This is a genomic window from Shewanella sp. BJSY2023SW007, assembly GCF_047314525.1.
GTDB lineage: Bacteria > Pseudomonadota > Gammaproteobacteria > Enterobacterales > Shewanellaceae > Shewanella > Shewanella chilikensis.
Genome location: NZ_JBKORL010000001.1, coordinates 1 through 57,671, shown reverse-complemented (window position 1 = coordinate 57,671; position 57,671 = coordinate 1). Strand labels below are relative to the sequence as shown.

Sequence of the window (57,671 nt, the reverse complement as noted above, 5' to 3'; positions counted from 1 at the left end):
AGAATGTCATCCTGTACCTGGAACGCCAGGCCCACGGCATCTGCGTATTCCAGCAGTGCCAGTTCTTCTTTGGCGTCAATATCGGCGGCAATTACCGCAAACTCGACGGCGCAGCGGATAAGGGCCCCTGTCTTCAATCTGTGCAGGGCGGTGAGCTGCGCAAGGGAGATCTCTTTGTCTGTGGCATTGAGATCCTGCGCCTGGCCGCCACACATACCGCGGTAGCCGGAGGCTTTTGCCAGCGCCTGTACCAGACGCAGGTGTTGGCGGTCGCTGAGGCCTTCAATGTCGCTGCTGATAAGTTCAAAGGCCAAGGTTTGCAAGGCATCACCGGCCAGAATGGCGGTGGCTTCGTCAAAGGCGATATGCACGGTTGGCTGACCGCGGCGCAGGGCATCGTCGTCCATGGCCGGCAGATCGTCATGGATCAGCGAATAAGCATGGATACACTCTATGGCGGCGGCGCAATCATCGAGACGCTCAAGGGGAACGCCGAGCATCTCGCCTACAGAGTAGACCAGAAACGGCCGAATACGCTTTCCACCCAGCAGGGCTCCATGGCGCATGGCGGCCTTGAGTCTGGGCTCGGTATCATCCAGGGTGTCCAGTATGGTGCCAATCCTTTGATTGACTCTCTGTTGGTATTGGCTAATAGCTTGGGTTAACACTCACTCACCCTCGACTGTAAATGGGCTCAATGGCGCCTGGGGATCCTGGGCCAGCAGTATGGCTACTTTCTGCTGTGCTTGTTCCAGCTTGGCCTGGCTGCTGCGTACCAAGCCTATGCCACGTTCGAACTGTTTTAGCGCGTCGTCCAGCGATACTTCACCGCGTTCCAGTTCGGCGACTATGCGTTCCAGTTCGTTGAGAGATTCTTCAAAACTCAGATTTTCGGGTTTTTTGGCCACAATCGGTTTCCTTGATGCACCTTGGTTGCCGGCCCATTCCTGCGACCTGATTGGCACGGTGCAAAGGTAAAAGGAGAGAGGGAGGGCTGCAGGTGTCTTGGCGTTATGTTCAGCGTGACACAAGGTATATCAGGGCGCGATAAGGGTCAAATTGAAGCGTCCGTTATTTGCTCAATAGCACGCTTTGTCGCGGATTTTTTTTGGAGAAAATTAAAATCTTCCTAAACTTGCTTAAGCCCTGTCCGATAACTCAAAATAGAAACTATTGAAAATTATCATATTCATCTCCTGTGAAAAGCCAAGATCCTATATCACCCTTTGGGGCGGATCGGCTTGTATGGGATAGAGATCCCGGCCACACTGTGTCGGGTCTGCTTTAGAGGTGAGGAGCCACTGTGGATTTAGCAACCCTGATAGGACTGGTCGGTGCTTTTGCTTTTATTATCATGGCAATGGTCAGCAGTGGCGGCATTGCCATCTTTATCGATGTACCCTCTGTATTGATTGTGCTTGTCGGCTCGCTGTTTGTGGTGATGATGAAATTTAACCTCAAGCAGTTTTTAGGCGCCGTCAAGATTGCCGCCAAGGCGTTTATGTTCAAACTGGACAAACCCGAAGAGTTGATTGAACAGTCGGTTACCATGGCAGACGCCGCCCGAAAAGGGGGCTTCCTGGCGCTGGAAGAGGCGCAAATTTCCAACAGTTTTATGCAAAAAGCGATTGATATGCTGGTGGACGGCCACGACGGCGATGTGGTGCGTGAAGCACTGGAGAAAGACATTCAGCTGACCGAAGATCGCCATAAGGCGGGGATCAGTATTTTCAAAGCACTGGGTGATGTGGCGCCGGCTATGGGGATGATAGGTACTTTGATTGGTCTGGTGGCCATGTTGTCCAACATGGATGACCCAAAATCCATCGGTCCGGCAATGGCGGTGGCCTTGTTGACTACCTTGTACGGCGCCATTATTGCCAACATGGTGGCGATCCCGATTGCCGATAAGCTGGCGCTGCGGATGAACGAAGAGATGCTCAACCGCAACCTGATTATGGACGCTGTACTGGCGATTCAGGATGGCCAGAACCCCAGGGTGATTGAGGGCTTCCTCAAAAATTACCTGTCTGAGAAGCAGCGTAAAATAGATACAACGGACGGAGAGTAACACTATGGCCAAGCCCAAGTGTGATTGTCCGCCACCCGGCGCACCCATGTGGCTGGCAACCTTTGCCGACCTGATGTCGCTGCTGATGTGTTTCTTCGTGTTGCTGCTGGCCTTCTCCGAAATGGACGTAATGAAGTTCAAACAGATAGCCGGCTCGATGAAATACGCCTTCGGCGTGCAGAACAAGGTGGAAGTGAAAGATATTCCCAAAGGCACCTCTGTGATTGCGCTGGAGTTTCGCCCCGGACGCCCGGATCCCACCCCGATTGAAATAATCAACCAGCAAACCAACGAGATGACCCAGCAGATCCTTGAGTATCAGGAAGGGGATGACGACAGTGCTGGTGGTGTGCAGCAGCAAAGGGGCGAACAACGTGGCGGCGAGGCTTCGGCCACGGCGCAGGAGCAGGCCGAAGACAAGAAGACCCAGGAACAGCAGGCGGCTCAGGATCAGATTAACGAGCAGGTCAAGAAGATGGCCGAGGCGCTCAACAAAGAGATAGTGGACGGCGCGATTGAAATCGAGTCTCTTGGGCAGCAGATTATCATCCGTATCCGGGAGAAGGGCGCCTTTGCCTCAGGTTCGGGGTTCCTGCAACCCAGATTCAAGCCTGTGGTGCAGGCGGTTGGTGAGCTACTCAAAGATGTACCCGGGATCATCACAGTCTCCGGCCACACGGATGACATGCAGATAAGCAATGAGCTGTACAGCTCCAACTGGGATCTGTCCAGCCAGCGGGCGGTGGCGGTGGCCCACGAATTGATTAAAGTGCCCGGCTTTGATGCCAGCAGAATGAAAGTGGTGGGCATGGCTTCCACTGCGCCTTTGGTGGCCAACGATTCGCCGGAGAATCGCGCCCGTAACCGTAGGGTGGAAATCTCCATTGAGCAGGGCAAGGCCAAAGAGTCTGACGAGATTGAGGTCGATCCCAATCTTTGATGGCGCAGTATCATCAGAATCAGAGCAGCCTGAAAACGGCTGCTTTTTTTATGCTTCTGCAATCCGGGCACGGCTTTGGAGTGGCAAATCTCTGTGCCAGTTAGCGGGTCTTTGTTATAATCCCACGATTGCTGTTTGAAATTTTTTTCCTCGGGATCCCCATGAAGTTTATCGTAAAGCTGTATCCAGAAATCATGATGAAGAGCAAACCGGTAAGAATGCGTTTTACCAAGATGCTCGAGTCCAATATCCGCAATGTACTCAAAAAAGTGGATGAAGACGCTGCCGTTACCCGCCAGTGGGATCGGATTATGGTGCAGGTTCCCAAAGACAAACCCCAGCTAAAACAAGTTTTTGCCGAGCGTCTGGCTTGTATTCCGGGAATTTCTACCATCAGCCAGGTCAATGAATATAGCTTTGAAACCGTTGATGATATTTACCAGCATGCTCTCAAGGTGTATGCCGACGAGCTGGCGGGTAAGACCTTCTGTGTCCGCGCCAAGCGCAGCGGCAAGCACGACTTCAGTTCGCAGGATGTGGAGCGTTACGTAGGTGGTGGCCTGAACCAGTTTACCGAAGCGGCCGGTGTGCGCCTCAAAGATCCGGATATGACGATTCATCTGGAGATCAACAACGACAAACTCTACCTGGTGGAGAAGAAGATCCCCGGGCTTGGTGGATTTCCGATCGCGACCCAGGAAGATGTGCTGTCCCTGATCTCCGGCGGTTTTGACTCAGGGGTGTCCAGTTTCCAATTTATCAAGAAGGGTTCCCGTACCCACTACTGCTTCTTCAACCTGGGCGGTGCCCAGCACGAAATCGGGGTCAAGCAGGTGGCGCACCATTTGTGGAAGACCTATGGCGAGTCGCATAAAGTGAAGTTTGTGACCGTTCCCTTTGAGCCCGTGGTGGCCGAAATCCTCGAGCGCATAGACAATGGCTTGATGGGCGTCATACTCAAGCGGATGATGATGCGCGCCGCCGCCAGAGTGGCTGAGCGTATGGGGGTTCAAGCACTGGTCACAGGTGAGAGCCTGGGGCAGGTATCCAGCCAAACCTTGACCAACCTCAATGTGATTGACCGCTGTGTCGATACCCTGATCCTCAGACCTTTGATCACCATGGACAAGCAGGACATCATCAACGAGAGCCGCAAGATAGGTACGGAAGACTTTGCCAAGTCCATGCCTGAATACTGCGGCGTGATTTCACAAAAACCCACGGTCAAGGCGGTATTGTCCAAGGTTGAAGCCGAGGAAACCAAGTTTTCCGAAGATCTGCTGGACCGGATCATCGCCGATGCCGTGGTTATGGATATTCGGGAGATAGCAACCGACATGGATACCAAAGTAACGGAAACCGAAACCGTCGCCAGTGTCGGTCAGGGGGAAGTGGTGCTGGATATCAGGGCGCCGGAAGAGGAAGAGAGCAAGCCGCTGCAACTGGAAGGAGCAGAGATAGTTCATATTCCTTTCTTTAAACTGGCCAGCGCCTTTGCCGAGCTTGATAGCAGCAAGACCTATCTGCTCTATTGCGACCGCGGCGTGATGAGTAAATTGCAGGCGCTCTACCTTCAGGAGCAAGGGCACGGTAACGTCAAGGTTTACCGCCCTTGATAAACAAAAAGCCGCCTCTCTCGAAGCGGCTTTTTTGCTGCTGACGCTCAGCTAAATCCAATGGGGCTCAGTTAAGCTGAACCTTTGAGGGACTGGCTGCAGCGTCTTCGGCCAACAACAGTGTCGGTTCGTCCAGCGCTTGGGTTCTGAGTTCTTCGCCGCTGGCGGCAATATCACGGCTCAGCTCCTGCTCAAGCAGTTTGAAGTCTATCTGCACCGCAGGGACTTCGACAGTGACTCTGGGCAGAGGGCGAGCTTGGGTTGGCGCAGAAAGGTTTTCCGCGGCCACGGCGATACTGCTCATGCCAAGCAGCAGGAGCACAAAAGCGGATTTAAAGTTCAACATGGATGCCTCCGGGTAAGAACGGGCACTGAGTGCCAGTGTCAGACCTTCCCTTCGACTGCTCAGAGATTGTCTGAATATTCAACTTTTCGGCGTGAAATTTAATCAAAAGCGCTGGCTTTAACAAACGATAAAATGTAACAATCTGGATTAGAAAAACTAATTAAAAAATGAGAAGTGGATCACTATGTCAAAACGACTCCCGCCGCTGAATGCGGTCAAGGCATTCGAGGCAGCAGCAAGGCATTTGAGCTTTACCCGCGCTGCCGAAGAACTGTTCGTTACCCAGGCCGCAGTGAGTCATCAGATCAAGGCGCTGGAAGACTTTCTGGGATTAAAATTATTTCGCCGAAAGAACCGCTCGTTGCTACTGACCGAAGAGGGGCAAAGCTACTTCCTCGATATCAAAGATATTTTTACCCAACTGTCGGATGCCACCGACAGACTGTTGGCCCGCAGCGCCGTGGGTTCCTTGACCGTCAGCATGTCGCCCAGCTTTGCCATTCAGTGGCTGGTGCCGCGTCTGGCGAAATTCAGTGAGAAGAATCCCGATATCGATGTGCGGATCAAAGCGGTGGATGCCGAGTTCAGTGCTCTGTCCGATGATGTGGATGTGGCAATTTACTATGGTCAGGGCAACTGGCCCGGGCTCAGGGCCGACAAACTGCGCAACGAAGTGCTGATCCCTGTGTGTTCGCCAATGCTGCTCAACGGCCCCAAACCTCTGGAAAAGCCTGCCGATCTCAAGTATCACACCCTGCTGCATGATATGAGCCGTCATGACTGGCAGGCCTGGTTCCGCCAATGTGGCGTAACAGATGTCAATGTCAATCAGGGGCCAATTTTCAGCCACTCATCTCTGGTACTGCAGGCCGCGGCCCATGGCCAGGGGGTTGCTCTGGGTTACAGCGTGCTCGCCCGCCCCGACATCAAGGCCGGGCGTTTGGTCTGTCCGTTCCAGGAGGTTCTGGTCAGCAAAGATGCCTATTATCTGGTGTGCCAGCAAAAGCATGCCGAGTTAGGTAAAATCGTCGCGTTCCGTGAATGGATGCTGGATATGTTTGCCGAGGAGTCGCGTAGTGAATTGTTGCCGGGATAAGTCGGTAACACGTTTCTCTGCATATACAGGAAGGCACTACAAAGAAGTGAAAGCTTGCAGTTTATAGGGAACTTTGATGGAACTGGCTTACATAAACGAAAACACGGAAGAGAGTGATGCCATGTTTAGTTGCTCTGATAACAGAGGGCACCTGTACGAAGACATGGACTACATTCCAGTGAGCGCATTGAGTGCGGTTATTTGGGAGGATGAAGACAGTTATTCAGAAGCTGTTTTCGATATCACAAATTCAGGGGATTTAAGCGTTACCAAACCTATAGCAGACGTTTTTATGAGCTTTGACCCATATGGCGTCGCTTTTTTGCCCAATAAATTACAGTGCATGGATGGTCTGTCGACTCAGCAGCGATATATTATCGCGATAAATAACGAGTTGGATGTATTGGATGAAGAAAAGTCAAGTATTGAATCTTTTGTTGAACATTACGATCCCAAAGAACATGGTTATGATGTGCCTCTTGAAGAGAGAGAGTCGTTTCATTCCGTTCTAGTTCAAAAATTATATCTGGACCGGGAAAAACTCGAAACCTACCCTATGAACCGCAGGCATATTTTTAGGGTTAAAGGCACCAACAGCTTTTTCTTTTCTTCAGAAATATATGATGAATTGTATATTATCGCTCGACAGGGGTTAGCTTGTGGACTGACCGCTTTTAAGTTTGATGTCGATGATGAAGCACCAAGGAGATAATAGTAAGTGAAAGATGAATACTCGATACTCACTAAACAAAATATGGATACTTTCCCATTCCAACAAACACCTGCACCAGTAGGTGCTGCAGCACCGGATCTGTTATTGGAAATGACCTTTTCTCCAAAGCTGTTCATTATTGGTGATATAGCATCCAAACTGGAGCCATTGGTGCAGCATGGTGTTGAATGGCTGGATGCTCGTGTTGACAATTCGCCAAGTCAACCTTCGGATGAACAACTCGAGGTATATGACAACTATCGAATGCCTTATATCCAGCAGACGTACAGATTGACGGATAAAGAAAAGCAATTTGGTAAGTTGAATTGGTTAGATACTGATTCGACAGAGTTCGATTTTTCTAAACTGGAAAATATTCCTGTGGAACAAAGGTTAATATTTAAACTGGAAGAGGACTTTGGCTTGGTGTTTATTCATCAAAGTGTGATTGATTTATTGAAAGAACATGTAAAAACGGTATGGGTAAGAGATATATAATTACCGCTTGGTCGTTTTTTAACGCTATTTTTTAATAAATTGATTTGTCAGGAAAGTACGGTATTTAATATTGTGGTTTATTCGAATCCAAGCATGAAAATTATTGTATCTTCGAACAGGGCTGATGATGAATTTGAATACTAACTGGCTGCTGGATAAAGGTAAGGACAATGACACTCTGGTGTTGTTCGCCCATGGCGCCGGTGCCGATATGCACAGCGACTTTATGGCGGATTATGCCGCGCTGTTGACCGCCAGCGGCCCGAGCGTGCTGAGGTTTAACTTTCCTTACATGGTCAAGCGCGGCGAGGATGGCAAGCGGCGTCCGCCGGACCGGGCACCTGCGCTGCTGCAGTCTTTCGAGCAGACCTTGGCGGCAGCGGTTGCCGCGTTTGCGCCCAAGCGACTATTTTTGATGGGCAAATCCATGGGCGGGCGGATGGCGGCCATGCTGGCGGCCAATGATAAATTGGCAATGACCCCCAGCGGCGTTATCTGCCTTGGTTATCCGTTTTTGCCGCCGAAGAAGACCGAGCCCAGACTTGAACCCCTGTGGGAATGTGCCTCGCCTCTGCTTATTCTGCAGGGCGAGCGCGACAGCTTTGGCAAACGCGAGCAGTTGGCCTCCTGGGCGCTGCCCGAGCAGGCCAAAGTACGCTTTATTACCGACGGAGATCATAGTTTTGTGCCGCGCAAGTCGTCGGGAAAGGATCTTAAGGCTAACCTGCAGGATGCAGTGAAAGAATCACTTTTATTTATCGGGAGTTAGTTATGCGTAAGGGGTTATTGTTACTGGCGGCCATCAGTGGTTTCTTTGCCGTTGCTCTGGGAGCTTTTGGCGCCCATGGACTCAAGACCATTGCACCTGCCGAGTTGATTGCAATATTCAACCTGGGGGTTGAGTATCAGTTCTATCATACCTTTGGTTTGATAACCTTGGCCTTTGCCGGTCACTGGTTTAAGTCGCGTCTGATTGACTGGGCTGCCGGGCTGTTTATCGCCGGGATCTTTATGTTCTCCGGCTCGCTGTATCTGTATGCCCTGACCGGCACCAAGTGGCTGGGCATGGTAACCCCCCTCGGTGGCAGCTGCTTCCTGGTGGGTTGGCTATTGTTGGCGGCAGCGGTATGGCGTCATCGCATGGATGAAACCGGGCTCTGAGTTTATGACTTCCGCAAGCGATGTTTTTTAATTGGCCTCCTGAGGTTACGGCAACTGGATTGCTAGCCAGATAAGCGTGAGGCTTTTAGGAAAAGAATAAAAAAGCACCTTAGGTAATAACAACCAAGGTGCTTTTTGTTGTTTAAGCCACAGATGAGTCTCTATGGCTTAGATTGCAGGCTTATTAGAGCAGACCGCGACGCTTGAGCAGGGCATCGGTTGTCGGCTCCTGGCCACGGAAGTTTTTGTAGGCTTCCATAGGTGGCACGCTGTTACCCACTTCTCGGATAGTCTTGCGATACTTCATGCCGATATCGCGCTTGAGGCCGCCTTGGCTCTGCACATAGGCAAAGGCGTCGGCCGCCAGGATTTCGCTCCACATATAGGCGTAGTAGCTGGCGCTGTAGCCACCCGGGAAGGCGTGGGCAAAGTAGGTCGACTTGTAACGTGGTGGCACGGCTTCAATGTTCAGGCCGTGTTTTTCAAGTGCCTTGGCTTCAAATTCGGCCACATTTTGCAGTGGTGCGTCTTTGCCCAGCGAATGCCATTCCATGTCTACCAGGGCGGCTGCCATATATTCCAGGGTGTCGAAGCCCTGGTTGAAGCTGCGGGACTTCAGCAACTTGTCCAGCATCGCCTTGGGTAAAGGCTCACCGGTTTGGTAGTGCTTGGCATAGTTGGCCAACACTTGTGGATGACCGGCCCAGTCCTCTTCGAAGGTAGATGGGAACTCGACAAAGTCACGGGATACCGCAGTACCTGACAGGCTGGGATAGGTTACTTTGGAGAACATGCCATGTGTGCCATGGCCCAGCTCGTGGAACATGGTGGTTACTTCATCATAGCTGACGAAGGTGGCTTCGCCTTCCGGTGCCTTCTTGATGTTCATCACATTGACCACCACAGGCTTTTCACCCTTGAGCAGGTTCTGACTGACGAAAGAGCTCATCCAGGCACCGCCGCGCTTGCCTTCACGGGCGAAATAGTCGCCGTAGAAGATGGCCATGCTGCTGCCATCGGCATCAAACATTTCCCAGGCTTTGACATCAGGGTGATAAACCGGCAGATCCGGCCGTGGCTTGAAGGTCACCCCATAGAGTTGGTTGAGAGTAAAGAAGACGCCGTCTTCCAACACTCGATTGAATTCGAAGTAAGGCTTGAGGCTGGCCTCATCCAGATCATACTTCTCCTGGCGCACCAGCTCGGCATAGAAGGCCCAGTCCCAAGGTTTGAGCTGGAACTTGCCACCTGTCTTGTCGATCATTGCCTGGATATCAGCGGCTTCTTTCTGGGTGTTGGCGACAACGGCAGGCACCATGGAGCCGAACATCTCATAGACGGCCTCGGGCGTCTTGGCCATTTGTGGGCTCAGACGGTAACTGGCCCAGTTATCAAAGCCCAGCAGGGCGGCACGCTCGGCACGTAGTTGTGCCAGACGAGCGACCAGAGAGGCGGTTTCATTCTCTCCTTCAAGGCCGCGGTAGGCCGAGGCTTCCCAAATCTGCTTTCTCAGCTCTCGGTTTTTCAGCTGAGTCAGCACAGGCTGGCGAGTGGTGTTGGTGATGCTGATAAGGTATTGGCCATCAAGACCGGCGGCCTTGGCATCGGCCACGGCATTGCGAATGGCCGAGTCGGACAGGCCGTCCAATTGAGCGACGTCAGCCACAGTTACGGCAATCTCTTTGTTCATCCGCATCAGTCGTTGCTGGAATTCGTTCACCAGCTTGGACTGTTCTTCGTTCAGAGCGCGGATCTGGACTTTCTCGTTCTCGGTCAGCTTGGCGCCGGCGAGCACAAAGCGTTGGTGGTACACCTCAATAAGGCGCACTTCTTCGCTGCTCAGGTTCAGTTGCTGACGCTGGGAGTAGAGGCTGTCGATACGGGCAAACAGCTCCGGGTTGAGATTGACGTTGTCTGAATGGGCCGCCATCTTTGGTGCCATTTCACCCTGAATTTTACGCAGTTCAGGGTTGGAGTTGGAGCTGGTCAGGTTATAGAAAACGCTTGAGGCGCGGCTCAGTAGTTCACCGGACTTTTCCAACGCCACGATAGTGTTGGCAAAAGTGGGTTTCTCTGGATTGTTGGCAATGGCCAGCACTTCCTGGTAGTGCTCGGCAATACCGGCTTCCAGCGCAGGCTTGAAGTGTTCATCTTTGATCAGGCGAAAATCCGGAGCCTGATATTGCAAGGTGCTCTTGGCAAAAAGTGGGTTGTTTTGGGTGGCTTCAGCTCTTGCCAGATTGGTGTCTTGAGACGTGTGGGTGCTGCAGCCAGAAATAGCCAGAGTGGCGCCAACGGCCAGCGCCAGAAGAGATTTTCGCATTGATATGACTTCCATCTTTAGTTATGAGTTTTTTAGCGCAATTTAGCACTTGTTGCTTAAAAGTGGCTGAATTTGATGATTATAGCCTACATAATCCTGATGTTTATATGCCAGAGGCTTATTGAGGTAGAAGTGTAACAAATTGATTTTAATGACTAGATTCAGTGAATACTGAATCAATGCCCAAGTTTGATGGCATGGGGCATGCGTCCTGTATTTATGTGGTAAAAAGTGTAAAATTGCGGCCGGAATTTTTCTCAGGGGAGAGCCGTTTTGGCGCAACTTTATTTCTACTATTCGGCGATGAATGCCGGAAAATCCACCTCTTTACTGCAGTCATCTTATAACTATCGCGAACGTGGCATGCACACCCTGGTGATGACCCCGGCGATAGATGACCGTTTTGGAGTGGGAAAGGTCGCCTCCAGGATAGGTATTGAATGTGATGCACGCATTTTTGCCCATGACGATAATCTGCTTGAGATGATCCGCGCTGAACACGAACGCCAGCCTCTGCACTGCGTGCTGTTTGATGAATCCCAGTTCCTCAGTAAAGAGCAGGTCAAGCAACTGGCCTATGTGGTCGACATCCTGGATATTCCCGTACTCTGTTACGGTTTGCGTACCGATTTCCAGGGCGAACTGTTTGTCGGCAGCCAGTACCTCTTGGCCTGGGCCGATAAGCTGGTAGAGCTGAAAACCATCTGTCACTGTGGTCGCAAGGCCAATATGGTGATCCGTCGTGATGGTTCAGGTAACCCGGTACGAGAAGGAGAGCAGGTAGCCATAGGTGGCAACGAGAGTTATGAGTCTGTATGTCGCAAGCATTATCGCGAACTGATTTGGGATTGATGCCAAGACGCAGTATTTGAAAACTCGAAAGATACAAATTTAATCGCGAAAAGCCAAAGATATAAAGAAAGGAAGCTTATGTCGTTCAGTTCTCCCATCGGATATTGCCTGTTATGGCGGGTGTTACCGGTTTTATTGTTGAGTTTGTCACTGGGCTCAAGCCTGTTGCAACATGCTGTCGCCGGGCAGAAGGTGCCAAATTCAGAAGTTAAAGTGATTCAAAAGCTTATTTTTGAAAGGAAGATGGCAGAGGCGGCCCCCAGGCTGGATACGGCCATGGCAAACTACCCGGATTCGGGGCGGCTGGCATTTTTGCTTGGTCAGCTTTATTACTTCAGTAATCTCCCTAATTATCCCAAGGCGGTGGCAGCCTATGATAAGGCCGAGCTCATGCTGTCCAAGGACCCTGAGCTGTATTTTTTCCGCGCCGCGGCCAAGGCTCAGGTGCTGTCCGCTTATTCCCAGCGCCAGAGTCCGGACTATGTCGGCGCACTGGCCGATTACCGCAAAGCCGAGGCTTTGGGATCGGAGCGGGATCTCAGGTTGGATATTGCCAGGGCAATCTATGAAACCCGGAACTATTCGGCGGCGCTGGAACAGATAAACCGCTATCTCAATAACAAGCCTCAGCTTTGGGCCGATGGCCAGATGCTCAAAGGTAATATCCTGGCACAAATGGGCCAGCATGAGGCGGCGCTCAAGAGTTATCAACGCGCTGCGAGGCAGTATGACTATCTGGATAAGCTGCAGTTCTATCAGGCTGTCAGCTTGCGGGCGTTGGGACAATCCGATGAGGCTCTGGCGCAGCTCGACAAGGGGTTAAAGCGTCAGGGCCGTGCTTACTTGCAGCTTGTCTATCTCAAAGCCATGCTGAGCTATGAGCAGAAACAATACCAAGAGGCGGCCCTGTTGTACCAGCAGCTGATTGAAAGGCGCCGCGACTGGGCCTTACCCTTACTCGGCTATTACAACAGCTTAAGCCAGATGGGCGAGGGACCCATCAGCATCAGCCATATACTGGATCTGGCACTCAAGCTCGACCCCGAGGTTGTGGTTCACTTTCATCAGCAGGATCTGTTGCGACTGTAACGCCCGGCAATTGGCTGATTACTCGGCCAATTACTCGGGAATATCCAACTGGCGCTGGGCAGATGCTTTGCGCTTATAGGCCAGATCCAGACTGGCCAGCTCGCCATGAATGGCCAACAGTGCCTGGGCAAGTTGATAGATAAGCCAGCTGTAACCGCTGAGCGCAAAGTCTTGATGGGCCGCTTCCGGCGAGTCGTCGCTCGATTCAGATGGCAGTTGCTTAAGCAGCTGTTGCTGCAATTGATAACCAAGTCCCAAGGGGAGTTTAGGACAGTCGGGCGTGTTGCCGGCCACATAGTCCGCCAGATAGGCGAACTCTCGCTGCAGCCCACTGGCCACCTGCTTAACTCTGGCGTAAGCCGCATCTTCTTCGGCCTTCCAGCGGGTGAGCAGCAGTAGTTCCAAAAGCGTGATCACCCTTATCTGTTTGTTGGCCAGCTCGGTTAGAGTCTGGGCCTCTTTCTTTAATGTTTGGCTTTCCCATTCCAGCGAAAACAGCAGCTTTTTCTGCGCCAGCACCGCCTTCATTGCCGTCTCCAGCGACTTACGGGCATTTTGCGGCTCTTCCTGGCCGGCATTGAGATGCTGCTCCAACACTTGGGTCATGATTTTCAGTGAACTTGCCAGTTGTGCCCGCCAGTCCTGTTTGGCCTTGATTGGCAGCACAAACAGGGAGACCAGCACGGCAATCACGCAGCCGATGAGAATATTGGCGGTACGCCACAGAGCTTCTGAGGTGTCGTGGTTGGCGTCACCTATCACTATGATCATGGTGAACCCAGCTACCAGATAGGCATAGCTGTAACGGCCGGCGTTGAGATAACAGACTATGCTGACCCCGAGGATCAGCAACCCCATCAGATCCCAATAGCCGTTCATCAAGATCACCAAAGAGACCCCATAAGCCGAGCCCAGGCAGGTGCCTACAGCCCGCTGCAGCGATTTTTCGATAGCGCCGCCCACCTGTGGCAGGCCCATCATGATGATCACTATGGTGACCATACTCCAGACAAAATGAGGCAAAGACCAGATGGCGTTGATGGCGGCGGCAATAAACAGCGCCAAGGCCAGTTTTACCGTGTGTACGGCACGGGAATGGCGGTAGATAAAATCGGCGAAGGCGGAGGCTCTGGCAAACAGGGGCATGGCAGTGTCTCAAAAATGTGGTTGACCGTCAGCGGCAATTATGCCAGAGATGCGCGGCGATAGCGTCTCGGGGATGAGCTAAAGATGCAAACTGGGAAGCTGAATTAGCGGCGGATAATATGGTTGTGAGCTGGGTCACGGCTATAGTGCTCTGGGAGCAAGCATCTTTGGCTCCGTCATGCTTTTTCTTCGCTAGATAAGCAGCTAAATCCAGCGTCTGACTTTTTGACAATACAAGCGGTAGCTGTCACCAAAGAGTTGCTGCATTGCCCGTTCTTCCGGAAGGATTTGAAAGCGTTGCAAATAAGCAACAAAAAGGGCGATTAAAAACAGTAACCAGAGACAGTTGAGAAAGACGGCCTGTGCCAGCAGCAAGAGTACAAACCCCAGGTACATGGGGTTGCGTGAGCAGCGGTAAATACCTGAGGTCACCAAGGCCGAACTCTGTTCCGGCACCCTGGGATCCGGCGTGGTTCCATGGCGTTTGAAGCTCAGTACTCCTGCCAAAGGAATAACCAGCCCAGCAGTCAACAGAGAAACAGCGAGCCCCAAACTAAAGGTCGGATGCAGGTTTGAAGAGGGTAAGTAATAGGATGTCAGTTGCAACAGTAGCGCAAACAGCAGCAAGAGCGCCAGGGGCGGCAGTTTCTTTTCCAGTCCAGACATGAATTACGCGGTTTTGAGTATTAGGTATCGGTTAAGATGACATGGACAAGGTATTGAATACAAGGGCATACCATTGGCTATTCCCGTTTTGGCGCAGCCGCGTTCTGTGCTTTGCGCCAACACCAGTCAGTTTGCCAGTCGATTTGATTGTGGCGATAAAAGACCCGGCCAGGTGACCGGGTCTTAATCTAATCAAGTATGCTTCAAGCGCGATCAGAAGGGGGCGTTGATATCCACCACGTTGATCAGCTTGTGGTTGACGAACTCTTTCAGGCCTAAGTCGATCAGTTCACGACCATAGCCGGAGCGGCGGATGCCGCCAAAGGGCAAATCAGCCTTAACCATGGTGGGGTGGTTGACAAACATCATCCCGGTAGAGACTTGCTTGGCTACCGCCAGACCGCGCTGTTCATCGGCGGTGAACACAGAGCCACCGAGGCCGAAGGGCGAATCGTTGGCAATGGCAATCGCTTCCTGTTCATCCTTTGCCTTGAGGATCATGGAGACAGGGCCGAAGAACTCCCAATAGTAAGCCGGGTTGTCCGGGGTCACATTGGTAAGTATGGTCGGCTGTACAAAAGCGCCTTGCTCCGGCACTTTGGGACCAACTTCGGTAGCTGTGGCACCATGCTCAACCGCTTCACGAATTTTCTGCTTCACTTCATCGGCAGCACCCTGGGAAGACAGGGGCGCCAGAGTCGTGTTCGGATCCATAGGGTCACCGGCTTTAAGCGCGGCTACGCCTTTGGTATAGCCTTCCATAAACTTGTCATAAATGGCTTCCACCAGGATCATCCGTTTGGATGAAACACATACCTGACCGGCATTCCAGTGACGGCCGAATACCGCCCAATCTATGGTTTTCTCAAGCTCGGCATCTTCCAGCACGATAAAGGCGTCAGAGCCGCCCAGCTCCAGAGTGGATTTTTTCAGCGCCTTACCGGCCTGAGAGGCAATAACGGCGCCTGCACCTTCAGAGCCGGTCAGAGCCACGCCATGTACCTTGGGTGAGTTGATGATCTGCTCGACTTGATCCCGGGTAGCATACAGGTTCTGGAAGGCGCCCTGTGGCAGTCCGGCATCCCGCATCAGGCTCTCAAAAGCGGCGGCGCACTGAGGCACATTGGAAGCGTGTTTCAGCAGCAGGGTGTTGCCGGCAGAAAGTTGCGGAGCCAAGATCCTGGCTATCTGGTAATAGGGGAAGTTCCAGGGTTCAATGGCCAGCAAGACCCCAAGAGGTTCATTGACCAGCAGCGCTTCCCCTTCGGCGGGATCGGCCACAGGCAGTTTCTGCGGTGCCAGCAGTCTCTCGGCATGCTCGGCATAGTATTCGAGGATCTGCGCCGACAGTTCTACTTCGGCCTCGGCCTCTCCAATGACTTTACCCATCTCCAGGGTCAGCAGCTCTGCATAGCGGCGCTTGCTGTCTCTGAGCAGGGCTGCAGCCCGATTGAGTATTTCAGCCTTGTTGGCAAAAGAGGTATTGCGCCAACTCAAAAAGGCCTGGTGGGCCGATTCAATTGCCTCTGTGACTTCGGCATCAGTGGCATTGGGAAATTCTTTGATGAGCTCTCCCGTGAAGGGATTGATCGTTGCATATGCCATGTGTTCCTCCCAGCGTTGCAAGTAATAGGGTATTGATGCCAACTCCTGGCATCGGGTGAAAATGTTTGAAGTTATCGTGGGTTTTGCCCCTCAGAGGCGAGTGGCAAGAAAAAGCTCAAACCTTTCTACGCTTTAAATGGCGACATTTGTGTGATCTTGATCGCATCAGTCGCCTGATGTCTACCGGTCGGTGATTTTTAATCCTTTTTTGTTAATTCTTTGTTTTTAAAAAACTTAAAAACAGCATTGACCAACAAAAATGCAACTTATCGTTTTGATCTTGCGCAAGGGAAGATGCAACCCCTCGCTTTCGGGAGAGAGGTTGCATCCTTTGTATCTTGTCAGTTCTGGTGGCTATAGCGTTCGGCCATGGCATTGGCTGCGATCATTGCCTGATAGACATCATCGGCACTGACCGCCATAGGCATATTGCCCATGGTATCGCCTTCGGCGCAGGCGATTTCGGCAACTTTACGCCACTCCTCCTCACGGAATTGTTTCAGCCCCATATCTGCCAGAGTCAGCGGCAAACCCGCGGTTTTAATGATGCGGACAACATTGTCGATTTCGCTCTGTGGGGCGTTTTCCAGCACCAGTTGGGTCAAGAGGCCAAAGACCACCTTTTCGCCGTGCTGGGCGTTATGTAATTCGGCAACTGCCGACATGCCGTTATTGACTGCGTGCGCTGCCGCCAGGCCACCGGCTTCGGCACCAACACCGCTTAAATAGATGGTTGCTTCTATGGTTTGCTCCAGCGCCGGGGTGACTATCTTATTGTTTACCGCATCCATGGCGGCGGCCACATTTTCACTGAGCAATTGATAGCACAGTTGTGCCAGACCAAGGCCGGTACGCGAAGGCTTTTTCAGCACCAGGTTGACACCGTCGGCTTGATAACAGGCCCTGGCTTCAAAGTAGGTGGCCAGGGCATCGCCTATACCTGCAGCGAAGAAACGCGCCGGCGCGGCAGCGATTATGCTGGTGTCGGCAATCACGGCATCCGGATTTTGTGGCAGGAACAGATAGCGTTCAAACTCACCCGCTTCGGTATAAATCACTGATAAAGCCGTACAGGGAGCATCGGTTGACGCTATGGTGGGGTAGAGAACGACAGGGTGCTTAAGGTGGAAGGCAACGGCCTTGGCGACATCCAGTGTCTTACCGCCGCCGACACCGACAATTACGTTGGCATGAGCCTGCTCAGCCAGGGCGACAAGACGCTGGATCTCGACTTCGCTGCACTCGTAGTTGAATTTTTCCAGTTGGTTGTTGATGCCGTTTTGCTCAAGCCCCGTCAGGGCTTCGTCCTCAAGCCTGCTGAGAATAAACTCATCGGCGATAATAAAAGCATTGTCGCCGAAGTCATGCACATATTCGTGCATTTGCGACAATAAGCCTTTGCCAATAATGAACTTTTTGGGAGAAGTGACGGTACGTGGAACTGCTGTGCTCATATGGCCTCCATTACATTCAGACTCGGATCCTTGTTCAAAGAGACTCTATCACAGCCAAGATTTAATGCTATGGCGTAATCATCTGGTTTTTATTGGATTAACAGTAAAATAAACTGCAATGAGGTTTTGGTCCCTGGTCGGGGAACTGCCACTGGCCTTTTATTTGGAGAGGTTGCAGTGATGGATATTAAAACCTAACCGGGCAAGGACTGGGGAGAGCGGCGGCAAGATAGCAACAGTTATTGAGCTTTGCTTAAGGTGGTGGCAACTGGATAGTCGCCACCTTTTTTAGCGGAACGATGTTCGGCCGCTATCCATTCCCTTTAGGAGGGGATTGGCGGCATTGGTTCAGCAGGGTTTGCAAGTGGCCACCGAGCTGCTGATCTTTAATATCAGTGCCGTTTTTCAGTAGCTGTTCGACATCCGCCAAAGCCTTGTCTATTCCCTGGGATTCGATAAGTGTGCTGACATAGGCGGCGAGATCCGCGCCCTTATTCAGCAGTGCGGCTGCGTTTTCAAAGCTGAAGCCTTGCTCCAATAGCTGTTGAATTTGGCCGAGTAGCTCGCTGACCCTGGCGGGCTCTGCCAATACGCCATCGACCTGGATCAGTTCACCAAGCGGATCCTGGCTGAGCTTTTCAGCGACGCAGGCGGTCACTGAGCTGACCTCGGCGCTGCGATTGATGGCATCCAGACCTTGAGAGCGGATCTGCTCAATGGCTTGTTGTAATTGCTGATCCCTGGCGAGCCACTGCTGCTCCAGTTGTGCCTTTTCATCTGTGGCAAACCAGCCGCAGCCGGAGAGAGTGCCAAGGGCAAGCGCCGAAAACATCCAGAGAGCTGCTTTTCTGGCGGGGAAATGCTTTTTGCCTAGGGTGTTGGACTGCTTCATCCACAGGACTCCTGCAAAGGTTCTTAGAAGTCACAGTATCGGCTATCAGCCTTAAGCCGGGCTGAACAGCTTGAGTCCTTTAGTTGGTATGCGCATTTAACAGCAGGTTGGGCAAGGTAGACGGGAGCCTAGGCTCCCAGCCTGTTTAGAGATTAAAGCCCGGCGAACGTAAAGGGCTTGGCCGTGACAAAGTCCGGTAGTGCGTTACCTGAGTAGAGGCTGCTGTTGTTAATGGTCAGCTTTTTCACCTTTTGCAGCTTGTCAAAGTTGATGCCCTTCATATCGACCCAGAAGGTGTTGGGGGTCAAGGCGGTTTCAAAGTAATACACCCGATTTTTATGATCCGAGACCGAGCGCCACCGGGTTGAAGAGATATTCGGCTCAGTCTCGGAAGCTATGCCGAAGGGCACAGAGGCGTTACGAATGACGCTGAAGGCGCCGGCAACCGCTACTCGGGTATTGGCTGTCTTGGGAATGGCATCCATATAGAAAGAGGCCCTGACAAACCTGTCAGCGGCGCGGTTGGTTCCCGGTAACATGGTGAAGCCGCCAATCTGCTGCCAATACTGGTTCAGTGCCAGTTGCTGCTCGAAGATGGGGGAGTTGGTCATGACCCGGTACTTTGGGTCGTGATGGATTACCAGCTTGCCGTCTATGTACTCGAATATGGCGCTGTCACCTGTGGCATCGGAAATCGACAGATGCAGGGTGGCAAAGCGTTGGGTGCCGGGAATATTGGCGGAAACCACCACAAAAGGCTCGGCTCTCAAAGCATCGACAGTTTCGGCGACTGTGGCAAAGTTATCCAGTACATATTGCACCCAGGCGGCGACCGACAAGCCTTTTCGTTTACCCTGGTATTCGGGATAACTCGACTCTGCCAGCCAGAGCAGATTGGCCACCAGGCCCTTCTCATTCATGCCGTCGGTGCTTGAGATATCAAAGGCGCTGGTGATCAGGCTGCCGTAGCGTGAGGTCCAGGTGACTGAGTTGTCGCCGACTGCCCCATGACGCTGCATGCCGCGGGGAAACAGCCACAGACTCGCCGGGATTTCGTCGCGCCAGTCCATGGAGCGGGCGGTGATCACCAACTGGTCTTCGCCGTGATAGACGGCGCGGGTACAGGCCTGCGCAGTAGTGCCAATAACCAGCATTAACGCGCTGCTGATTAAAGCGATGAGTTTACGATTCATAGTGACTTCCCTGTTTGATTGCCAAAGAGAATGAATAAGTTAAAGGTGTTGAATACCTGATGGCAAGCCTGGTTTGTTTATTCTGCCCATCAGTGCTGCCTCAAGTGAAACAGTGCCTCCAGACCTGGGTTTTCTGTGTCTTCCCCCGGATGATACAGGTAACAGCTGATGCGGGCATAGTTATCCAAATCGCCGCGCCACAGGCAGCTGGCTTCAATATCCCGCTCTTGTTGCTGAAAGCGGATCCTAAGCACCTTGGCATCGCCGTTCAGCACCGGCTCTATGGTCGCGGTCCCTTGAATGCTTACACCTTCTATCTCCCGATGCACCTTAAGTTCGCCGCCCTGTTCATAAATGCTCATTTTGCCCGTGTAGCTGGCATCTGAGTCAATGGCTTTGCCAACCAACTGATAATGGCCCTGCAGATACTGCTTGAAAAGCTCATCTACTTCGGCCATTGCCGTAGGCGCCAGGCAGAGGGAAATTAAGGGCAAACATAATATTGCCAAACGGCGAATAAACAGTTTATTCATTGACCTTCCTTAGATTTGTACATCTATAGCTTGGTGCATCTTTGCTGCTGCTCTGGCAGCCTACTTACCGCTTTGATTGTTTCAGGGCCTTGTTGTGGTTGAAGTCGGCAGCGGCGCTTATCAGTGCCTTGAAAGCCGCTTCATCCAAGGGTTGGCCCTGGGTAATATCTATGGCTCTACGCTGTTTGCCCTCAAGACCTGCATTAAACAGCTGGTGGGGATCCGCCAGCGAAGCGCCATTGGCAAATGTCAGTTTCAATTTGGCTTTGTATGACTCGCCGGTACAGAGTATGCCTTGGCTTGACCATACAGGTACACCGGACGGGTTGGTTGGCTTTACCCATTTGCACTCTTCAACTACCTCGGGAATCGCCGCCTTGATAAGTTCGCGGATATGGCCAAGCATCTCGGCGCGCCAGCCGCCCAGGGCGGCAATCTTGTGGTCGATAGAAACGCTACCGTCAGTTTGCTGCAATTTTTTGTCCATCTGTGTTCTCCCTGGCTCGCTTGCGAGTGCGAGCCTGACTCTGTGTTATCTGGCTGCAGGATAGACCAAGTTGGACAAAGGTGCTCCGGCGAACGTCGATTCAATGGTCGCTGCCAAGCAATTTTACGATTGCCTGCTGGGCCGCCGGTGCGCATTTTGCCATATCTGCTATGCCTATCCAGTCCAGGCTTTCTATCTCGGCTGCGGTATTGATGTCGCCACTAAAGCCCGCGCTGAAACAGTGCATGGTCAGCTCAGTGTCCTCAAGGCCAAAGGCCTTATCCGTGATGCTGAACCTGTGGCAAATGGTGTCTTGCTGCAGTTCTATGCTGAGCTCTTCCTGCAGTTCCCGTGTCAGGGCTTGTTCAAGGGTTTCACCTGGTTCAGGTTTGCCGCCGGGAATAAAGAATTTATCTTTGCCCTTGGATTTGACACACAAGACTTCAGCGTTTTTTTTATGTAGCCAGGCGACACTATGTAATTGTTTCATGGGGTTCCTTGTTTACAACTAAAACCAGCTATTGGCTCTTCAGCGGTTGTCATGTGGACTTTGGGGGGCAGTAAAATACTGCTGAGGCTGGATCAGTTTAACCCCTAACATATTGGCCAAATACTGCTCCAGAAACACCTTGTGGCTGGCTCCGACTATCACCAGCACTCGACCTCCAGGGTTAGCTGCCACCACGCGCATGATGTGCGAGCTCATGTTGAGATTGCGTATCTCCCAAAGGGCAACCCGGGAGAGCGCCGCATCCGGGGGTAAATCTTTATCGATAAACAGGCTCCACTCCTGGTTAATGACGGCTGTCTGGTACTCCTGGCTGTTTAGCCAGGAAAAGAGCGGCAACCAGTTGCCTGTCTCGAGCGCCTCAGTCTTTAGCCTTTGTGGCTTGTTGATATAGTCGCTTTTGGCCAAAGCGGCGGCATGAGGCGACTGATTGTAAGACTCCAGCAGTCGCGCTTCGATGGGGCGGTAGAGATCTTTATCCAGATGATCATCTATCGGATAAATGCGCTTGAGCTTCAGTGCCATGGCCAGGTTGTTGCCAAGGGTGTTTTTCTCGTTATTGCTCGCGGCAAGTTGCTCCAGGTAGTGCTGTAACTCGGTGGAAATCGCTGTGCTCGCTGCAGTTTTGTCCAAATAATGCCAGTGCAGCAGGGCTAGCTCTTTGTGATAGGCGGCAACGGCTAACTTGATGAGTCTTGCTCGCTGCACAGGTTCAAGGCTGGCCTTATCCAATAAGGGCTCCAGACTCTCAAGCGCCTTTTGCGCCGAGAGCTGCAACTCCTGCTGCTCCTTTATCGCCAGCGCCAGAAATCTTTGTCCTACAAAATGATCCAACACAGTTTGATACTCGCCTGAGCCGTTGATCATGGTGGCAATATCCTCTGGCCGCAGTGACTCTACCGCTATGGCCGTAGGCTGGTAACGGGAGAGTGGCTCAAGGATCGAGGATAGAGAGCGGCTGTCCAATTGCTGTTTGATATTGCTCAGGTGCAGGCTGCCAAGCACCATCACCTGAGTCTTGGGTTGGCTTTTGCTACTGAGCCTTTGCAGTGCATGCTCAGCCCCTGGCGCTTGAGCGGCGACAGGGTCTGCTTTGGCCGTTGTTATATGGACAATACCCGCTGCCGACAGGCAGATAAGAAAAAGCAGCGCTTTAATGGTCAAGTTGAGTCTCCCAAAAGTGATTGTTTTTGGCTAATACCATGAGATGGCAGAGGTATAACAATACTGGCCGTAGAAAAACTTCTGGTTAACTTTTCACATAGAGACTGTTGGATGATGCTGATGATTAAAGCATCTTGAATTCCACCAGACGGTATGTTGAGTTGATTTATTGCAACTGGGAGAGATGACAAACTTCCCTGTTACTTGGTGGATGATCCTGAGGTCATCCCATCAAGTCTTCACGTCCCGGCCTAAAGCGGTTGCTTTCCATTAAGACTTATGTCGCTTCCTGGGTTTGGACCTTTGGGCTGAAGCTAAGCTATCCATTGCCAATATGGTTTCAGAGTAATTGATAGTCAGGAGGGAGACAAGAATGATTTGATTAAATTCAAGGCCCTGGAGAGCCAATTCTTCAAAGCACCTAAACCCTAAGCCGGACTATTTGCCCGTCCGGCCTTGTGGGTTGATACTTTTGCGGAAATGCTTCTTTGGGGAGAGCTGTTTATTTCTTGTCTTCCCTTGTGGAGCCGATGAATTGCCTTTGACTTGCTGGTCAGTCATTTTGGGCTGTGGCAATATCCCCAACTCTTCAAAGAAGTTGATTTGTCTTCTTAGTTCGAACAAAGAACCGGTGCGGCTGGTCTGGCCTATGGTCAGGGTCCAGCTGTCGGTGAGTCCATCGGTATTGCTGAGGATATAACCGCGATAAACAAGCTTACGCATCTTGTTGAACGCTTATTCCTATGTTGGACACGCCGTTCATGACGATTTCTTTGCGTAGTGCTTTGACAAAATCCGCAGTTATCTGCGGGTTTTCCTCGATAATTTCCAGCAAGGACGCCTGCAACTCGCGCTCTTCCTGCATTACTTCGTGGCTGAAGACAAACTCGTCCAATGCCTCACCATCCAATTCGGGATCGGCTATGGCTTCAATATAGTTGGCGACAGTACCGGATGACAACTTGGAGATATTGGTGATGTCGTCTTCCACCTTGCTTTCCAGCGCACCAAGCAGTGAACTGAGTGCCACAGCCGCATCCATCGCCGGGTAGACTCCATAGGCGTCGAATTGGGCTGGTTCAGGGGTGTTTTCTTCCAATTTGGCCATCTGCAGTTCAAGGTTCAACTTGAGTTTGCGGTCATATAAAGACTGCCACAGCAGGTTGAGCACAGTATCCAGTACTTGGGGATCGCCGAATTCACACACCTCGGAAAACAGTTGGTAGTTGGGGTACATACGCTGGCACAATGCCACGGCAAAGAGTTTCTTTTGCGGCAGTTCCAGCGCCTTCAGGCGTTTAAAGAAGCCAGGTTTAGTTGTCATCGGTTAAATCCATCGAAAGTTGGGATATCACTTGTTTTGCCGCGGATTCTACCTTAGTTAGCTCATCAAGTAACTCCAGTATTTCCGGCTCCAGCTCGGTAATGTTATTGCCTTGCTTGAGACCGCCTTCCACGGTTTGACAGAGTTTTTGCAGCGTCGGTACGCCGCAGTAGCAACAGGCACCGTGCAGTTTGTGGACACAGGCCTTCATTTCGTCTATGTCATTTTGTTCCAGCGATTCCTGTATGGTGGTTCTGGTTTGTGGCATGGAATCGATCAACATTCTGAGCATATCCAGTGCCAGATCCTGCTTCTGGTTGGCCTGGGTCAAACAGAGTTCCCAGTTGAGGGTATGTTGATCAAAATGAGTAAACTTGGGCCGGGTAATCCAGCGACTGATCACTCCTTTCAGTGCCGCTTCATCGATTGGCTTGGGCAGATAGCCGTCCATGCCACTGTTGAGGATCCGCTCGCGCTCCTCATTGATGGCATGGGCCGTGACCGCAACTATCGGTGTATTACGATTCAGCGAGTCCTGACGGATGAGGCGAGTGGCGGTAATACCATCTGTCCCCGGCATCTGAATATCCATAAAGATCAAATCAAAACTGCGTTTTTTGGCCAGGTTGACCGCCTGCTCGCCATTACTGGCCGTGGTTACTCCTGTGACCAGTTCATCGAGCAGGGTGTCAATCAGCTTGAGGTTGGCCGGGTTATCATCCACCGCCAGCACATTGAGTTTGTGGCGCTGCTGCGGCTCTACCAATTGGGGACGGGCGGTTTTGAGTTCCGACTCCTGCGGCAGATAAATCATATTGCGTGCCATCAGGTATTCGCTGGCGGGGATACTCAACACCAGATCCACCGCGGGACGGATATAACGCTCCAGCGCTTCCTGGTCATGGCAGTCAAATAGGGCGATAAGGGCCTCGGTGACTTGTCTGGCGCTCTTAAGTACTGACTGCAATTGTGATGGACCATCGAAGCCGTGACAGCCGAGCAGTACATAGTCGAAATGTGCCTTGTTCTGAGCAAGCTCGGCTTCCAGCTGCGGCACAGTGTGAACACTATTGACCTGCATCTGCCATTGTTGCAGGCGGCGGTTGAGCACAGAACGGGTTAAGGGTCTGGGTTCAAACAGTAATACCGTCTTGCCTCTGAGTTGCTCCAGTGGCAGTGGTTCACCTATGGAGAATTGGCTGGTCATCAGCGGCAGGGTAAACCAGAAGGTAGAGCCTTTGCCCATTCTGGAACTGAAGCCTATCTGGCCGCCCATCTGATTAATGAGGCGCTTGGTTATCACCAATCCAAGACCTGTACCGCCAAAGCGGCGGGAGATGGATGAATCGGCCTGGCCGAATGCCTGGAACAGCAACTCCTGCTGACTCTCCTCTATGCCGATACCTGTATCCGATACCTCACAGTGCAACAGCAATTTGTCTTCTTTGATGTTGCTGATATCCACCTTCAGCAGCACACTGCCCTGATCGGTAAACTTGATGGCATTGCCCACCAGATTGGTGATGATCTGACCCACCCGCATGGCGTCTCCGCTGACGGCATCCGGTACTTCCGGGGCCACATCCACGACAAGTTCCAACCCTTTCTCGTGGGCGGAGCCGGACAGCAGCATCAGGGTATCATCCAGGGTTTCCCTGAGGGCGAATGGCATGGTTTCCAATACCATTTTACCGGCTTCCAGCTTGGAGAAGTCGAGGATGTCGTTGATGATCCCCAGCAGATTGGTGGCGCTGCGTTCTATGGTGCGAATATATTCCATCTGGCTGGCGTGCAGCGGCGTTTTCAATAGTTGACGGGCAAAACCTATCACGCCATTGAGTGGCGTTCTCAGCTCGTGGGACATGTTGGCCAAGAATTCGGATTTTATCCGGCTGGCTTCCAGCGCCCGTTTCTTGGCCAAGTCCAGTTCGACGTTCTGAATTTCAATCTGCTCCAGGGTTTCCCTGAGATCCGAGGTCGCCTGATCTATGTTCTGCTGCATCTCATCATGGTATTCCGACAAGGAGCCCGCCATGGCGTTAATCCCCCGTTTGAGCAGATCCAGCTCACCGATGAGATTGCCCTCCAGCCGGGTATCCAGCTTGCCCTCACGGATTTTGGCCACCACCCGTACCATGTCGGTGATAGGCTGAGTGACATTCTTTACCAGGCGGAAGGTGAATAGCAGATTCAGCTGCACCCCGATAAGCACTATGATAAAAGCCGCCACCGCGGCTCTGTGCTGTTCCAGCAGCGCCTTTTCCTTGTTGAGCAGCAAAGAGATATAGCCCAGGGGTTTCTCATTGAAGCCGGGAGCATCGTCTATCGCCAGCAGACTACCGGCAGCGAAAATCGGTGCCCTGAGCACCAGGCTGTCGCCTAGCTGATCATATTCGGTGCGGGCCAGATCCGAGATGGCGCCCTTGTAGCGCATAATCTCAAAGTCTTTGTGATAATGGGAGGTGACAAACAGCTGGTTGTCGGCATCGAAGATGGCGATGGATTTCACCAAGGTCGACTTGTTGAGCTGAGCCGCGGCGAGCAGGCGTTTGGTGGCTTCGCGGTTGTTGGCGGCCAGGCCTATCTCGCTGGCGATGGCCAGCGGCTCTATGATATTACTGCCCTGTTCTATGAGCGTATCTTCAAGCTCATAAAAGCGATTTATGGTAAAGTAACTGCCCAGAAGAATACCGACCAAAATGGTAGGAGCCAGGGCCAATACCAGCACCCAGGATCTGAGGCTGTACTTGGTCATGTTATTCGCACTGTTCATGGGCGGTATAGGTATTCCAGATAGTTTGTTTTACGGCTATAGATAGACTGCCAGATATCCCGGCGTCTTTGCCAGTTTTTTATTGTTTCAGGGGCCTAGATGGCACAATTTTTTAGAGAAAAACCAAACAGATCCAAGAAAGTCTCCGCAAAACTGTCACTCACGGCTTCCGGATTGGATCATCAGGGTGCCGGGATCGGTCAATATCAGGGCAAAGTGGTGTTCATTCCCGGCTTATTGCCTGGTGAAAGCGCCGAGGTGCAGCTCACCGAACAAAAAAAGAACTATGCCAGGGGCAAACTCATCCGCATCACCCAAACATCGCCGGAGCGGGTTGAACCCCAATGCCCCGATTATGCGCTTTGCGGCGGCTGCGATCTGCAACACTTGTCAGATTTGAGCCAGCGGCAGCACAAGCGCCGGGCCTTGGCCGAGTTGTTTGCCAAGCTCTCGGGCCTATCTGAACTGCCGGAGATCGGCGAGTTGGCTTCCACCCCTTGGCATTATAGACGCAAGGCCAGACTGGCGACCTGGTATGACAAACAAAGTCGCGAATTCACCCTGGGGTTCAGGGCCAAGTCCAGCAGCAAGGTAGTTGCCATTGGCGAATGTCCTGTATTGGCGGTTTCGTTGTCGGAACTGATAAAGCCGTTGGCGGCGCAACTGGCACACCTGCAGGGCGTGGCTCAGCTTGGTCATGTGGAGCTGATTGAAACCGAAGCCGGTCGTTTTGTGGTGCTGAGAATTACCCGGCCACTGGTGAATAAAGACAAGGAAAAGCTCAAGATCTTTGCCGGGCAGCAAGAAGTGCAGTTGGTGCTGCAGGACAATCAGGGCGAGTGTGATTACCTCACGGGCAATCAGCCAAGCTACCGCTTGCCTGGCGTCGATGGCGATGAGCTGACGCTTAAGTTTAATCCGGGGAATTTTATTCAGGTTAATGGTGAAGTAAACCGTGCCATGGTGGCCAAGGCCATAGATTGGCTGCAACCCAAGGTCGGCGAGCACATACTGGATCTCTTCTGCGGCATGGGTAACTTCAGCCTACCGCTGGCGGCCACCGGCGCCCGGGTCACAGGTGTCGAGGGTGTGCCCGCCATGGTTGAGCAGGCCAGGCAAAATGCCAAACAAGCCGGGCTTGAAGGTGTGCAGTTCTTTTGCGCCGATCTTAGCGCCGACCTTTCGGCCGAGCCCTGGCTTGGCAAGGTGGATAAGCTGCTGCTGGATCCCGCCCGTGCCGGGGCCTATGAGACGCTTTCTTACCTGAAAAACATCGCGCCAGAGCGAGTAGTGTATGTTTCTTGCAATCCGGCGAGCTTGGCGCGGGACAGCGTGTTATTGCTCGCGCAAGGCTATCGCCTGGAGCGCCTCAGTGTGTTGGACATGTTCCCCCAGACCCATCACACCGAAGCCATGGCATTGTTTGTGCGGAATTGATGCTTTTATTGTCTATCGAGTCAATTTTATCAATAAAGGTACTCACGGGGGTTTGACATACCATCGGGTATGCTCAAGATAGGGAGTCTTGTTGAGTCTGTTAATCGGACACTAAAGGAAGGTGAGATGGTATCTGTTCGCGAAGCACACTTTAAGGATCCTGATTTCAATCTGGATGAGTGGGTTAATCGTTATGTGGCCGACTCCGCCGATGCCGGGCGTTTGTTGGAGCTGATAGCCAAGGTGGAAGCACTGCCTATGGGTAAGTGCAAGCGTCCCAAAGCTGAGCTGCAGGCCAAGGCGCGGGAGATGATAGAGATCCTCGCGCCGCTCAACATGGATATCGAAACCCTGCAGGCCGCCATCTTATTTGTGTTTTTCGAGGTGGGCATAGTCGATGAAGCCAAGCTTACTGAAGACTTTGGTCCCGAGTTGGCTACCTTGGTCAACAGCGTCAAGACCATGGATGCCATAGGTGCACTCAAGGTGGGCAATGACAGCCGCAGCAGTGAGCCGCAAATCGACAATATCCGCAAGATGTTGCTGGCCATGGTGGAAGATGTACGCGCCGTGGTGATCAAACTGGCCGAGCGGGTATGCTTGCTTAGGGCCGTGAAAAATGACGATGAAGAAACCCGGGTCTTACTGGCCCGGGAAATTGCCGATATCTACGCGCCGCTGGCTAACCGTTTGGGTATAGGTCAGCTCAAGTGGGAGCTGGAGGATATCTCGTTTCGTTATCTGCATCCCGAGACCTATAAAGAGATTGCCAAGCAGCTGGATGGCAAGCGCCTGGACCGTGAAGTCTTTATCGACAACTTTGTCAATCAGTTGCAAACGCGGCTGGATGAAGAAGGCATTCGTGCCAAGGTCTATGGCCGCCCCAAACATATCTACTCCATCTGGCGCAAGATGCGCGGCAAGCAGCTTAAATTTGACGAGCTGTTTGACGTGCGTGCGGTGCGAATCGTCACCGACCGGTTGCAGGACTGCTACGGCGCGCTCGGTGTAGTGCATACCCTTTGGCACCATATTCCCAGAGAGTTTGACGACTATATTGCCAACCCCAAACCTAACGGCTACCAGTCGATTCACACTGTGGTGGTGGGGCCGGAGGGCAAAACAGTCGAAATCCAAATTCGTACCCAGCAGATGCATGAAGATGCCGAGCTCGGGGTGGCGGCTCACTGGAAATATAAAGAGGGCAATCACTCCGGCAAACAGAGTGGCTACGAAGAGAAGATCAACTGGCTGCGCAAGATTTTGCAGTGGCAGGAAGATGTGGTTGAGAGCGGCAACCTAGTGGAGGAGATCCGTTCCCAGGTCTTCGAAGACAGGGTCTATGTGTTTACCCCGTCCGGAGAAGTGGTGGACTTGCCAGCCGGCTCGACCGTGCTGGACTTTGCCTACTATATCCACTCCCAGGTGGGCCACAAGTGTATTGGCGCCAAGGTTGATGGCCGCATAGTGCCGTTCACCTACCAGGTGGAAACCGGTGAGCGCATCGAGATCATCACCTCCAAGCATCCCAATCCGAAGCGGGATTGGCTTAACCCCAACCTGGGTTATATCAAGACCTCCAGAGCCCGCAGCAAGATCCAACACTGGTTCAAGCAGCAGGACAGGGACAAGAACCTGGTGGCCGGACGCGAGATGCTGGAAGCCGAACTGGCGCGGGTGGGGCTGACACTCAAGGATGTCGGCAGCGCAATTGAGCGCTTCAACATGACCAACATGGACGACCTGTTGGCGGCCATAGGTGGCGGCGATGTGCGCCTCAACCAAGTGGTTAATCATGTACAGAGCCGACTCAGAACTCAGGAGCCTTCTGACGAAGAAGCGCTGGAAGAGCTGGTCAAGAAAGGTCAGCAGAAACCCATAGGCGCCAATCGCGGCCAGATTGAGGTCAATGGTGTCGGTAATCTGATGAGCCATCTGGCGCGCTGCTGTCAGCCGGTGCCCGGTGATGAGATTTTCGGTTTTATTACCAAGGGGCGCGGTATTTCGGTGCACAGAGCCGATTGTGAGCAGGTCAAGGAACTGATGCGCGCCCATCCAGAGCGGGTAGTGGATGTGGTCTGGGGCGAAAACTACTCCGGCGGCTACAAGATCCGTATTCGAGTGGTGGCCAATGACAGAACCGGTTTGCTGCGGGATCTCACCTCTGTGCTGGCGGCGGAAAAGTCCAATGTGCTGGCGATGAGTTCCTCATCGGATCTCAAGAACCAGACGGCGGCCATTGAACTTGAGATGGAGCTTTATAACCTCGACGGTTTATCCCGGGTTATCTCCAAGCTGACCCAGATAGACGGGGTAATAGAAGCCCGCAGGCTCTGAGGCCAGTTCGGTATTCGACCGGTATTTAAAACAGGACGCATAGGTTGCGTCCTGCTGTTTTTTAAGACTTATCAAAGAGTCGTTGGATTGGTAAGCGTATTAGCAACAAAGGAGTAATGGCGGTGGCGGCAGATATCAATGCATTGCTTGAGATTATGGCAAAGCTCAGGGACCCTGAGCTGGGTTGCCCCTGGGACAGGGCACAGGATTTTGACTCCATAGTGCCCTACACCCTGGAAGAAGCTTATGAAGTAGCCGACGCCATAGAAAGCCGCGACTGGCAGGAGTTACCTTCTGAGCTTGGCGATCTGCTGTTTCAGGTGGTGTTCTATTGCCAGCTTGGCAAGGAAAAGGGCTGGTTTGATTTCGCCACTGTGCTCGAGCGGATATGTAACAAGCTTATCAATCGTCATCCCCATGTGTTTGCCGCCGATACCGACTTGAGTTTTGACTCGGCGCCGGATGCCAAGAACAACTGGGAGCGCATTAAAGCAGCAGAGCGCGCCGGGCGCGAACTGCACTCAGTGCTGGATGATATTCCCAAGGCGCTGCCGGCGTTGGCGCGGGCGGGTAAGATTCAAAAGCGGGTCGCCAGAGTAGGGTTTGATTGGCCCGAGCTTGAGCCTGTAGTCGACAAGGTACAGGAAGAGATTGAAGAAGTGTTGCACGAAGCGCGTCAAGCCACGCCGGATAAGGCCAGGGTTGAGGATGAAGTGGGCGACTTGCTGTTTGCTGCGGTGAATCTGGCGCGCCACTTGGGGGTGGATCCCGAGCAGGCTCTCAGAGGGGCCAACAACAAGTTTGAGCGGCGTTTTCGCGCCGTCGAGCAAAAAGCCAATGCCAGCGGCAAGCCGTTTGCAGAACATGATCTGCAGGCACTGGATGCTTATTGGGATCAGGTCAAGCGTGAAGAGCGCGGTGAAATCCAGTAGCAGGCGAAGCCTGGATTAAAAATGCGCGAATGAGATCAGAGCGTAAAAATTATCGTCATTCCTGTTTGGTAAATGGCGGGCGCTTTGATATACTGTCGCCCCGTCCTGGTGCTTTCATTCGAGCACCTATTTATCATTCTTTTTTCTCAGGTTCAGCATGACTACAAGGTATATCTTCGTTACTGGTGGCGTTGTTTCATCACTAGGTAAAGGCATTGCAGCGGCATCGCTCGCGGCAATTTTAGAGGCCAGAGGCCTGAATGTAACCATCATGAAGCTGGATCCTTACATCAACGTTGATCCGGGAACCATGAGCCCAACCCAACACGGGGAAGTGTTTGTCACTGAGGACGGCGCAGAGACAGATCTGGACTTGGGCCACTATGAGCGTTTCATCCGTACCAAGATGAACCGCCGTAACAACTTCACTACGGGTCGTATCTACGAGGAAGTGCTGCGCAAGGAGCGTCGTGGTGACTACCTGGGTGCCACCATTCAGGTTATTCCGCACATCACCAACGCCATCAAGGAAAAAGTCCTCGAAGGCGGTGAAGGCCATGATGTCGCCATCGTTGAAATCGGTGGTACTGTGGGTGATATCGAATCTCTGCCTTTCCTCGAGTCTATCCGTCAGCTGGGTGTTGAATTGGGCCGCGAACGCAGCCTGTTTATGCATCTGACTCTGGTGCCTTTTATCGGCCCGGCTCAGGAAGTGAAAACCAAACCGACTCAGCACTCGGTAAAAGAGCTGCGTTCTATCGGTATTGCGCCGGATATCCTGGTTTGCCGTGGCGACCGCGCCATCCCGGCTACAGAGAGAGCCAAAATTTCCCTGTTCTGTAACGTTGAAGAGCGGGCGGTTATCTCCCTTAAAGACGTGGACTCTATCTACAAGATCCCGGCGCTGCTGCGCTCACAAGGTCTGGATGAGCTGGTCGTCAAGCGCTTTGGTCTGAGCTGTCCTGAAGCCGACCTGTCCGAATGGGAAAACGTGGTTTATCAGGAAGCCAATCCAAACAATGAAGTGACCATAGGTATGGTCGGCAAGTACATCGAACTGCCGGATGCCTACAAGTCAGTCAACGAAGCACTCAAGCATGCCGGCCTCAAAAACCGGGTTTCGGTGAACATCAAGTATATCGATTCCCAGACGGTTGAAGTCAAAGGCGTTGAAGTGCTGGAAGGCCTGGACGGCATTCTGGTTCCCGGCGGCTTTGGTGAGCGTGGTGTTGAAGGTAAGATCCTTGCCGCTCAATATGCCCGTGAAAACCAACTGCCATACTTTGGTATCTGTCTGGGTATGCAGGTTGCCCTGATTGAATTCGCTCGCCATGTCGCCGGTATGGAAGGTGCCCACTCTACCGAGTTCAACAAGGAAACCCCTTTCCCTGTTGTGGGCCTGATCACTGAATGGGTGGATGAAGAAGGCAATTTGGAGCAGCGTGACGAGGCCTCAGATCTTGGCGGTACTATGCGTCTTGGCGCTCAGCTGTGCCATCTGATTGAAGGCACCAAGGCCGCTGCGGCTTATAAGAGCAACACCTGTATCGAGCGTCACCGCCATCGTTACGAAGTGAACAACGCCTTCCGTGAGCGTCTGGAAAAAGCCGGCCTGGTGTTCAGTGGCTTGTCTTCGGATCGCAAGCTGGTGGAGATGATCGAAATACCGGCGCACCCTTGGTTTGTTGCCGGTCAGTTCCATCCGGAATTCACCTCCACACCTCGCGATGGTCATCCTCTGTTTGAAGGTTTTGTCGCCGCCGCCAGTACTTACCAAAAGCGTAATCTGGGTTAAACTATTAGAGCCGGACTGCTATGGCAGTCCGGCTTTTTCATCCCGGCCGAGCCGGGAAGTGTGAAGTGAAAGTCCAATACCCATATGAGAGACGCTGAACGCTCAGATGGGTATGGGTTTTTTCTTTAACTTTTAATCGAGGACATTATGGCTAAGATCATTAACGTCATTGGACGCGAAATCATGGATTCTCGCGGTAACCCCACAGTAGAAGCTGAAGTGCATCTGGAAGGTGGTTTCATCGGTATGGCTGCAGCTCCATCAGGTGCTTCTACCGGTAGCCGTGAAGCGCTGGAACTGCGTGATGGCGACAAGGCCCGCTATCTGGGTAAAGGCGTGCTCAAGGCTGTTGACAATGTCAACGGTCCTATCCGTGAAGCCCTGCTGGGTAAAGATGCCACGGCTCAAGCCGAGCTGGATGGCATTATGATTGCGCTGGACGGCACCGAAAACAAAGACAAGCTGGGCGCTAACGCCATTCTGGCGGTGTCTTTGGCTGCTGCCAAGGCCGCAGCTGCATTCAAAGGTATGCCACTTTACGCTCACATCGCCGAACTGAACGGGACTCCTGGTCAGTACAGCATGCCGGTTCCTATGATGAACATCTTGAACGGTGGTGAGCATGCCGACAACAACGTCGACATTCAGGAATTCATGGTACAGCCAGTCGGTGCCAAGAGCTTCCGCGAAGCCCTGCGTATGGGCGCTGAAATCTTCCACAACCTGAAGAAAGTGCTCCAGTCCAAGGGCCTGAACACTGCCGTGGGCGACGAAGGTGGTTTTGCGCCTAACCTGTCATCCAACGCCGATGCCCTGGCGGTTATCAAAGAAGCCGTTGAAGCTGCTGGCTACAAATTGGGCACAGATGTGACTCTGGCGCTGGATTGTGCCGCTTCCGAGTTCTACAAAGACGGTAAGTATGACCTGGCCGGTGAAGGCAAGGTATTCGATTCCAACGGTTTCTCTGACTTCCTCAAGTCATTGACCGAGCAGTATCCTATCGTTTCTATCGAAGATGGCCTGGATGAGTCTGATTGGGACGGATGGGCTTACCAGACCAAGATCCTCGGCGACAAGATCCAACTGGTGGGTGATGATTTGTTCGTGACCAACACCAAGATCCTGTCTCGTGGTATTGAGCAGGGCGTTGCCAACTCGATTCTGATCAAGTTCAACCAGATAGGTTCTCTGACCGAGACTCTGGCCGCTATCCGCATGGCCAAAGAAGCCGGTTACACTGCCGTTATCTCTCACCGCTCAGGTGAAACTGAAGATGCGACCATTGCCGACTTGGCAGTAGGTACCGCAGCCGGCCAGATCAAGACAGGTTCTCTGTGCCGCTCTGACCGTGTTGCCAAGTACAACCAGTTGCTGCGTATTGAAGAGCAACTGGGCGCCAAGGCAGCCTACCACGGCCTGAGTGAGATCAAAGGTCAGGCGTAATTTTCGCCCCCAGTTTCAAAAGGCCGCCACTTGGTGGCCTTTTTTGTTGTACTATCAACACTAATCGTATTTTTAGGACATGAGCTGAATTTATCACCATGAAACGACTGCTTTTTGTCATCGTCTTGCTGCTGGGGCTACTGCAATATCGTCTTTGGCTGGGAGAAAACAGTCTGCCGGAGTACTTCCATCTTGAACAGCAGATAGCGGCTCAAAATGACAGCAATGCCAGGCTCGAAGAACGTAACCAGGTACTGAAAGAGGAGATCCGCGATCTACGCAGCGGTACCGAAGCCCTGGAAGAGCGTGCCCGCAATGAGCTGGGGTTAATCAAGAAGGGTGAAACCTTTTATCGGGTTGTTGGTGGTGAGCAGCGTTCCATGTCTTTGGCCAATCAATAACGGCCTAATTTCAACATAACGGATATCCATGAGCGAAGCTATTTCTTCCCGAGCCATAGCGGCCGGGCTCCTCAGTGATGAACAAGTGATTGCCATAGTGCCTGCGGCGGGGATAGGCAGTCGCATGGGCGCTGATTGTCCCAAGCAGTATCTGCCGCTTGCCGGCTCCTGTATTTTGGAGCAAACCCTCAAGGGTTTGCTGAGCCACAATGGCATCTCAAAGGTGATAGTAGCGCTGAACCCAGAAGATAGCTTTTTTGGCAAACTGACGGTGGCCAGTCATCCCAAGTTGGAGACTGTCACTGGCGGTAAAGAGCGGGCCGATTCTGTGTTGGCGGCGCTTGAGAGCCTGGTAGCCGACAAGCAATTGCCCGCTAATACCTGGGCTTTGGTACACGACGCTGCCAGACCCTGCCTTACCCATGGCGATATTGATAAGCTGCTTGCTTCACGGAAACAATATCCACAAGGGGCGATACTGGCAGCACCGGTGCGCGACACCATGAAACGCAGTGGCGTCGATGGCTGCATCAGTGAAACGGTTGCCAGAGAAGCACTCTGGCATGCGCTAACGCCGCAGCTGTTTCCACTGCTTACTTTGACCGAGGCGCTGAAAGCGGCGTTGGCCGCCGGTGTGCTGGTGACAGACGAAGCCTCGGCGATGGAGTGGCGCGGAATACACCCGGCGCTTATCAGCGGCCGCAGTGACAATATCAAGGTAACCCATCCGGACGACTTGCCGCTGGCAGCGCTTTATCTGGCGCATCAGCGGGGCAACTGAATACAGGAACAAGCAATGAATATACGTATTGGACACGGTTTTGATGTACATAAATTTGGTGGTGAGCCGCCCTTGATCCTGGGAGGGGTGGAAGTGCCGCACCACACAGGCTTGTTGGCGCACTCGGATGGTGATGTGGTATTGCACGCGATTTCAGATGCGATACTCGGCGCCATGGCACTTGGTGACATAGGTAAACACTTCCCCGATTCAGATGCCGAATTCAAGGGAGCCGACAGCCGGGTGCTGCTGCGTCATTGTTATCGCCTGGCACTGGACAAAGGCTTTCGTCTCGGCAACCTGGATGTGACCATTATTGCCCAGGCGCCCAAGATGGCGCCGCATATTGAAGCCATTCGGCAGATGTTGGCTGAAGATCTGCACACAGATCTCGATTCCATCAACGTCAAGGCGACCACGACAGAAAAACTCGGCTTTACCGGCCGCGGTGAAGGCATTGCGGTAGAAGCCGTGGTGCTGATGTTCGGTATGTAATACCGACTCATTTACAGGAAAAGATTTCAAATAAGATGAATTCATTACACTTTCTCTATGGCAAGCCTCTCTCCAAAGGCGATATGCGCACCAGCAACAGCGATTTTCAGGTGCAGGAAATACTGCCTTTTCTACCCTCGGGCGAGGGTGAGCACCATCTGCTGCATATTCGTAAAGATGGCCTGAATACGGTTCAGGTGGCTGAGATGCTGGCCAAATTGGCCAAGGTGCATCCCAAAGAGGTGACCTTTGCCGGTCAGAAGGACAAGAATGCCATCACAGAGCAGTGGTTCGGCGTACGAATTCCGGGTAAGGAAACACCGGATTGGTTGAGCCTCAACAGTGAGTCGATCACGGTATTGAGTGCGGCGCGTCATAACAAGAAGCTGCGCATTGGCGCGCTTTCCGGGAACCGTTTCAAGCTGGTTCTGCGCCAGATAACCCAGCCGGAAGATGTATTGCAGCGGCTGGAGTCGATTGCCGGGAGCGGCGTACCCAACTATTTCGGTGAACAGCGCTTTGGTCACAACGGCCGTAACATAGAAATGGCGCGGCAGATGCTGCAGGGGCGCAAGGTGAAAGACAGAAACAAGCGCTCTATCTACCTGTCGGCGCTGCGCTCATTATTGTTTAATCAACTGGTCTCTCAGCGCCTGGCGACCCATGGGCTTGAGTGTCTGGATGGTGACTGTGTCATGCTGGCCGGCAGCCGCAGTTTCTTTGTTGCCGAGCGCTGGGATGAGGTATTGCAACAAAGGCTGGCAGAGAAAGATATTTTGCTGTCGGCGCCCATGTGGGGTAGGGGCCAGCCACTTAGCAGTGCCGATGCGTTAGCCTTTGAGACTCAGGTGCTGGCCGAATACCGCGCCGATTGTGAAGGCCTGGAAAAAGCTGGGCTCGAGCAGGAAAGGCGACCACTGTTGCTGCGTCCCGAAGGGATGAAGTACCAGTTTATCGAGCCGGACACTTTGGAGCTGGAGTTCAGCCTTCCAGCCGGCAGCTTTGCAACTTCAGTACTGCGGGAACTGCTCGATTATGATGATGTGACCGAACGTTTGTGGCGTGAGCGCCAGGCGGCTCAGGAAGGAAATCCCGCATGAAAATCTTGGTCAGCAACGATGATGGGGTAACGGCACCAGGGATCCGCGCCCTATCGGAAGCCTTGTCAGCCGTTGCCGAAGTGCTCACTGTGGCACCGGATCGCAACTGCTCTGGAGCCAGTAACTCTTTAACCTTGACGAACCCCTTAAGGATTAATAAGTTAGACAATGGCTACATCTCGGTAAACGGTACACCAACCGATTGTGTTCATCTGGCGATTCGCGAACTCTATGAAGGCGAACCCGACATGGTGGTCTCGGGGATCAATGCCGGTGCCAATATGGGAGACGATACCCTCTATTCAGGCACAGTGGCAGCAGCGATGGAAGGGCGTTTTCTGGGGTTACCGGCTGTGGCCGTATCCCTTGTGGGACGTGAGTTTACGCATTATGACACTGCGGCGGCCTATGCGGTGAAGATCATCATGGGGCTTAAGAAGCATCCTATTGCCTCTGATCAGATCCTCAATATCAATGTGCCGGATCTGCCTCTCGATGAAATCAAGGGGATACGGGTTACTCGGCTCGGCGCCCGTCATAAGGCTGAGGGTATGGTCAGAGCCAGAGATCCTCACGGCCGTGAGGTATTTTGGTTGGGGCCACCCGGGATTGAACTGGATGTGGGTGAAGATACCGACTTTTATGCTGTGTCTCAGGGATATGTGTCCATCACCCCATTAACTGTAGATTTAACCGCCTATCGGCAGCTGTCTCAATTGCAACACTGGATAGAAAAACTATGACCCGGGTAGCCTCCACATCGGCATTGAATTTAACCAAAAAACTGCAGGAAGCAGGGATCCGTCATCCGGGTCTGTTGCAGGTGGTGGCCAAAACCCCCAGAGAGTTGTTTCTTGATGGCGCATTGGCGCATAAGGCTTATGAAAACACTGCTCTCCCTATAGGCTCAGGCCAGACCATATCCCAGCCTTATATTGTGGCGAGAATGACTGAGTTATTGTTGGAGCATAATCCTGCCAAGGTGTTGGAAATTGGTACCGGCTCAGGGTATCAGGCGGCGGTATTGGCGCAGTTGGTGCCTGAACTTTTCACCGTTGAGCGGATCAAAAGCCTGCAAATCCAAGCTCGTCAACGTCTCAAACGCCTGGATCTACATAATGTCCATTTCAAATACGGTGATGGTTGGCAAGGCTGGCCCAACAGGGCACCCTTCGATGCCATCATGGTGACTGCGGCGGCCTCTGATATCCCTGCCGCCTTGCTGGAACAGTTGGCTGAGGGGGGAGTATTGGTGATCCCTGTCGGTGATGAGAGTCAGCAGTTGTTGAAGATCCGTCGGGAAAAGGGACAGTTTATTTCTCAGGTGATCGAGGCGGTGAAATTTGTGCCTTTAATCAGTGGCGGCTTAGCCTGATACTTATTACAGCGTGCAGGAGTATTCTTGAATCCATTGCATTTCAGCCAGTTATTGCAACGAAAGACGTCATTGTTTTGGCGTCTTGGCTCAGTGCTGTTGGTCACTCTGGTTTCTGGATGTAGTTTTCAGGCTCACAGGCCGGCTCCGGTCGAATCTATTTATGGTGTAAAACGGCCGGCAATAGAAAGAGGCTCAATCCAATCTGATACTTACAAGGTGAGAAAAGGCGATACCCTTTATTCCATTGCCTGGGGAGCCGGTAAAGACTATGCGCAAATAGCCAAGTTAAATCAGCTAGATAAGTCTTATACCATCTACCCTGGACAGGTACTTATTCTTGAAAGTAAAAAAAATGTTAAGCACTCATCACGGCTGAACTCGAGTAAAAACTCCAAACCTCAATCTCAAAAACCAAAAGATAAGGTATATAAAAAACAAACGGTTAAGCAGAAACAGGCCGTTGCTCAAGCTAAGCAAAATAAGCCGAAAAAAACACTTGATCCCAAACCAAAGTCTGCTTACCCTGTATCCAATGGTAAACAGAATGTTAACCATGTTGTCCACAAGCCGAGTTCGACTCTGCCGGACAAAGTCAGTCGCTGGATATGGCCGGTCAATGGCCGGGTGATTGGCGCTTTCTCTGCCAAAGAGCAGGGAAATAAAGGAATCAAGATAGCCGGTAACCGAGGCGATATTATTAAAGCCACTGCCGATGGTCGGGTGGTCTATGCGGGTAATGCTTTGCGGGGTTATGGAAACCTCGTCATTATCAAACATAGTGATGACTATCTCAGCGCTTACGCCCACGCCGATAAGATCTTGGTCAAGGAAAAGCAGCATGTGTCTGCCGGGCAGACGGTTGCGAAGATGGGAAGCACAGGCACCAACCAGGTCATGCTGCACTTTGAGATCCGCTACCATGGTCAGTCTGTCAATCCACTCAATTATTTACCCAAACGCTGATTGTTTGGGAGCCAAAATTGGCATATGGAGGATAAAAAACGATGTAAATTAGTTTGTTAAGGTTTGGGAGAGAATATTATGAGCCGCAAAAATGCTAGCGCACCCGTGGAAGAGCTTGTAGATTTATCCGTAAACGACACGGAAGTGGCGTCGAAGAAGGAAGAAGCTCTGGCCGAAATGGTTCAGGATGACCTGCAAAAAAACTTAGACGCGACCCAACTTTATCTGAGTGAAATCGGATTTTCCCCTTTGCTGAGTGCAGAAGAAGAAGTTTTTTTCTCGCGCAAGGCCCTCAAAGGTTGTGAAAAATCACGCAACCGCATGATCGAAAGTAATTTACGCCTCGTGGTCAAAATAGCCCGTCGTTACAACAACCGTGGCTTGGCACTCTTGGATCTGATTGAAGAAGGCAATCTTGGTCTGATCCGTGCCGTAGAGAAGTTTGACCCCGAGCGCGGCTTCCGTTTCTCCACTTATGCCACCTGGTGGATCCGCCAGACCATAGAGCGAGCCATAATGAATCAGACCCGCACCATACGTCTGCCTATTCATGTGGTGAAAGAGCTCAATGTGTATCTGCGTACAGCCCGGGAGTTGGCCCATAAGCTGGATCACGAACCCACAGCCGAAGAGATAGCCGAAAAGCTGGAACTGCCGAGCAGTGATGTCAGCAAGATGCTGAAGCTGAATGAGAGGATCACCTCGGTCGATACCCCGATAGGCGGTGACAACGACAAGGCTCTGCTCGATGTGTTGGCAGACGATGATGAGATGACGCCGGATGCCCAGGTGCAGGAAGAAGACATTTCCAACTCAGTGGTTAAGTGGCTCAATGAGCTTAATACCAAGCAAAGAGAAGTGCTTGCCAGACGCTTTGGCCTGCTGGGATATGAGCCTTCCACTCTGGAAGATGTGGGCTCGGAAATTGGCCTGACCCGTGAAAGAGTGCGGCAAATTCAGGTGGAGGCATTGAAACGCCTGCGCGACATACTCTCTTCTCAGGGATTGTCGGTAGAGGCTTTGTTCAAGGCCTAGATAAGATTGCAATAGCGCCCAAGGAATCTAATCCCGAACAGATGTATCTGGCGACTTGAAGGGGTTCATGCAAAAGATAAAAATCCGATGCTCATATGTCATCGGATTTTTTGTCATTCAGCTTCGTTGCTTCCCAGCCTCATCCAGCGTCTTGGCAAACAAAACTCGTTAGCATGGCGTCGCCAGCCTCAGGTTCGTACTCGAAGGCCATGAGTTGCTTTTCGTTTTCGGGCTGGTATCAGGTATTAACCTGGTGGCGCTTCATTGAACTCCTGTGGTTGTTTATCGCCAAAAATCGCCGGTAATCACACTATTTGACTTGATTTCAGACCGGCAAGTTGGACCGGACATGCGATCACTTTAAGCATCGGCAGAATATGTGTCAGCGCCTTGGTCTGTGTCATATGTTCCGAGCCTGGTTCAACTTGATTATTATCTTTTGGGAAATGTGGGATTTATTTCCAGGTAAGATATTGTTTGGTATATGTTTTTGTTATGGATTTACACGCATTAGGATTGTTGTCGATAGCGGCTAATGGCGAGGTTTTAAAGATATTTTTATCAGGGTTTCAAGTGTTTAATCCGGAAAATTATGACAAAATGGTGGCGTTAATAGGGCTTAAACGAGTCTTTTTCATAATTTTGTAATAAAACTGTCCAATAATGGCCACGTGGAAATTCACTGACAGAAACCGTTATGACTGCAAGGATTTTAATAGTAGAAGATGAGTTGGCTATCCGTGAGATGCTGACTTTTGTTATGGAACAACACGGGTACACCACCAGTGCCGCCGAGGACTTTGACTCTGCGCTAGCACTGCTCAAGGAACCTTATCCGGATCTTATTCTGCTGGACTGGATGTTTCCGGGTGGTAGCGGTATCCAGTTTGCCAAGCGATTGAAGCAAGATGAGTTTACCCGCCAGATCCCCATTATCATGCTCACCGCCCGCGGTGAGGAAGAGGACAAGGTCAAAGGCCTGGAAGTGGGCGCCGATGACTATATTACCAAGCCGTTTTCCCCCAAGGAGCTTGTGGCTCGCATCAAGGCGGTTCTCAGACGCGCCGCGCCAACCCGCCTGGAAGAAACCATAGATGTGCAGGGCCTGACCCTGGATCCTGTCAGCCACAGGGTCACTGTGGGAGATTCCGTGCTGGAGATGGGGCCGACCGAGTTTCGTTTGCTGCACTTTTTTATGACTCACCCGGAACGGGTCTACAGCCGTGAGCAGCTGCTGGACAATGTTTGGGGCACCAATGTCTATGTCGAAGACAGAACCGTGGATGTGCATATTCGTCGCTTAAGGAAAGCTGTGGAGCTGTCCGGGCACGATAAACTGATCCAAACGGTTCGCGGCGCAGGTTACCGCTTCTCTACCCGTATCTAGCGGGGTAACAATGGGCACGGGCCGGATTTTGCGTTATCTTGTGCAACCATCGGCCTTTTGCCTGGGCATTTTCTATGTTTGATTCCTATTCGGGTTATCGGCTGTTTTCCCGTCTGATGCTGTACCTGGCGGCTTGTCTGCTTCTTGGGTTGCTGCTTGGTCAGTTGCTCTTGGTACTGTGTCTGGGAGCTTTTCTATTATTGGGTTGGCATTATCGCCAGCTTATTCGGCTCAATTACTGGTTGTGGCGCGATCGCCGCTTAACGCCGCCTCAGGGCAGCGGCAGCTGGGAAGGGGTGTTCAATGGCATCTATCGCCTGCAGGGGAAAAACCGCAAGCGGGTGAGTCAGTTGGCCGGCTTATTGGGACGGTTTCGTCAGGGGGCTGAAGCGCTTCCTGATGCGGCTGTGGTACTTGATTCAGAGCACAATATCCTCTGGTGTAACAAGTTGGCGCAGTTGCTGCTCGGCTTTGTCTGGCCGCAGGATAATGGTCAGCGAATAGATAACCTTATCCGGCATCCCGACTTTTCGACCTATTTGAAAAAGGGCCATTACAAGGAGCCGCTGGAGCTGCCGTCCCCGGTTTCGGATAGACGTTTGCTGGAAGTGCGTTTGATGGCTTACGGCGACAGGCAGCTGTTGCTGATTGCTCGGGATATCACCCGGGTTAGGCAACTCGAGGGAATGCGTAAAGAGTTTGTTGCCAACGTCTCCCATGAGCTGAAGACGCCGCTCACTGTGCTGCAGGGATACCTTGAGATGATGCAGAGCATGGCCGAACCTGATTCCCCCAATGTCAAGGCGCTGGAGTTGATGCAACAGCAGACCGGCCGGATGCAATCCATGGTAGAGCAGCTGTTGGCGTTGTCGCGGATTGAAGATGCCGCCGATATCAACCTGGAACACACAGTGGATATGCAGCAGTTGATGACCACCTTAAAAGAGGAGGGCGAAGCGCTCTCCCGTGGCCGCTACCAACTGAGCTTCTATGCCGAACCAGGGCTCAATACCCATGGCAATGAGTTGCAGCTGCGCAGTGCCTGCTCCAATCTATTGTCTAACGCCATACGTTACACAGAGCCGGGCGGCAGTATTGAGGTGCGCTGGCAACGGGTGGCAACCGGCGCCATGTTCAGTGTTAAAGACAGTGGTGAAGGGATTGCACCGCAGCATATCAGTCGTCTGACCGAACGCTTCTATCGGGTCGACAGTGCACGCTCGCGGCAAACTGGTGGCAGTGGTTTGGGGTTGGCGATAGTGAAACACGCCCTCAGTCATCACCACAGCGAACTTAAGGTGGCCAGTGAGCTGGGTAAGGGCAGTACTTTCAGCTTTGTGATCCCGCAGCATCTGCTGGAGCAGCAAGATTCTTGAAGCGCTAGAATGGACGAATGTTATTAAGGAGCCGCTGGCTCCTTTTTGTTATCTGGTGCGAAGGGGAATTACTTTGGTGCTTGTGTCACCGGCAGTAAGCTTCAGATTTTGATTATACAAACTCTTCGCCACAAAAAGTGAGCGGCTTAAACAGTACCTTTAGTCGAAGGCCCTTTATGTCGAAACTATTGAAACTGTGCTACCGGCTAATTTCAATCCCTTATTGGTTTCGAATTTATTTTGGGCTGTCATGCAACTGTCATTTTAAAGTCATAGACTTGTCATTGTGGCAATTGATACTGGCTGCGTTTTAGAAACCAATTTCGGTAAACACTGGAGCAAATAATGAAATTGAAACAGCTTGTCGGTGCGGTGACTCTTACAGCCGCTGGTGTATTCTCAGCAGCATCTATGGCTGCTATCGATCAGTCACTGCCAACCTACGAGAAAACAAGTGGCGTATCCGGTAACTTGTCTTCTGTCGGTTCTGACACTCTGGCCAACATGATGACTCTGTGGGCAGAAGAATTCAAACAGATGTACCCTAACGTCAACATCCAGATCCAGGCTGCCGGTTCTTCAACTGCGCCTCCAGCTCTGACTGAAGGGACTTCTCAGTTCGGCCCTATGAGCCGCAAGATGAAGCCAAACGAAGAGGAAGCGTTTGAAAAGCACTTTGGTTACAAGCCAACTGCGATTCGTGTTGCCATTGATGCTCTGGCAGTATTTGTTCACAAGGACAACCCAATCAAGGGGCTGAGCATAGAGCAGGTTGATGCCATCTTCTCCTCTACCCATAAGTGTGGTGGCAGCGATATCACTCGCTGGGGTGATGCCGGTCTGGACGGAAGCTGGTCTGCCAAGGACATTCAGCTGTATGGCCGTAACTCAGTATCCGGTACTTACGGTTACTTCAAGAAGAAAGCCCTGTGTAAGGGTGACTTCAAAGCCAATGTGAACGAGCAGCCAGGCAGCGCCTCAGTGGTTCAGTCCGTATCTCAGTCGCTGAACGCTATCGGTTACTCAGGCATAGGTTACAAGACAGCCGGTGTTAAAGCCGTGGCTCTGTCGAAGAAGGGCGACGACTATATCGCTGCAACGCCAGAGAACGCTGCCAGCGGTACTTATCCACTGTCACGCTACCTCTACGTCTACATCAACAAGCATCCAAACAAAGAGCTGTCACCCATGCAGCGCGAGTTTGTCCGCTATGTCCTGTCCAAGCAGGGTCAGCAGGTTGTTGAGAAAGACGGTTATGTTGCACTGCCAAGAAGTGTGATTGCCAAAGACCTGGAGAAGGCTGGTATCCGTCTGTAAGACTTACCCCTTCGAACAAAAGCCCGCATCGCGGGCTTTTTTGCGTCTGCGTTTCAGTCCATGGAAAACAGTGCAGGGGCGCGCTGTTGCATGAACTCGATAAAGAGTTTTACCTTGAGTGGTTGCTGGCTGCGTTGATGATAGAGCAGGGAGATACGGCGTTTTTCTCCTTTCCACTCCGGCAGCAATACCTGTAGCCGGCCATCTTTCAACTCCTGTTTGCAAAATAGCTCTGGGCCGTAAAGAATGCCGCCGTCATTCAAAGTTGCGCGGATGGCACCGTGGAGATCCGTCAGGGTCAGGTTGGCCGGGCCGTCATAATAGAAGGCGTCGCCATCGGGATGGCGCAGCGACCAGTTGAACAGAGGCCAGACCTTGATAACCTTGTGCTGGCTGAGCTGCTGCGGATGATTGAATACCGGCGCCTTTCGAAGATACCCGGGGGAAGCCACCAGGCGATAATCCAATACCCCGAGAGAGCAGGAGACCCAGGAGGAGTCCGGCTGGGTACCGCCGACTATGGCAACATCTATGCCTTTATCGATGAGATCCACCACCTCGTTACTTTGGGCAATATGCAGTTTGATATCCGGATAGCACTCGCAAAATTCGTTCAGTGTCTCGATGAATATCATAGAGATAATCGAGATGGGGGCGGCAATTCTCAAGGTGCCTTCGGGCTTGTCGGCGCAGGTGCCGCTGGCCAGGGCATCAAACTGGGCTATCAGTTGCTGATAGCGTTGGAACAACTCCAGTCCCTCTTCGGTCAACCTCAGTTTGCGGGTGGTGCGCATCAGCAGTTGTTTATCCAGCACAGATTCCAGCTTGGCTAGTTTGCGGCTGACGGTGGCCACCGGCATATTCAGTACTTTGGCGGCCTGGGAGAAACTACCGGCATTGACCAGATGTACAAACAAGTAGAGCAGTTGCAGTTCGGGAGCCTGATTGTCACTCATTGCTGTTCCTCAATGTGCCAAGGATATGTTTAAAACGCTTGTCTGCCGATGTCTACGACCATAGCGCAATGGCTGGCAGAAAACGGCTGTGGTAACTTGTCGGCAATCTCTGCCGAACTTAACTTAGCTGTACTGATAAGGGCAGGCAAGATACAGAATTCCCCGCCATTTTCGCAGATCCTCGGCGGGAGTACGACAGTCAAAGTCAGCAAAATGGAAGAAGTATGACTGGAATCATTACTCCGCTGATCTCTGTGTTTGGCATTATGCTCGCAGGTTCACTGGTACAGAAAAGCAAAATCCTGCCGGATGGTACGGACGCCGCCCTCAATCAATATGTTTACTACATAGCTTTTCCGGCCATTATGATGATAGTGCTGGCAAGAACCTCTTTCGAGGAGATCTTCCAGTGGCATTTCATCTTCGGTTTCAGCTTGGCAATGATGCTGACCTACCTTCTGGTGTTGCTGATTTCCGGCTGTTTCAGGGCCGGCCAGGGGGTAGGGGCAATTCGCGCTTTGAATGCCACCTTTGGCAATACCGCCTTTATTGGCATCCCCATGATGATGATAGTCTACCCGGGAAACCAGTTGGCGCTGGCCGCGGCGGCCATTGCCAGCCTGTTGTCTGTGGTGATGTTTGCCATCGCCCTGGTGTCGCTGGAGCTCGCTAGAGATACAGAAAATAAGGCCCATCCTTTGCTGATTATTGTTGAAGCGCTGGCGAAAAACCCGATTGTTATCGGCAGCGCCCTGGGCGTTGCCGTCTCGGCATCCGGTATGGCTCTGCCGGATGGGATAGAGATGATGATAAGCCAGATAGGCGCCACCTCCAGCCCCTGTGCCCTGTTTGCCATCGGCATGGTGTTGGCCAAGGCGACCCGGGTTCGCGGCGCCACCCGTGTACCTGGGCCTTGGCAGTTGGCCGAGCTTTTTGGTATCAACGCCTGCAAGCTACTGCTGCAACCTCTGCTGGCTTATCTGTTATTGAAAGCCATGGGGATCAGCGGCACCAATCTGCAGATGGGCGTTATCCTTGCGGCCCTGCCTACGGCAGCGAGTGTATACTTACTGGCGCAGCGTTATGACACCAAGGCCGGGGTCAGTGCTCAGGGGATACTACTGGGCACGCTGATCACCTTTGTCAGTTTGCCTTTGATAGCGGCATGGGCTGTTTAGGGAAGAACACAGGGAATAATTAATCGACAGATATTTACTGTATAAAAAATCAGTATATACTGTTTATCAATACAGTGTTTTGGGAATTCATTATGCTTTGCCAACTCAGCATCAATAACTTTGCCATAGTGCGTTTTCTGGAGCTGGACTTCCGTCCGGGAATGACCAGCATTACCGGCGAGACCGGGGCGGGTAAATCCATTGCCATCGATGCCCTGGGGCTTTGTCTCGGCAACCGGGCCGATGCCGCCAGTGTGCGTCCCGGTGCCAGCAAGACAGAAGTCAGTGCCCGTTTCTCTCTGGCTGATGTCCCTCTGGCCAAGCGTTGGCTGGAAGATAATGACCTCGAACTCGAAGATGAATGTATTCTCAGGCGCACCATTGGCAGTGATGGCCGCTCCCGCGCTTATATCAATGGTAATCCTGTGCCGCTGACTCAGCTCAAGGCATTGGGGCCCTTGCTGGTGGGGATCCACGGCCAGCATGCCCATCACGCCATGCTCAAGACAGAGCAGCAACTTTTCCTGCTGGACAGTTATGCCAATCATAAGCTGTTGCTCGATGGTGTCAGCAGTGCCTATCAGCGTTATCGCCAAATCGAGCAGGAACTGCGGCAACTGGTGCTGTCGCAGCAGGAGAGAATTGCCCGCAAGCAGTTGCTCAGTTATCAGGTGGAAGAACTCAACGACTTTGCCCTCGGGGAGCATGAATTTGCCGAGATAGAGCAGGAGCACAAGCGCCTGGCCAACAGCACGGCGCTGATCGAGTCCTGTCAGTTGGCCCTGATGCTGCTCAGTGAGGGCGAAGAGGCCAACATAGAGTCATTGCTGAACCGGGCCGTGCATATCAGTGCCGAGCTGGAGGGTGTCGATTCTGAGCTGGCCAATGTCGGCAGCATGCTCAACGATGCCCTGATCCAGGTGCAGGAAAGCAGTAGCGAACTGCAGCGCTATCTGGACAAACTCGAGTTGGACCCTGAACACTTTGCCATGCTGGAGGCGCGACTTTCCAAGGCGATGCAATTGGCGCGCAAGCATCAGGTGATGCCCTCAGAGTTGTATCAACACCATCAGCAGTTGTTGGCCGAACTGGGTAGCCTCGACTCAGATGAGCAGAAGCTCGAAGAGATAGAGCAGCAATTGGAAGCCAGCAAACAGAATTATCTGACCCAGGCGCAAAAACTCAGTCAGAGTCGCAGCCGCTACGCCAAAGAGTTGGACAAGTTGGTCACGGCTTCCATCCATGAACTCAATATGCCCAAGGGCAAGTTCAGCATAGCGGTGGAGTTTAGTCCTGAGCAGATGTCGGTCAATGGCAGTGACAGGGTGGAGTTTCTGGTGACCACCAACCCGGGACAACCCCTGCAGAGCCTGGCCAAGGTGGCCTCGGGGGGCGAGCTTTCCCGTATCGGCCTGGGTATTCAGGTGATAACTGCCCGTAAGGTAGCTACCCCGACACTGATTTTTGACGAGGTGGATGTGGGGATTTCCGGGCCAACGGCGGCCGTGGTGGGCCGCATGTTGCGCACCTTGGGAGAATCGACCCAGGTATTGTGTGTGACTCATCTGCCGCAGGTGGCAGGTAACGGCCATCAGCACATGTTTGTTGCCAAACATGCCAAGGGCAGTGGTACTGAAACCTCTATGGTGGCGCTGGATAAAGAGCAGCGGGTACAGGAGTTGGCCAGGTTGCTTGGTGGCGATACCATTACCAGCAATACTCTGGCCAATGCCCGAGAGTTGCTGAGCAGTTAAAAGCGACGTTTTGCAAGTTTTGAGATAAAACAGCCACAACCAATATTATCCGCGGGATTTTTGAGTCGCGATGGCGACTCAAAAACTATGGTCCGCTGAAAATCGGCCCGGTCAATGTCGGCCTATTGAGAGTCACAATAGGCCTCAGAGACTTAATTTCTTACAAGATCATCTCTGGCACATGTTCGGGGACGATAAGCTTGCCGGCGGTTTTGGCAACTATCTCCTCGACACTCACACCTGGTGCCCGCTCCAGCAGGTGGAAGGCGCCATCCTTGATTTCGATAAAGGCCAGGTCTGTCAGTACTCGCTTGATGCAGCCGTAACCCGTGAGCGGCAACTCGCATTTGCTCAGCAGTTTGGAATTGCCGTGTTTGTCGGCGTGCATCATGGTGACTATGATATTGTCGGCGCCGGCCACCAAGTCCATGGCGCCGCCCATGCCTTTAACCAGCTTTCCGGGGATCATCCATGAGGCGATAGAGCCTTCGACATCCACCTCGAACGCGCCCAGCACAGTGAGATCCACATGCCCGCCACGGATCATGGCGAAGCTCTCGGCGCTGGAGAAGAAAGACGCGCCCTTGACGGCGGTAACGGTTTGCTTGCCGGCGTTGATCAGATCCGGATCTATAGTGTCTTCGGTGGGGAATTCACCCATCCCCAAGAGGCCGTTTTCCGATTGCAGCATCACCTGCATGCCCTCGGGGATATAGTTGGCCACCAGAGTGGGGATACCTATCCCCAAGTTGACGTAGTAACCGTTTTTGAGTTCCTTGGCGACGCGTTGGGCCAGTTGTTCTCTTGAAAGTGCCATTTTGCTCTCCTGCCCTTATGCCTGTTTGACTGTGCGCTGTTCGATACGCTTCTCGAACACACCCTTGATGACGCGATCCACATAGATGCCCGGGGTGTGGATATGATCCGGGTCCAGCTCACCCGGCTCGACTATCTCTTCCACTTCCACCACAGTTATCTTGCCGGCGGTGGCCATCATGGGGTTGAAGTTGGCGGCTGTTTTGCGAAATACCAGGTTACCCATGGTATCGGCCTTCCAGGCGCGGATCAGCGCGAAGTCGGCGGTCAGTGCCTCTTCCAGCACATAGTGGCGGCCATTGATTTCGCGGGTCTCTTTGCCATCGGCCACAGGGGTGCCGTAGCCGGTGGCGGTAAAGAAGGCGGGGATCCCGGCGCCGCCGGCGCGGATCTTCTCCGCCAGAGTGCCTTGCGGGGTGAGGATTACATTGAGCTCGCCGCTGAGCATCTGCCGCTCAAAGGTGGCGTTTTCACCCACATAGGAGGCGATCATTGTGCTTATCTGCTTATGTCGCAGCAGCAGCCCCAGTCCGAAGTCGTCCACCCCGGCGTTATTGGAGATGGCGGTCAGGCCGCTGACACCCAGCTTGACCATTTGATTGATAAGACCTTCGGGAATGCCGCAAAGGCCAAAACCGCCCACCATGACTGTCATATCATTGGTGAGACCTGCGAGCGCTTCGTCGTAGCTGCCGACGAGTTTATTGAGTCCTGCCATAGTGATGTCCTTGCTGTTTATTATCTGTCGTTATACTGCTTATCTGTTGTGCCACCTGGAGGCCTTAAACTCCCAGGGCTCTGGCTACTTTTGAACCGGTTTGCCGGCCAAGCTGCTGGCTTATCTGCCGTCCGGCCCGGGCCAGTTTGTTGAGATCTATGCCTGTGTCTATACCCATACCATGCAGCATGTAGACAAGATCTTCACTGGCCAGATTACCGGATGCGCCTTTGGCATAGGGGCAGCCACCGAGTCCGGCGACCGAGGTATCTATTACACTGACGCCGGTTTCCAGGCAGGCGAGAATGTTGGCCAGCGCCTGACCGTAGGTATCATGGAAGTGTAGCGCCAAGCGCTCTATCGGTACGCGCTCGGCCACGGTTTCCAGCATTTTGCGGGCCTTGAGCGGTGTACCTACGCCTATGGTGTCGCCGAGGGATATCTCATAGCAGCCCAATTGATGCAGAATGTCGGCGACCCGAGCCACTTCTGCCGGGGCGATTTCACCATCATAGGGGCAACCCAGTACGCAGGAAACATAGCCGCGAACCCGAATGCCTTGCTCCTTGGCCCGGCTCAGCAGGGGCTCGAAGCGGGCGATGGACTCTTCGATGGAGCAGTTGATGTTCTTCTGGCTGAAGCCTTCGGAGGCGGCGGCAAATACCGCCACTTCATCGGCGTCGGCATCCAGCGCCAACTCCAGGCCCTTGAGATTGGGAGTCAGGGCGCTGTAGCAGACGCCGGCGCGGCGTGAAATGCCGCGTAGCACCTCGCCCGAGTCTGCCATTTGCGGTACCCACTTGGGCGACACAAAGCTGGCGGCTTCGATGCGCTTCACCCCGGCATCGGCCAGCGCTTCAATCAGGGCTATCTTGGCTTGAGTGCTGACCGAGGTTTCATTTTGCAGGCCGTCTCTTGGGCCCACTTCAAACAGGCTTACCTTGGGAGGCAGCATTTTTAAGCCTCCTTGAGTTGTTCGCTGAGCTCCAGCAACTGGGCGCCATCGCTGACCAGTTCGCCGGGCTGGAAGAAAAACTCACTCACAGTGCCATCGAAAGGCGCGGCTATGGTGTATTCCATCTTCATCGCTTCCATCACCATCAGCCCTTGGCCGGCCTTAACGCTGTCGCCCACAGCCACCAGATGGGTGACTATGGTGCCGTTCATCGGCGCCTTGAGTAGATCGGCGTGGTTGGCCTGCTCCTCTTCCAGCTCATTCTGAATGGCGCGGAAATGGCAGGCGCTAAGCTCGCCGGAGCGGCCAAGCAGGGTAAAGTCCATGCCCTGGCGGCTGATTCGCTGGCTGCTGATATGCCCATCGACCACACAGCGAAGCGTGTCACCACCGGCCTCATCTGTGCTCAGCTCGCCTTCGATAACCAGGGTTTGACCATCCAGTGTCAGTTGCCAGCTATCGGCCTTGGCCAGCTCAGTCAGCTGCAGGTGATGAATATGGTGTTCATCGTCCATCAGGGCAATATCGTGGCGCTTGGCGCTGTTGAGTCTAAAGCCACTGGCGCTGCCCCAGGGCGAGGAAGGGTCCTGACTGTTTGCCTGTTTGGCCCGGGAGTCGCGTTTGCGCCACAGCATTTCATACAGGGCGGCTTTGGCCAGCAGCGGCAAGGGCAGGGCGCTGTCTTTCGCTTGAGGCAGCAGCTGTGCTTGATAGCGCTCAATAAAATCTGTGCTGAAGTCGGCGCTGGCAAAGGCCGGGTGAGCGGCGATTTTACCTAGGAAACCGATATTGTGTTTCAGGCCGGTGAGCTGGAAGTCATCCAGAGCCCTCTGCAGGCGCTGCAGCGCTCTTGGGCGTGATTCATCCCAGACAATCAGCTTGGCTATCATGGGGTCGTAGAAGTTGGAGATTTCATCGCCTTCACGGACACCCGAGTCGATACGCACATGGCGCGATGGCTTGGGCTCGCGCAGGAAGTTGAGCTTGCCGCTGGCAGGCAGGAAGTCGTTATCCGGATCTTCGGCATAAATTCGCACTTCAAAGGCATGGCCCTTAATGGCAACTTGCTCCTGAGTCAGGGGCAGAGGCTCTCCGGCGGCGACCAGCAGCTGCCAGTGCACCAGATCTGTCTCTGTCACCAGCTCGGTAACAGGATGCTCTACCTGCAAACGGGTATTCATCTCCATAAAGAAGAAGCTGCCGTCTTCCTCTGTGGCATGGGTGTCCAGCAGAAACTCGACCGTGCCTGCACCCACATAGTCGATGGCGCGGGCGGCGGCCACGGCGGCTTCACCCATGCGGCGGCGCAGGGCGTCGCTGAGGCCGGGGGCCGGCGCTTCCTCCACCACTTTCTGGTGGCGGCGCTGAATCGAGCAGTCCCTGTCTGACAGATAAATGGCATTGCCCTGGGTGTCGGCAAATACCTGCACCTCCACATGGCGCGGCTGCTCCAGGTAACGCTCCATCAACAGCTTGTCATTGCCAAAACTGGAGGCGGCTTCACGGCGGGCCGAGTCGATGGCCGACTTGACTTCCGTCAGGCTGCGGACAATCCGCATTCCCTTGCCGCCGCCACCGAAGGCGGCCTTGATCAGCAGCGGGAAACCGATTTTTTCGGCTTCACTGAGCAGCACTTCATCGCTCTGGTCATCACCGTGATAGCCGGGCACCAGCGGCACTCCGGCGCGGCCCATGATGAGTTTGGCGGCGCTCTTGCTGCCCATGGCTTCTATGGAGTCGGCCTTGGGGCCGATAAAGGCGATATTGGCCCGTTCACAGGCGGCGGCAAAACCGGCGTTTTCCGACAGAAAACCATAACCCGGGTGGATCGCCTCGGCGCCACAGGTCTTGGCGATATCGATAATGGCATCGCCCCTGAGGTAGGAGTCGGCCGGCGCCGAGCCCCCCAGATAAAAGGCTTCATCGGCCATAGCCACGTGGGCGGCATGGCGATCGGCATCCGAGAACAGTGCGACAGTGCGCACTCCCAATGACCTGGCGGTACGTATGATGCGACAGGCAATTTCGCCGCGGTTGGCAATCAGAATCTTGTTGAACATCTTACATCCTTCCTTAGTCACGGCGCTGTGGCGGGTTTGAGCTATTGCCTGGATTGCATCTGGAGTTGTTGGCCGGGTTGTTACTTGTGCCTTGCCAGTTCGGTGGGCGTTTTTCGAAAAAGGCGTTCAGCCCTTCCTGGCCTTCAGCAGACACCCGGATCCGGGCGATGGCCTCGCCGGTGAGCGCCAGCGTCTGTTCATCTATCAGTCCGTGGCGGATATCGCTTATCAGCTGTTTGCACCAGTTGAGCGCCTGCGGACTGTTGCCCAGCAGCGACTCGATAAGGGGCGCTGCGGCGGCCTCGAGATCGTCTGCTACCTGATGCACCAGTTGCAAAGTCTTGGCGGCTTCGGCATCGAAACGCTCTGCGGTCAACATATAGCGTCTCGCCTGACGCTCGCCCATGGCGCGGCGCACATAGGGGCTGATAACCGCCGGGATCAGGCCAAGCTTCACCTCTGACAGGCAAAAGCTGGCCTTGGGCGTCGCAATGGCGATATCGCAGCAACACACCAGCCCAAGCGCTCCGCCAAAGGCCGCGCCCTGCACCAGGGCCAACGACGGTTTGGGGAATTGATCCAGAGTGGCCATCAACCGAGCCAGCTCGGCGGCGTCTTTGAGGTTGTCATCAAAGTCCATCGCCGCCTGTTTGCGCATCCAGTTCAGGTCGGCGCCGGCGCTGAAATGTTTGCCGTTGGCTTTCAGCAGCAGCACCCGGCAGGCGGGATCCCGGGCCAGGGACTCCAGCGCATCAATGAGCTCGGCAATCATCACTTCATCGAAGGCGTTGGCCAGCTGCGGGCGATTCATCACCAGGGATGAAACGCCGCGGGAGTCGGTGGTTAATGTCAGATATTGATAATCCATACCGGCCTCCATTACATGCGGAACACGCCGAAACGTGTGTCCTCTATGGGCGCATTCAGCGCCGCCGACAATGCCAGGCCAACCACATCCCGGGTCTGGGCCGGGTCGATAATGCCGTCGTCCCACAAACGGGCGCTGGCATGGTAGGGGTGCCCCTCTTTATCGTATTGGGCTATCACCGGAGCCTTGAAGGCGGCTTCTTCCTCGGCGCTCATGGTCTGCCCCTTGCGGGCCAGGCCGTCTTTACGCACTGTGGCCAGCACTCCGGCGGCTTGTTCGCCCCCCATCACTGAGATGCGGGCGTTGGGCCACATCCACATCATGGTGGGTTCAAAGGCGCGGCCGCACATGCCGTAGTTACCGGCGCCGTAGGAACCGCCGATGATCACGGTAAACTTGGGCACAGTGGCGCAGGATACAGCGGTCACCATTTTGGCGCCGTGTTTGGCTATGCCTTCATGCTCATATTTCTTGCCGACCATAAAGCCGGTGATGTTTTGCAAAAACAGCAGCGGGATCTTGCGCTGGCAGCAAAGCTCGATGAAGTGCGCGCCTTTTTGCGCCGACTCGGAAAACAGAATGCCGTTGTTGGCCACTATGCCTACCGGGTAGCCATGAATACGGGCAAAACCGCACACCAGAGTGGCACCGTAACCGGCCTTGAACTCGTCGAAGTCCGAGTCATCGACGATGCGGGCAATCACTTCTTTGACATCGAAGGGCTTTTTCAAGTCGGTGCCGACTATGCCGTAGAGCTCATGAATATCGTACTTGGGTGGCTTTACCTGGCTCAGAGTCTGGGCAATCTGTTTTTGGTGATTGAGGCGGGAGACGGCATTGCGGGCCAACTCCAGCGCGTGGTCGTCATTTTGCGCCAGATGATCGGCCACACCGCTTATCTTGGTGTGTACCTCGGCGCCGCCGAGCTCTTCGGCACTGACCTCTTCACCTGTGGCGGCTTTCACCAGCGGCGGGCCGGCCAAAAAGATGGTGCCCTGTTCACGGACAATAATCGATTCATCGGCCATCGCCGGCACATAGGCGCCACCTGCGGTACACAGGCCCATGACCACGGCGATTTGCGGGATCCCTTTGGAGGACATGCGGGCCTGATTGAAGAAGATACGGCCGAAGTGATCCCTGTCCGGAAATACTTCATCCTGGCGCGGCAGGTTGGCACCGCCCGAGTCCACCAGATAGATGCAGGGCAGGTGACAGCGCTCGGCTATTTCCTGAGCCCGCAGGTGTTTTTTCACCGTCAACGGGTAGTAAGTGCCGCCTTTGACCGTGGCGTCGTTGGCGATAATCATGCACTCGACTCCGCTGACCCGGCCGATCCCGGCTATGATGCCGGCGGCGGGCACTTCTTCGTCATAGACTTCGAAGGCGGCAAACTGGCTCAGTTCCAGAAATGGCGAGCCGGGATCCAGAAGTTTCTCTACCCGGGTGCGCGGCGCCAGTTTACCGCGGGACAGATGGCGTTCCATGGCCACAGGGCCACCGCCTTCGACTATCTTGTTGAGCTTTTGTTGGACATCGGCCACCAGGTGGGACATGGCGGCTTGTTTTTCCCTGAATTCATCGCTGCGGGCGTTGATTCTACTGCTGATTTGAGGCACGGCTTGTCATCCTTTTCGACTGAATGGGGGAGCGTGAAGGGCCGCTGGAACGGCCCCGACATTCGCCATTACTTGGTTTCGTTGAACAGCTCGCGGCCAATGAGCATGCGGCGGATTTCCGAAGTGCCGGCGCCGATTTCGTAGAGCTTGGCATCGCGCAGCAGACGGCCGGTGGCGTATTCATTGATATAGCCGTTGCCGCCCAGCAACTGAATGGCGTCCAGTGCCATCTTGGTGGCGAGCTCGGCGCTGTAAAGAATGGCACCGGCGGCATCTTTACGTGTGGTTTCGCCGCGATCGCAGGACTTGGCGACGTTATAGATATAGGATTTGGCGGCATTCATGCCTGTGTACATGTCGGCCAGTTTGCCCTGTACCAGTTGGAATTCGCCGATGGATTTGCCGAACTGCACCCGCTCGTGCATATAGGGCATCACTATGTCCATGCAGGCGGTCATTATCCCAAGAGGGCCGCCGCTGAGTACCACCCGCTCGTAATCCAGGCCACTCATCAGTACCTTCACCCCCTGGTTGAGGCCGCCGAGAATATTTTCTTCCGGGACTTCGCAGTCTTCGAATACCAGTTCACAGGTGTTGGAGCCGCGCATTCCCAGCTTGTCGAGCTTTTGCGCCTGAGAGAAGCCTTTGAAGCCGCGCTCGACGATAAAGGCAGTAATCCCGTGCGGGCCCTTGTCCAAGTCGGTTTTGGCGTAAATCACATAGGTGTGGGCATCCGGGCCATTGGTGATCCACATTTTATTGCCGTTGAGAATGTAACGGTCGCCTTCCTTGCGGGCGTGTAGCTTCATGGAAACCACGTCCGAACCTGCGTTGGGTTCACTCATCGCCAGTGCGCCTATATGCTCGCCGCTGACCAGCTTGGGCAGGTATTTTACCTTCTGGGCCTGATTGCCGTTGCGGTTGATCTGGTTGACGCACAGGTTGGAGTGGGCGCCGTAGGACAAACCTATAGACGCCGACGCGCGGGAGATCTCTTCCATGGCCACTACGTGCGCCAGATACCCCATGTTGGCACCGCCGAACTCTTCTGGGACTGTTATCCCAAGCAGCCCCATGTCGCCGAACTGAGGCCAAAGCTCGTTGGGGAAGGCGTTGTCCTGATCCACCTTGGCGGCAATGGGGGCGATTTCATTGGCGGCGAAACCGTTGACTGCATCCCGCAGCATATCGATTTCTTCACCGAGTCCAAAGTTGAGGCTTGAGTAGAGAGAGTTCATTGGCTTGATGTCCTGTAAGTTAATATTTTTTATTTATTATTATGGTGTTTGGTCAATGGCTCAGGCTTTTTCCTGCTCCATGTCATCCAGCGCCTGACGGCACTGAAGTTCGGCAGAATTGAGTTCCATCAACACCACCTTGATATCGTCCATCTGTTGTTGCAGTGAAGTTTTCTTCTCTTCGATCAGGGCCAACATGGTATTGAGCTGAGCATGGCTGCTCTTGTCGGCATCGTAGAGTTCAAACAGTCGGCGGGTTTCCGCTAGGGAAAAGCCCAGACGCTTGCCGCGCAGAATAAGTTTCAGTCTGACTCTGTCCTTGAGACTGTAGATACGGGTCTGGCCACGGCGCCTGGGTTTGAGCAGCCCCTGATCTTCATAGAAGCGGATGCTGCGGGTGGTGATATCAAATTCCTTTGATAGATCACTGATGGAGTAAGTGGTTTGTGGATTGTGGTTTGCGCTCATCGATAACACCATAAAATTGAACCTGTTTGGCAAGATATATGAAGTTTACGTAAAGGTAAAGTTTGTTGTGTGTTTTTGCGACTGTGTGGGTGTCCACCGCCGCTGCCATCAGCCTTTGCCCGTATTGAAACACTTGCTTCATTAACCTGCTAATTTGTCTTTCCAATATGGGTAATGGTGCATGGCACCCTTCACTATGCATGTTTGCATTCCAATGGTTGTGATCGCCGGAGCGGATGAGCAGCAAAATACCCGCAAGTCAAAAGGCGCAGTTCGAGCGCAATGTAGATCAGATAAGGATCGGTTGACCGATCCTTCTAATGAGAGACAATCGGAAACCTGTTTGTAGGTTTCCGATTTTTTATGTCTATTCAAAACTGCTTTGCCGACTTTCTTGAAGAGAGTCCTGTTGATG

The 57,671-nt window shown here is 53.1% G+C and carries 54 protein-coding genes (1 of these 54 running past the window's edge); 28 read left to right on the top strand and 26 right to left on the bottom strand.

What is annotated here, in order from left to right; all coding sequences use genetic code 11:
- A protein-coding gene (gene ispA, locus ACMHXE_RS00270; protein ID WP_101054975.1) for a (2E,6E)-farnesyl diphosphate synthase crosses the window boundary here: on the bottom strand, positions 1–668 show its 5' portion. It extends 214 nt beyond the left edge of the window; only the first 668 of its 882 coding nucleotides appear in the window; it begins with the start codon at positions 666–668; its stop codon lies beyond the left edge, outside the window.
- Positions 669–908, bottom strand: a complete 240-nt coding sequence (gene xseB / locus ACMHXE_RS00265) for an exodeoxyribonuclease VII small subunit (RefSeq protein WP_101054977.1) — start codon at positions 906–908, stop codon at positions 669–671.
- A gap of 395 nt (positions 909–1,303) precedes the next feature.
- Between xseB and pomA the strand changes: the two genes are divergently transcribed.
- The 3 genes from pomA (at position 1,304) to thiI (ending at position 4,627) form a co-directional block, all read left to right on the top strand.
- Positions 1,304–2,071: a flagellar motor protein PomA gene (pomA, locus tag ACMHXE_RS00260; protein ID WP_101054979.1), complete on the top strand. Its 768-nt coding sequence runs from the start codon at positions 1,304–1,306 to the stop codon at positions 2,069–2,071.
- A 4-nt stretch (positions 2,072–2,075) separates the two neighbouring features.
- A complete protein-coding gene (locus tag ACMHXE_RS00255) occupies positions 2,076–3,011 on the top strand; it encodes a flagellar motor protein MotB (RefSeq protein WP_413731082.1) in 936 nt (311 codons plus the stop codon).
- 161 nt (positions 3,012–3,172) lie between these two features.
- Positions 3,173–4,627, top strand: a complete 1,455-nt coding sequence (thiI, locus tag ACMHXE_RS00250) for a tRNA uracil 4-sulfurtransferase ThiI (protein ID WP_221051855.1) — start codon at positions 3,173–3,175, stop codon at positions 4,625–4,627.
- Positions 4,628–4,694: 67 nt separating this feature from the next.
- On the opposite strand, the gene ACMHXE_RS00245 is transcribed toward thiI, so the two are convergent.
- Positions 4,695–4,973 (bottom strand): hypothetical protein, encoded by a 279-nt coding sequence (locus ACMHXE_RS00245; RefSeq protein ID WP_286998540.1) that lies wholly within the window; start codon positions 4,971–4,973, stop codon positions 4,695–4,697.
- A 184-nt stretch (positions 4,974–5,157) separates the two neighbouring features.
- Between ACMHXE_RS00245 and ACMHXE_RS00240 the strand changes: the two genes are divergently transcribed.
- The 5 genes from ACMHXE_RS00240 to ACMHXE_RS00220 all read left to right on the top strand — a co-directional run bounded on the left by ACMHXE_RS00240 (position 5,158) and on the right by ACMHXE_RS00220 (position 8,440).
- The gene (locus tag ACMHXE_RS00240; protein ID WP_025012011.1) at positions 5,158–6,069 is read left to right on the top strand and encodes a transcriptional regulator GcvA; all 912 of its coding nucleotides are present in this window, start codon (positions 5,158–5,160) and stop codon (positions 6,067–6,069) included.
- A gap of 76 nt (positions 6,070–6,145) precedes the next feature.
- Positions 6,146–6,781, top strand: a complete 636-nt coding sequence (locus ACMHXE_RS00235; protein ID WP_413731081.1) for an imm11 family protein — start codon at positions 6,146–6,148, stop codon at positions 6,779–6,781.
- Positions 6,782–6,787: 6 nt separating this feature from the next.
- Positions 6,788–7,279 carry a hypothetical protein gene (locus ACMHXE_RS00230; RefSeq protein WP_071476301.1) on the top strand — a complete coding sequence of 164 codons (492 nt, stop codon included), beginning with the start codon at positions 6,788–6,790 and terminating at the stop codon, positions 7,277–7,279.
- Positions 7,280–7,403: 124 nt separating this feature from the next.
- A complete protein-coding gene (locus ACMHXE_RS00225; protein WP_413731080.1) occupies positions 7,404–8,048 on the top strand; it encodes an alpha/beta fold hydrolase in 645 nt (214 codons plus the stop codon).
- 2 nt (positions 8,049–8,050) lie between these two features.
- Positions 8,051–8,440 (top strand): DUF423 domain-containing protein, encoded by a 390-nt coding sequence (locus tag ACMHXE_RS00220; protein WP_025887273.1) that lies wholly within the window; start codon positions 8,051–8,053, stop codon positions 8,438–8,440.
- Positions 8,441–8,624: 184 nt separating this feature from the next.
- Here ACMHXE_RS00220 and ACMHXE_RS00215 read toward each other — a convergent pair whose 3' ends face one another.
- The gene (locus ACMHXE_RS00215; RefSeq protein WP_224866192.1) at positions 8,625–10,763 is read right to left on the bottom strand and encodes a M3 family metallopeptidase; all 2,139 of its coding nucleotides are present in this window, start codon (positions 10,761–10,763) and stop codon (positions 8,625–8,627) included.
- 273 nt (positions 10,764–11,036) lie between these two features.
- Here ACMHXE_RS00215 and ACMHXE_RS00210 point away from each other — a divergent pair, with 273 nt between their 5' ends.
- Positions 11,037–11,615 carry a thymidine kinase gene (locus tag ACMHXE_RS00210; protein ID WP_039033712.1) on the top strand — a complete coding sequence of 193 codons (579 nt, stop codon included), beginning with the start codon at positions 11,037–11,039 and terminating at the stop codon, positions 11,613–11,615.
- A gap of 243 nt (positions 11,616–11,858) precedes the next feature.
- A complete protein-coding gene (locus ACMHXE_RS00205) occupies positions 11,859–12,704 on the top strand; it encodes a tetratricopeptide repeat protein (RefSeq protein ID WP_413731079.1) in 846 nt (281 codons plus the stop codon).
- A 30-nt stretch (positions 12,705–12,734) separates the two neighbouring features.
- Here ACMHXE_RS00205 and ACMHXE_RS00200 read toward each other — a convergent pair whose 3' ends face one another.
- The 13 genes from ACMHXE_RS00200 to barA form a co-directional block, all read right to left on the bottom strand.
- Complete coding sequence (locus ACMHXE_RS00200) at positions 12,735–13,850, bottom strand: FUSC family protein (protein ID WP_234556406.1); 1,116 nt, start codon at positions 13,848–13,850, stop codon at positions 12,735–12,737.
- Between the two features lie 204 nt (positions 13,851–14,054).
- Positions 14,055–14,516, bottom strand: a complete 462-nt coding sequence (locus ACMHXE_RS00195) for a methyltransferase family protein (RefSeq protein WP_101054997.1) — start codon at positions 14,514–14,516, stop codon at positions 14,055–14,057.
- 213 nt (positions 14,517–14,729) lie between these two features.
- A complete protein-coding gene (locus ACMHXE_RS00190; RefSeq protein ID WP_089110952.1) occupies positions 14,730–16,121 on the bottom strand; it encodes an NAD-dependent succinate-semialdehyde dehydrogenase in 1,392 nt (463 codons plus the stop codon).
- A 341-nt stretch (positions 16,122–16,462) separates the two neighbouring features.
- The gene (locus ACMHXE_RS00185; RefSeq protein WP_335922808.1) at positions 16,463–17,575 is read right to left on the bottom strand and encodes a glycerol dehydrogenase; all 1,113 of its coding nucleotides are present in this window, start codon (positions 17,573–17,575) and stop codon (positions 16,463–16,465) included.
- A 310-nt stretch (positions 17,576–17,885) separates the two neighbouring features.
- Complete coding sequence (locus tag ACMHXE_RS00180; RefSeq protein ID WP_101055092.1) at positions 17,886–18,407, bottom strand: hypothetical protein; 522 nt, start codon at positions 18,405–18,407, stop codon at positions 17,886–17,888.
- Between the two features lie 212 nt (positions 18,408–18,619).
- A complete protein-coding gene (locus ACMHXE_RS00175) occupies positions 18,620–19,660 on the bottom strand; it encodes a linear amide C-N hydrolase (protein ID WP_101055001.1) in 1,041 nt (346 codons plus the stop codon).
- 89 nt (positions 19,661–19,749) lie between these two features.
- Positions 19,750–20,193: a hypothetical protein gene (locus ACMHXE_RS00170; RefSeq protein ID WP_101055004.1), complete on the bottom strand. Its 444-nt coding sequence runs from the start codon at positions 20,191–20,193 to the stop codon at positions 19,750–19,752.
- 64 nt (positions 20,194–20,257) lie between these two features.
- Positions 20,258–20,680 (bottom strand): DUF1801 domain-containing protein, encoded by a 423-nt coding sequence (locus ACMHXE_RS00165; protein ID WP_101055006.1) that lies wholly within the window; start codon positions 20,678–20,680, stop codon positions 20,258–20,260.
- 100 nt (positions 20,681–20,780) lie between these two features.
- On the bottom strand, positions 20,781–21,170 hold the full coding sequence (locus tag ACMHXE_RS00160) for an NUDIX hydrolase (RefSeq protein WP_165565370.1): 390 nt from the start codon (positions 21,168–21,170) through the stop codon (positions 20,781–20,783).
- A 39-nt stretch (positions 21,171–21,209) separates the two neighbouring features.
- Positions 21,210–22,352 (bottom strand): DUF5694 domain-containing protein, encoded by a 1,143-nt coding sequence (locus ACMHXE_RS00155; protein ID WP_413731078.1) that lies wholly within the window; start codon positions 22,350–22,352, stop codon positions 21,210–21,212.
- A 438-nt stretch (positions 22,353–22,790) separates the two neighbouring features.
- Positions 22,791–23,075 carry a DUF3319 domain-containing protein gene (locus ACMHXE_RS00150; protein ID WP_101055010.1) on the bottom strand — a complete coding sequence of 95 codons (285 nt, stop codon included), beginning with the start codon at positions 23,073–23,075 and terminating at the stop codon, positions 22,791–22,793.
- A complete protein-coding gene (locus ACMHXE_RS00145) occupies positions 23,068–23,676 on the bottom strand; it encodes a YjaG family protein (protein WP_101055012.1) in 609 nt (202 codons plus the stop codon). Before ACMHXE_RS00145 ends, ACMHXE_RS00150 begins: the two co-directional genes overlap by 8 nt.
- On the bottom strand, positions 23,666–26,449 hold the full coding sequence (barA, locus tag ACMHXE_RS00140) for a two-component sensor histidine kinase BarA (RefSeq protein ID WP_234556410.1): 2,784 nt from the start codon (positions 26,447–26,449) through the stop codon (positions 23,666–23,668). The genes ACMHXE_RS00145 and barA overlap by 11 nt, the downstream gene beginning before the upstream one ends.
- Positions 26,450–26,548: 99 nt before the next feature.
- On the opposite strand from barA, the gene rlmD reads away from it, so the two are divergent.
- The 16 genes from rlmD to ACMHXE_RS00060 all read left to right on the top strand — a co-directional run bounded on the left by rlmD (position 26,549) and on the right by ACMHXE_RS00060 (position 44,626).
- Positions 26,549–27,886 (top strand): 23S rRNA (uracil(1939)-C(5))-methyltransferase RlmD, encoded by a 1,338-nt coding sequence (gene rlmD, locus ACMHXE_RS00135; protein WP_413731077.1) that lies wholly within the window; start codon positions 26,549–26,551, stop codon positions 27,884–27,886.
- Positions 27,887–28,012: 126 nt separating this feature from the next.
- Entirely contained in the window at positions 28,013–30,223 is a 2,211-nt protein-coding gene (relA, locus tag ACMHXE_RS00130; protein ID WP_413731076.1) for a GTP diphosphokinase, read from the top strand.
- A 116-nt stretch (positions 30,224–30,339) separates the two neighbouring features.
- A complete protein-coding gene (mazG, locus tag ACMHXE_RS00125; RefSeq protein WP_083390401.1) occupies positions 30,340–31,155 on the top strand; it encodes a nucleoside triphosphate pyrophosphohydrolase in 816 nt (271 codons plus the stop codon).
- A 157-nt stretch (positions 31,156–31,312) separates the two neighbouring features.
- Positions 31,313–32,950, top strand: a complete 1,638-nt coding sequence (locus tag ACMHXE_RS00120) for a CTP synthase (RefSeq protein WP_101055018.1) — start codon at positions 31,313–31,315, stop codon at positions 32,948–32,950.
- 147 nt (positions 32,951–33,097) lie between these two features.
- Entirely contained in the window at positions 33,098–34,393 is a 1,296-nt protein-coding gene (gene eno, locus ACMHXE_RS00115; protein WP_101055020.1) for a phosphopyruvate hydratase, read from the top strand.
- Between the two features lie 98 nt (positions 34,394–34,491).
- On the top strand, positions 34,492–34,794 hold the full coding sequence (gene ftsB, locus ACMHXE_RS00110) for a cell division protein FtsB (protein ID WP_039033729.1): 303 nt from the start codon (positions 34,492–34,494) through the stop codon (positions 34,792–34,794).
- A 28-nt stretch (positions 34,795–34,822) separates the two neighbouring features.
- A complete protein-coding gene (gene ispD, locus ACMHXE_RS00105; protein WP_101055022.1) occupies positions 34,823–35,575 on the top strand; it encodes a 2-C-methyl-D-erythritol 4-phosphate cytidylyltransferase in 753 nt (250 codons plus the stop codon).
- 15 nt (positions 35,576–35,590) lie between these two features.
- On the top strand, positions 35,591–36,070 hold the full coding sequence (gene ispF, locus ACMHXE_RS00100) for a 2-C-methyl-D-erythritol 2,4-cyclodiphosphate synthase (RefSeq protein ID WP_101055024.1): 480 nt from the start codon (positions 35,591–35,593) through the stop codon (positions 36,068–36,070).
- 35 nt (positions 36,071–36,105) lie between these two features.
- Positions 36,106–37,170, top strand: a complete 1,065-nt coding sequence (truD, locus tag ACMHXE_RS00095) for a tRNA pseudouridine(13) synthase TruD (RefSeq protein WP_101055026.1) — start codon at positions 36,106–36,108, stop codon at positions 37,168–37,170.
- Positions 37,167–37,913, top strand: a complete 747-nt coding sequence (gene surE / locus ACMHXE_RS00090) for a 5'/3'-nucleotidase SurE (protein WP_039033732.1) — start codon at positions 37,167–37,169, stop codon at positions 37,911–37,913. Before truD ends, surE begins: the two co-directional genes overlap by 4 nt.
- A complete protein-coding gene (locus tag ACMHXE_RS00085; RefSeq protein WP_101055028.1) occupies positions 37,910–38,545 on the top strand; it encodes a protein-L-isoaspartate(D-aspartate) O-methyltransferase in 636 nt (211 codons plus the stop codon). Before surE ends, ACMHXE_RS00085 begins: the two co-directional genes overlap by 4 nt.
- Positions 38,546–38,617: 72 nt before the next feature.
- Complete coding sequence (locus ACMHXE_RS00080) at positions 38,618–39,511, top strand: peptidoglycan DD-metalloendopeptidase family protein (RefSeq protein WP_101055096.1); 894 nt, start codon at positions 38,618–38,620, stop codon at positions 39,509–39,511.
- 78 nt (positions 39,512–39,589) lie between these two features.
- Complete coding sequence (gene rpoS, locus ACMHXE_RS00075; protein ID WP_025889143.1) at positions 39,590–40,546, top strand: RNA polymerase sigma factor RpoS; 957 nt, start codon at positions 39,590–39,592, stop codon at positions 40,544–40,546.
- 697 nt (positions 40,547–41,243) lie between these two features.
- On the top strand, positions 41,244–41,933 hold the full coding sequence (gene phoB / locus ACMHXE_RS00070; protein ID WP_025011640.1) for a phosphate regulon transcriptional regulator PhoB: 690 nt from the start codon (positions 41,244–41,246) through the stop codon (positions 41,931–41,933).
- 74 nt (positions 41,934–42,007) lie between these two features.
- Complete coding sequence (gene phoR / locus ACMHXE_RS00065; RefSeq protein WP_101055030.1) at positions 42,008–43,309, top strand: phosphate regulon sensor histidine kinase PhoR; 1,302 nt, start codon at positions 42,008–42,010, stop codon at positions 43,307–43,309.
- A gap of 345 nt (positions 43,310–43,654) precedes the next feature.
- The gene (locus ACMHXE_RS00060) at positions 43,655–44,626 is read left to right on the top strand and encodes a PstS family phosphate ABC transporter substrate-binding protein (protein ID WP_101055032.1); all 972 of its coding nucleotides are present in this window, start codon (positions 43,655–43,657) and stop codon (positions 44,624–44,626) included.
- 53 nt (positions 44,627–44,679) lie between these two features.
- Here the strand turns inward: ACMHXE_RS00060 and ACMHXE_RS00055 are convergent, their stop codons facing one another.
- Complete coding sequence (locus tag ACMHXE_RS00055) at positions 44,680–45,582, bottom strand: LysR family transcriptional regulator (RefSeq protein WP_039033736.1); 903 nt, start codon at positions 45,580–45,582, stop codon at positions 44,680–44,682.
- Positions 45,583–45,806: 224 nt separating this feature from the next.
- Here ACMHXE_RS00055 and ACMHXE_RS00050 point away from each other — a divergent pair, with 224 nt between their 5' ends.
- Both ACMHXE_RS00050 and recN read left to right on the top strand, forming a co-directional pair.
- On the top strand, positions 45,807–46,760 hold the full coding sequence (locus ACMHXE_RS00050; RefSeq protein WP_413731075.1) for an AEC family transporter: 954 nt from the start codon (positions 45,807–45,809) through the stop codon (positions 46,758–46,760).
- Between the two features lie 92 nt (positions 46,761–46,852).
- On the top strand, positions 46,853–48,514 hold the full coding sequence (gene recN, locus ACMHXE_RS00045; protein ID WP_413731074.1) for a DNA repair protein RecN: 1,662 nt from the start codon (positions 46,853–46,855) through the stop codon (positions 48,512–48,514).
- Positions 48,515–48,674: 160 nt separating this feature from the next.
- On the opposite strand, the gene ACMHXE_RS00040 is transcribed toward recN, so the two are convergent.
- The 8 genes from ACMHXE_RS00040 to ACMHXE_RS00005 form a co-directional block, all read right to left on the bottom strand.
- A complete protein-coding gene (locus tag ACMHXE_RS00040) occupies positions 48,675–49,331 on the bottom strand; it encodes a 3-oxoacid CoA-transferase subunit B (protein ID WP_335916993.1) in 657 nt (218 codons plus the stop codon).
- 15 nt (positions 49,332–49,346) lie between these two features.
- Positions 49,347–50,048 (bottom strand): CoA transferase subunit A, encoded by a 702-nt coding sequence (locus ACMHXE_RS00035; protein WP_109248443.1) that lies wholly within the window; start codon positions 50,046–50,048, stop codon positions 49,347–49,349.
- Between the two features lie 64 nt (positions 50,049–50,112).
- The gene (locus ACMHXE_RS00030) at positions 50,113–51,003 is read right to left on the bottom strand and encodes a hydroxymethylglutaryl-CoA lyase (RefSeq protein WP_335921410.1); all 891 of its coding nucleotides are present in this window, start codon (positions 51,001–51,003) and stop codon (positions 50,113–50,115) included.
- A 2-nt stretch (positions 51,004–51,005) separates the two neighbouring features.
- On the bottom strand, positions 51,006–53,063 hold the full coding sequence (locus tag ACMHXE_RS00025; protein ID WP_413731073.1) for a biotin carboxylase N-terminal domain-containing protein: 2,058 nt from the start codon (positions 53,061–53,063) through the stop codon (positions 51,006–51,008).
- 13 nt (positions 53,064–53,076) lie between these two features.
- Entirely contained in the window at positions 53,077–53,931 is an 855-nt protein-coding gene (locus tag ACMHXE_RS00020) for an enoyl-CoA hydratase-related protein (RefSeq protein WP_240904973.1), read from the bottom strand.
- An 11-nt stretch (positions 53,932–53,942) separates the two neighbouring features.
- Positions 53,943–55,550 carry a carboxyl transferase domain-containing protein gene (locus ACMHXE_RS00015; RefSeq protein ID WP_025009397.1) on the bottom strand — a complete coding sequence of 536 codons (1,608 nt, stop codon included), beginning with the start codon at positions 55,548–55,550 and terminating at the stop codon, positions 53,943–53,945.
- A gap of 68 nt (positions 55,551–55,618) precedes the next feature.
- Positions 55,619–56,788, bottom strand: a complete 1,170-nt coding sequence (locus ACMHXE_RS00010; RefSeq protein WP_413731072.1) for an isovaleryl-CoA dehydrogenase — start codon at positions 56,786–56,788, stop codon at positions 55,619–55,621.
- Positions 56,789–56,848: 60 nt separating this feature from the next.
- Complete coding sequence (locus ACMHXE_RS00005; protein WP_025009395.1) at positions 56,849–57,256, bottom strand: MerR family transcriptional regulator; 408 nt, start codon at positions 57,254–57,256, stop codon at positions 56,849–56,851.
- Between the last annotated feature and the right edge of the window lie 415 nt (positions 57,257–57,671).

Coding starts and splice junctions, on each gene's coding strand:
- ACMHXE_RS00255 (WP_413731082.1), top strand. CDS start 2,076: ATGGCCAAGCCCAAGTGTGATTGTCCGCCACCCGGCGCACCCATGTGG.
- thiI (WP_221051855.1), top strand. CDS start 3,173: ATGAAGTTTATCGTAAAGCTGTATCCAGAAATCATGATGAAGAGCAAA.
- ACMHXE_RS00245 (WP_286998540.1), bottom strand. CDS start 4,973: ATGTTGAACTTTAAATCCGCTTTTGTGCTCCTGCTGCTTGGCATGAGC.
- ACMHXE_RS00240 (WP_025012011.1), top strand. CDS start 5,158: ATGTCAAAACGACTCCCGCCGCTGAATGCGGTCAAGGCATTCGAGGCA.
- ACMHXE_RS00235 (WP_413731081.1), top strand. CDS start 6,146: ATGGAACTGGCTTACATAAACGAAAACACGGAAGAGAGTGATGCCATG.
- ACMHXE_RS00225 (WP_413731080.1), top strand. CDS start 7,404: ATGATGAATTTGAATACTAACTGGCTGCTGGATAAAGGTAAGGACAAT.
- ACMHXE_RS00220 (WP_025887273.1), top strand. CDS start 8,051: ATGCGTAAGGGGTTATTGTTACTGGCGGCCATCAGTGGTTTCTTTGCC.
- ACMHXE_RS00215 (WP_224866192.1), bottom strand. CDS start 10,763: ATGCGAAAATCTCTTCTGGCGCTGGCCGTTGGCGCCACTCTGGCTATT.
- ACMHXE_RS00205 (WP_413731079.1), top strand. CDS start 11,859: ATGGCAGAGGCGGCCCCCAGGCTGGATACGGCCATGGCAAACTACCCG.
- ACMHXE_RS00200 (WP_234556406.1), bottom strand. CDS start 13,850: ATGCCCCTGTTTGCCAGAGCCTCCGCCTTCGCCGATTTTATCTACCGC.
- ACMHXE_RS00195 (WP_101054997.1), bottom strand. CDS start 14,516: ATGTCTGGACTGGAAAAGAAACTGCCGCCCCTGGCGCTCTTGCTGCTG.
- ACMHXE_RS00190 (WP_089110952.1), bottom strand. CDS start 16,121: ATGGCATATGCAACGATCAATCCCTTCACGGGAGAGCTCATCAAAGAA.
- ACMHXE_RS00185 (WP_335922808.1), bottom strand. CDS start 17,575: ATGAGCACAGCAGTTCCACGTACCGTCACTTCTCCCAAAAAGTTCATT.
- ACMHXE_RS00180 (WP_101055092.1), bottom strand. CDS start 18,407: ATGTTTTCGGCGCTTGCCCTTGGCACTCTCTCCGGCTGCGGCTGGTTT.
- ACMHXE_RS00175 (WP_101055001.1), bottom strand. CDS start 19,660: ATGAATCGTAAACTCATCGCTTTAATCAGCAGCGCGTTAATGCTGGTT.
- ACMHXE_RS00170 (WP_101055004.1), bottom strand. CDS start 20,193: ATGAATAAACTGTTTATTCGCCGTTTGGCAATATTATGTTTGCCCTTA.
- ACMHXE_RS00165 (WP_101055006.1), bottom strand. CDS start 20,680: ATGGACAAAAAATTGCAGCAAACTGACGGTAGCGTTTCTATCGACCAC.
- ACMHXE_RS00160 (WP_165565370.1), bottom strand. CDS start 21,170: ATGAAACAATTACATAGTGTCGCCTGGCTACATAAAAAAAACGCTGAA.
- ACMHXE_RS00150 (WP_101055010.1), bottom strand. CDS start 23,075: ATGCGTAAGCTTGTTTATCGCGGTTATATCCTCAGCAATACCGATGGA.
- ACMHXE_RS00145 (WP_101055012.1), bottom strand. CDS start 23,676: ATGACAACTAAACCTGGCTTCTTTAAACGCCTGAAGGCGCTGGAACTG.
- barA (WP_234556410.1), bottom strand. CDS start 26,449: ATGAACAGTGCGAATAACATGACCAAGTACAGCCTCAGATCCTGGGTG.
- rlmD (WP_413731077.1), top strand. CDS start 26,549: ATGGCACAATTTTTTAGAGAAAAACCAAACAGATCCAAGAAAGTCTCC.
- relA (WP_413731076.1), top strand. CDS start 28,013: ATGGTATCTGTTCGCGAAGCACACTTTAAGGATCCTGATTTCAATCTG.
- mazG (WP_083390401.1), top strand. CDS start 30,340: ATGGCGGTGGCGGCAGATATCAATGCATTGCTTGAGATTATGGCAAAG.
- ACMHXE_RS00120 (WP_101055018.1), top strand. CDS start 31,313: ATGACTACAAGGTATATCTTCGTTACTGGTGGCGTTGTTTCATCACTA.
- eno (WP_101055020.1), top strand. CDS start 33,098: ATGGCTAAGATCATTAACGTCATTGGACGCGAAATCATGGATTCTCGC.
- ftsB (WP_039033729.1), top strand. CDS start 34,492: ATGAAACGACTGCTTTTTGTCATCGTCTTGCTGCTGGGGCTACTGCAA.
- ispD (WP_101055022.1), top strand. CDS start 34,823: ATGAGCGAAGCTATTTCTTCCCGAGCCATAGCGGCCGGGCTCCTCAGT.
- ispF (WP_101055024.1), top strand. CDS start 35,591: ATGAATATACGTATTGGACACGGTTTTGATGTACATAAATTTGGTGGT.
- truD (WP_101055026.1), top strand. CDS start 36,106: ATGAATTCATTACACTTTCTCTATGGCAAGCCTCTCTCCAAAGGCGAT.
- surE (WP_039033732.1), top strand. CDS start 37,167: ATGAAAATCTTGGTCAGCAACGATGATGGGGTAACGGCACCAGGGATC.
- ACMHXE_RS00085 (WP_101055028.1), top strand. CDS start 37,910: ATGACCCGGGTAGCCTCCACATCGGCATTGAATTTAACCAAAAAACTG.
- rpoS (WP_025889143.1), top strand. CDS start 39,590: ATGAGCCGCAAAAATGCTAGCGCACCCGTGGAAGAGCTTGTAGATTTA.
- phoB (WP_025011640.1), top strand. CDS start 41,244: ATGACTGCAAGGATTTTAATAGTAGAAGATGAGTTGGCTATCCGTGAG.
- phoR (WP_101055030.1), top strand. CDS start 42,008: ATGTTTGATTCCTATTCGGGTTATCGGCTGTTTTCCCGTCTGATGCTG.
- ACMHXE_RS00060 (WP_101055032.1), top strand. CDS start 43,655: ATGAAATTGAAACAGCTTGTCGGTGCGGTGACTCTTACAGCCGCTGGT.
- ACMHXE_RS00055 (WP_039033736.1), bottom strand. CDS start 45,582: ATGAGTGACAATCAGGCTCCCGAACTGCAACTGCTCTACTTGTTTGTA.
- ACMHXE_RS00050 (WP_413731075.1), top strand. CDS start 45,807: ATGACTGGAATCATTACTCCGCTGATCTCTGTGTTTGGCATTATGCTC.
- recN (WP_413731074.1), top strand. CDS start 46,853: ATGCTTTGCCAACTCAGCATCAATAACTTTGCCATAGTGCGTTTTCTG.
- ACMHXE_RS00040 (WP_335916993.1), bottom strand. CDS start 49,331: ATGGCACTTTCAAGAGAACAACTGGCCCAACGCGTCGCCAAGGAACTC.
- ACMHXE_RS00035 (WP_109248443.1), bottom strand. CDS start 50,048: ATGGCAGGACTCAATAAACTCGTCGGCAGCTACGACGAAGCGCTCGCA.
- ACMHXE_RS00030 (WP_335921410.1), bottom strand. CDS start 51,003: ATGCTGCCTCCCAAGGTAAGCCTGTTTGAAGTGGGCCCAAGAGACGGC.
- ACMHXE_RS00025 (WP_413731073.1), bottom strand. CDS start 53,063: ATGTTCAACAAGATTCTGATTGCCAACCGCGGCGAAATTGCCTGTCGC.
- ACMHXE_RS00020 (WP_240904973.1), bottom strand. CDS start 53,931: ATGGATTATCAATATCTGACATTAACCACCGACTCCCGCGGCGTTTCA.
- ACMHXE_RS00010 (WP_413731072.1), bottom strand. CDS start 56,788: ATGAACTCTCTCTACTCAAGCCTCAACTTTGGACTCGGTGAAGAAATC.
- ACMHXE_RS00005 (WP_025009395.1), bottom strand. CDS start 57,256: ATGAGCGCAAACCACAATCCACAAACCACTTACTCCATCAGTGATCTA.